Genomic DNA, 57,671 nt, shown 5'->3' with positions numbered 1-57,671 from the left:
AGCTCTCAAGGTCACATAACGCTCAACTCCGACAGATAAGCTTCAGCCTCCCATCTCCACCGAGAAGCCAAGCAGGTTCATAATGACTCTCTCTGCGATCACACTATTCCAAAAATCCATGACCTATCAATTTAGATAGTAGTTAATGGCTGCTTGGCAGAGTTTTAGACAACGCGATCGCATTCATTCAGCAACTGTAGGGCGATTTCTAGAACTTCCTCTGCGAAGTGATATTTCCTAGAGAAGTCTTTGATGATTAAAACACTGGTCATCCTGACTAGATGAACTTACTTGTGGTTCGCTTAACTCTGAGTGTTGTTCAGAATTACTGGAGGCGACGATTTCTGGTTCTACACTCTTAGTAAGAACACAGCTATTTAATTTCCAGATTGGAATGAAAAATAACAGGCAGTAGCGAATCAACATTAACCTCCGGTCAAGTCAAGTTTATCAACCGTAATGTTGAAGCTGCTGCACTGTCAAAGGCGATCGCTGGTATGGCACAGAAGGAGGAGCGATCGCTTCCTAACTGATGAGGGTTTTTACGCTATGCTCAAGGTGATGCCATTATCAACATCATTCTAAGCATCAAGATAGCTATGAAAAATCAGACTGTCCGCACGACAATAACTCTACCTGCAAAACTGTTAGCTGCGGCTGACAAAGCAGTGAGCCAAGGAAAAGCTAAGAGTCGCAATGAGTTTGTAGCGCAGGCACTTCTACATGAGCTGGAAGCACTCAAACGGACAGAAATTGATGCAGCACTAGCTGAAATGGCACAAGACCCAGAGTATCAAGCTCAAGTGCTACAGATGGAGGCTGAGTTTGCCGTAGCCAGTTGGGAAGCCTTGCAATTGGGAGAATCCCCAGCATGAAGCGGGGAGAAGTTTATGATGCTCGACTTGAACCTGTCGAGGGTTCAGAACAAGGGGGAACCCGTCCAGTCATTATCGCTAGTCGAGATGCAATCAATGTCTATAGTCCTGTAGTTTTGGCTATTCCCTGCACTACTTATCAAACTGGTAAACGAGTTTATCCAACTCAGGCGCTAATTCAAGCTCCGGATGGTGGATTAACCAACAACTCTATCGCTATGGCAGATCAGGTACGGGTATTATCCAAAACTCGCTTATTGCGTTTACGAGGAATGCTAAGTGAAGAAGTAATGGATTTATTGAATCAAGCTTTGTTGATTGCTTTGGATTTACCAGGTCAAGTTTGAAAAACCTAACTAAAAATTCAAAACGCAAACTTTCTTAAACATCCGTCAGTACTTCTCCAAAGGCAAAATCAGGAGCGGCAAGTACCAGAAGGGTTGTGGGAAGATTGGCGGCGCGTGCTTGTAAGTTTTCGTAGTAATCGCTGAAGTTGTCTTTTGGTGTAGCGATGCCGAGGAAAATGAGATCGGCTTTCTCGGATGATTCATGAAGAATAGTATCAAAGGAACGTCCATCTGCCACTAAGATTTGGGAAGATGCCCCAATGCGTATCTGCTTGACGAGACCTTCAACATTTGCCCGTGCAGCTTGGGCAGCGGCTTCGTTAGGAACAACTAATTTCAGGCAAATCTCAGCGTTGCGCCAGTCAATATCGGAGCGTAGGAGATAGGCTAAAAGCAACATCAAGCCACCGTTGGCTTGCACACCACCACCCCACCAGACATCAATGCGTCGGCGCGAACCAAAACCCTTGGCGGTATTTTCCCGCAGGATCACTACGTTACGCTTGGCGCGGTGGAGCTGGTTGATCATCTGACAGTAGCGATCGCGCCGCGAGGATTCCTCACTATCTCCCAGCAAAATCGTATTCGGCACAAGGGGGCCAAGACCATAAGTTTCCACCAGTTGCTTTGCTCCCTCAAACGGATCGGGGGCAGTTACCAACCGCACCAACGCTTGCACACCTCGACGGTCGAGATAGTCGCGAATTGTTGCTTCAAGTTTGGCTTGCTGGGCAATATCTCGCGAACCGCTAGGGAGAACGCTAGACACCGTCACTAGTCCCCGATTGTGGGTCAGGGCATCGGCTAATTCAATCAACGACCAACGCTTTGTCGGTGACCCAGAAAGGACGAGGATATGAGGTCGCCAATTTTTCGTATCCGGCTGATGACCAATTTGAAATATGGCAGTCCGTATCAGCGTCAGCCACATACCGCGCCGGGTATCTCCCCAAGTGGCTCGCAGTTCCCGTTGTTGTAGCCAAAAGTAAATCCCTAGGATGATTACCGCCGCTGCTACTGTGGCAACAGCGTTGATCAAAAACATGACAGCGAGGCAGCCAATCGCCCCTAACAGGGATAACGACCAGTGAACGCGAAAGGAAGGACGGAAAGACGGACTTTGTAAAAAACCTTCAATGGCTGCTGAGAGGTTCAATACCAGATAGGTAGTAAGAAAGAACATCGTCAGCACGGGGGCGATCAAGTTTAATTCGCCAACGTAAACAGCCGCTGTCGCCACAACCAAAGTAACAGCCGTACCAATGCGAGGTTCGTCGTCTCGCCCACTCCCTGTACCCAAAAAGCTCAACCACTGGGGCAAAACTCCATCCCGCGCTAGTGCCTGTAAGACGCGAGGTGCCCCTAAAATACTACCAATGGCGCTACTAAGGGTTGCTCCCCAGACTCCTAGGAGAATTGCCGGCCCCCAAAATGCTATCCGCTGCATAATCAGGGGTTCTGCAATCAGCGTTGTTGCATCTGCTCTCATTGCTAGGATGACGGGCAAACCCATGTAGATGATATATCCTGTTCCTACAGCGGCTAGCGTCCCTTTAGGGATAGAGCGAATCGGGTCGCGCAAGTCACCCGACATATTTACCCCTGCCATAATGCCCGTCACGGCGGGGAAAAAGACGGCAAAGACAACCCAGAAAGGTTCGGAGAGGCGATCGGCTGCCCCCCACATCTCAATCTGTGTGTTTTCTATCGGCTGCCCAAGCAGTAGTGAAACTAAAGAGAGAACGATCGCTGCCATGATGATGTACTGGGCGCGAATCGCCAAGCTGGCAGAAGTCAGCGCTAGGATGGCAACAAATACAGTAGTAGCCAATGCTACATAAAGCTGGTTGAGGTTTCCAAAGACTGCAACAACACTTTCGGCAAAGCCAATGGTGTAGAGGGCAACGGAGAGGGCTTGGGCAAAGTAGAGGGGAATCCCCACCGCTCCTCCCGTTTCAATGCCGAGGGAGCGGCTAATCATGTAGTAGGCTCCACCCGTTCGTATAACCCTATCAGTAGCGATCGCGCTAATTGAAAGTGCTGTCAAAAAGGTGATCGAGGTGGCGAGAGTGACAATGATCAGCGTGCCAATCAAGCCAACATTACCAACCACCCACCCAAAGCGCAGATACATAATCACGCCGAGGATGGTCAGAAGCGACGGAGTATAAACTCCACCGAAGGTTCCTAGTCCTGAAGATTTGGCAGGAACGGTTTGCTCTGTAGACGGCGGCTGGCGTTGGAAAGGTGACTTCATGCTTCTAGAATACTGCCACAACAAGTAACCTGTTCTAGAAATAAGCGTAGTTCGCCTTTAACAGGAATCAGGCGATCGCCTCGAAGATACACCCGACGCTCTACATTCGTTCCTTAATTGGAGTGTAGGAGGCATCGCGACGACCACGGTAAATCTGAGTAGGACGGAAGATGCGATTTTCTCCCAACTGCTCTTTCCAGTGAGCCAGCCAACCCGCCACACGAGCGATCGCAAATACCGGAGTAAACAAGTCAGTCGGAATTCCCAGCTTCCGATACACCAGCCCTGAATAAAAGTCTACATTCGCATAAATACCTTTTTCGCCCAGTCGTTCTTCAACAACCCGTTCCATTTCAATGGCGATGTCATAGTACTGGTCACGACCAAACTTCTCAAATAGCTGTTCGGCAAGTTCTTGCAAAATCGTTGCTCGCGGGTCTTTCACCTTATAAACACGGTGACCAAAACCCATAATTTTCGATTTTTCCTCAAAACACCGATCTAGGTAAGGGCGAACGTTCTCCACCGAGCCAATTTCTTCCAGCATCGTGATCACTTCCTCGTTCGCTCCCCCATGCAAGGGCCCCGCAAGGGTTCCCACCGCCGACGCGACGACCGCATAGGGGTCAGTCAATGTCGAAGCCGTAACCATTGCGGAGAAGGTTGAAGCGTTAATCGTGTGTTCGGCGTGCAGCGTCAAACAAATATCGAAAATACGAGCCGCCAGCGGATCGGGTTCCCGCTCATTGAGCATATACAAAAAGTTAGCTGCATAGTCCAACTCATCATTCGGTTTAACCGCGTCGTTCCCCTTCCGCATCAGCTGAAACGCTGCCACCATCGTGGGAATTTTCGCCAGCAACCGTACCGCCGCTTCTCGGATATAAGCCGGGTTATCTAAGGCTCGTTTTGAGTAAAAAAGACCCAATGCCGCTGCTGAAGCTTGCAGAGCGTCCATGGGATGCCCGGTTTCGGGAAAACATTTCATCATGTCCCGAATGCGGTACTTAATCCGCCGATGATAGCGAATTTCGTTTTCAAATGTTTCTAGTTCTTCTTTGTTCGGCAGTTCGCCCCAAATCAAGAGATACGCAGTTTCTAAAAACGTACTTTTGACTGCGAGTTCTTCGATGCGAATGCCGCGATATTCCAGTATGCCTTGCTTACCATCAACGTAGCTGATACTGGATTGGGCAGCGGGAATACCTTCTAAACCTGGCTTGTACTCGCAGACGTTCATGTGGCTAACAACGTGACATTAAACCTTCTCAGGCTAACTTACCAGAAAGTACTGAAGAGTTGCCCCTTTTACCAAAATCATTTTCACAAGACGCCACACTGTCAGGGCATGGTGAAAAATGGTCAAGCTTTATGAAGGATGAAGGCAGAGTGCTGAGTCCTGAGTGCTGAGTAGGGGAGAAAGTGTGAAGTGTGAAGGATGAAGGATGAAGTATGAAGTATGAAGTATGAAGGGTAAGAGGTTCTCCCCTACTCCTCCGCACCCCTGCTCCCCTGCTCCTCCGCACCCCTGCTCCCCTGCTCCCTGCTCTAAATCAGCCATTTCGGTGAAGTGAGTAAGAACAACTCGCTCTTGGCGATAGGCATTCCTGAATCCGGTAGATGTAAGCCAATGACCCCGGCTTTTTTTAACTCTAGTTTTTCTTTGATCTGACCCCAGACTAAGGTTTCTGCCCAGTTTGCTAAGTTAGGTTGATGACCAACTAGAGCCAGACACTGTACTTTACTGGCATCCTGACGTCGTTGGGTTTCTAGCCAGCTAATCCAGTCTTGGATATTACCCTCAGGAGCCAAGGGGGGAAACTCTTGCATGTGGGAGCTGAGGTTAGCGGCTTTCAGGATAGCAGCGGTTTGACGCGATCGCACTAGCGGGGATGCCAAAATCATGTCGAAGCGCAATCCCATATCCCGCAGACGTTTGGCTACCTTGTCAGTTTTCTGACGCCCCTTATCAGTCAGGGGGCGGTCTTCATCACTAATACAGGCGTCTCGCTCCACAGCAATTCCGTGGCGAATTAGGTAAAGTTCCATGATCGAAGTTCTCAGCTTATGAGTTCTCAGTGTTGGGCGAGGAGGTGACATTTGGCAACTAGGCGGTCTCTCCCTTTTGCTCTCTACTTCCTCATGGGTTGTTAGTTACTCGCGATCGCCAAAACCTTTTTTCGCTAACAACTAACAGCCAAAAACTTCTCACAGTCCCTAATCTGTATGAATCACAGTATCTTCTGGGCTAATCAAACGCAGAAGTTTTTGCTTGAGTTGGATGTCAAACACTTCCCATTTCATCTTGGTATACTCAGCACTTTCATTAAAGCCGCCTAAGAAGCCCATGGGGATTTCAAAACCACCCGCCGTCATGCGCCCACCTCCAAAGAAGCGTCCGTGGCTATCTTGACCGAAAGCTTCTTTGATGAACTCGTCTGGATCAAGGGTGAGTTTATTAGTTCTCAAAGAGCCAATCACCACCTCTAAGTCTTCATCCTCGTCGTGTACAATCCCATAAACAACGGCTGTGTGAACATTCTCTTCAGTCACCAGAAAGTCAGCCGCTTGGGGGATAGCATCTCGGTCATCGTAGCGGAGGTAGCCGACACCAGCGATGGAGAAGTTGTTTTGGAGGAGGCGGTTTTTTAGCGATCGCTCAATTACATCCATCACACGTTTAGACCGTGCTGTCTGTAGCACCGCATTCAATAATTGGACATCGTAGAAGCGACTCAGATACGCCGCCGCCATAAAGTCTTCTTCCTGCGCCTGCATGAGTCGATTGGTATCCGAGCGCAGACCATGCATCAGAGCCGTCGCACACTTGATGTGGTCGCTGTCGTTACCGTCTAGCTTCAGTAACCCCCCCTGCAAGTACTGCGCCATCAGGGTGGCTGTGGAACCCGTCTGAGGTCGCAGGTCGATAAATTCCGCGTTTAAATCTTCCTGCATTTTGTGGTGGTCGATGATGACGGTAATCGGCAGACCCGCTTGCTTTATCCAAGGTAAGAGTTGGCTCGTGGTTCCCTGATTATCAATCAGAACACAACCTTGATAAGTAGACCAATCCCGGTCTTTTAAGGTCTGCACACCCCAGCGTTTTGCAGGTAAACCGGTCAACTTGACTAGGGCAACATTTTCCTGATGGCTCAGAGTACCCGCATACACGATATCTGTTTGGATATTGTGTTGTTGGGCAATCAGTTGGTACGCCCAAGCACTGGAGAGCGCATCAGGGTCTGGGAAATCCTGAATAACAATGAGTTGCCGTTCAGAGCGGTGCAGCTCTAAGATATTGCGTAGCTCCGAAACTTTCGGCTCTGAAGAGGCTTCTAACCACCGTTTCTGACGGGAGTTACTGCTGCTGGCTGTAGTAGATTCTTTCTCTTTAGATTCACGGAGCGTCGGCTCTGGAGGCGACGCGGTGAGTTTAGAATCTTGTTTAGGAGACTTGAGAGAATTCGATGACATGTTGGGTAAAAAAGTGCAAGATAATAGTAACTTCGCCAGTGCAGTCAGGGTGGCTGTTTTTTTGAAGCAGCTATGAATAATCTGGATCTATAATCAGTCCACTACTATCTTGACAAAATAACAGTAATCTAGGAAGCATTTAGCCGTTGTGTTTTACGATATCAATCTAAATGCGTAACTCCGAGTAGGGAAATGAGACAAGGCTGGCTCGGAAAACAGAACTGATGTCAAGTCGGCGTTTGGTTCAACCTGCGGACTCCCCTAAAAATGTCCCCCCGTCAGGAGCCGCGTTTTACCCAACAACCTCTTTTAGAGGAACTATAAAAAAACTGTGCTTTTTAGGTTAGACAGGGGTAATTAAAGACCAATTACATACTTTCGCCACTCTTGATGTAAACCACCTTTGACGTGTTTAGCCACTTCAAAATGGAGACTACTGTAGGGTCGGCGAGGTTGATGCCGCAATATCATGTTGGCTTCTTTAGGAGTTCGGTTGCCTTTCTTGACATTGCAACGGACACAAGCTGTGACAATGTTTTCCCAGGAATCACCTCCATGACGGGAACGGGGAATAACGTGGTCTAGGGTTAAGTCGTCCCCCGTGTAACCGCAGTATTGACAGGTATGACTATCTCGATGGAGGATATTACGGCGCGTTAGGGGAATTTCTTTATAGGGAACGCGGACATAGTAACGTAGCCGAATTACCGTTGGGAGTGGAAACTCCGAGTAAACGTATAAGCCGTTATGTTCAACTTGTTCGGCTTTACCTTTGATCAACAAAACAACCGCCCGTCGCCAGTTGGTGATGTTGAGCGGTTCGAAGGAGGCGTTTAACACCAGAACCTTGCTCATTGGATCGCAAGTGATATATAAAGATTTTTTCAGATGGTAGCACAGCTGAGTTTGATGCGGCTGAAATGAGCGATTTGGATGTTGAGGAAGCCAAGTCAATTTGCCAGCTAGTTATGTCTGCGGTTGGGTATTTGGGCAGTTGCGATCGCCACAATTATTCGCTTCCTGTCACTGTTGCTGCGGCTTTGTAATACCCGCCGTCATTAAGCCGTATTTAATTGGCAAGGGTTAGGCTGTGCGAGTTTCCTCTGCTATCACATTAATTTTGGGAAAGGAAATCTGTCTTTAGATATAAACACAAATCTAACTTGCTATAGCTGACAGAGTTTTTCCAAAAAACAATAGTTTAGAAACTCTATGGAAAGTATTTTGCACCAACTCGAAAACTGGCAGCGATCGCTTCCTAATGTTCTGGGTCTTTCAATCTTCTCTGAGCCAATCACTGACCCAGTTTTAGTATTTCTGGTCATCATGGCGATTATGCTGGTCGCCCCGCTAGTATTTCAGCGGTTAAGGCTACCTGGCATTGTCGGTTTGATTTTGGCAGGGGTAGTTGTCGGGCCTTCTGGACTCGGCGTTTTAGAACGAGACAGCACCATTGTTCTACTCGGAACAGTAGGACTGTTGTTTCTCATGTTCATGGCGGGACTAGAAACGAGTCTAGATGACCTGAAATACAACGGCGATAAAGCCGCCGTCTTTGGGTTAGCCACATTTGCCTTGCCCATGGCGATAGGAACTGCTGCCATGATGCTGCTAGGCTACAACCTCCTCGCCGCCGTCTTAGTAGCGTCTTGTTTTGCCTCCCACACCCTACTGGCGTTGCCCATCTTAAGCAAGTTAGGAATTATGCGATCGCAGGCGGTGACAGCCACCTTGGGGGCAACGTTAATTACTAATGTCTTAGCCCTACTCGTCCTGGCTGTTGTAGTGAAAGCGCACGAAGGCAGTCTCACCCTTGGCTTTTGGTTCACCCTGATTCCTTCCTTAATCGTGTATACCTTTGTAACGCTGTGGGGAGTTCCTAAAGTCGGGCGCTGGTTTTTTCGACGCTTCGGTCATGATGAGGGTGCAGAGTTTACCTTTGTTGTTGCCACATTATTTGTGGTGTCTTATGGCGCGGGGGTAATCGAAATTGAGCCGATCATTGGCGCATTTTTGGCAGGAATTGCGATTACACAACTGATTCCTCAACTCAGCCCCTTGATGAATCGGATTCAGTTTATTGGCAATACTTTGTTTGTGCCATTTTTTCTGATTTCGGTAGGGATGTTGATTGACCCGCTGATTTTACTGAGCGAACCGCGATCGCTTCTCGTTGCTGGCGTCATGATTGTTGCAGAAATCATTAGTAAGTACGCCGCAGCTTGGGGTTCAGGAAAACTGTTTAACTTTCAGTTTCCTAGCATCATGGTGATGTTTGGTCTTTCTATGGCGCAAGCCGCTTCTACCCTAGCCGCGATTACAGTGGCGTTTCGCATCGAATTAGTCGATCAAGCCACAGTCAATGGCATTATTGCCATGATTTTATTTACCTGTATTGCTTCACCTTGGATTACTGAACGTTGGGGACGGGATATTAAGTCAGAGGTGGCAAAGCCAGCCACGAGTGGGAAACAACAATCTGGTGAAAGCCTAGATAAAAGCCTACGCATCTTAGTTCCTGTTGCCAACCCCAACACAGAAGATAATCTCCTACAACTAGCACTGATTTTGGCGAAACAGTCAAACGGGACGCTGCTCCCCCTGCATGTTTTATCTGATAGAAATGGGGCGATTCCCCCAGAAGCAAAGACCCAGCAAGCCCAGCTTCTTGCCGCCGCCGAAACCGTTGCTCATGCGGCTGTCACCGCTGTTGAACCGATTGGACGCGTGGATAGCTCCATTGCTAAGGGGATTGTCCGAGTTGCCCAAGAGCGGAACGCTGATTTGATTGTTTGTGGCTGGAAGGGATACTCTACCTATCGAGACAACTTCTTTGGCAGTGTGATTGATAAGGTAACGCGACAAGCGACTGTTCCTGTCTTAATCTCCCGCTTTCCTCAACCGATTGAGAATACGAACCGAGTATTTTTAGCTTTCACAGAGACAGAAACGAAATCTGGTTCCTTTGGGCAAACGGTAACTCTTGCCCAAATCTTGGCGAATGAACTCAAGGCATCGCTGCAATTGTTGCAGGTAATGACCAATGCTAGAAGTACTCCCCTGAATGTTGAATCTGTGGGGTTAAAGTCAGATGTTCCCATTGAGCGGGTACGAGGCAATTTTGTCAATAAGGTGTCTAAGAGCCTGACCACGGATGATTTACTGATTTTAACGACTGGAACCCATCCTGATATACCGGGTTTTCCTGCCTTGGGTAGCGAACCAGAAGCGATCGCTCGCAGCCACACCGAGATTTCTATGATTGTTATCTACTTCCCTAACAAAGCTTTAGAGGCGAAAACCTCCTAAACTGAGGCTTCAGGTAAGGCGGTTTTAAAATCCGCTACAAGGCAAAAAAGATTACATGAGCGAACTTCCGAGAAGAACCATTTTAGAAATGTTAAACAATAGCCGATTAGTTCGCTACTTGCTCTTATTTGCTTTGGGTTGGGCAAGCCTACAAGTTTTAGCCTACTTTGAAACAGTAATTATCGTCTTTACCTCTGCCGCCATCCTAGCTTTTTTACTCAATTACCCTGTAGGCTGGCTGCGGCGTTTTTTACCTCGTAGCGCCGCCGTTATTATTGTTTTTCTTCTTAGTCTTTTAATTCTTGCTAGTCTGACCTTGACAATCGGGGTAGCAATTTTGTCTCAAGCACAACAACTACTTAGTCAAGATCCAGAATTGTTGGATTTTGTAATTGTTCAAATACAAAGGATAGAAAACATTTTAGGTCGCTGGAATTTGCAATTAGATTTAGGAGCGATAGAAGAGCAACTCCGGGAGCAAGCTTTATTAGGAATTGGGTTAGGATTAACTGCCATACAGCAGATACTAACAAACTTAGTAGATTTGATTTTGATTGCCGTTGTTGCTTTCTTTATGCTCCTAGATGGACAACGTCTTTGGAATTTGCTGCTAAGAATTTTTCCCAGACAATTTCGCGGCAAAATCACCGAAACGATCCAGCGTAACTTTTTAGGCTTTTTTTGGGGACGGCTGATTCTTTCAACATTTTTCGGGGTATCTACTTTTATCGTCTTTCTATTTTTGCAAGTTCCCTATCCCGTGATTTTAGCCGCAGTCGGAGGGGTTTTTGATTTAGTTCCGGGAATTGGAGCCACAATTGGAATTACTATTATTGCTTTTACTTTGCTACCTCAAGGAATTTGGTTAAGTATTCAAGTGTTAATTAGCTGTATTTTGTTACAGCAAGTCGAAGAAAACTTGTTGATGCCACGCATTATGCAAGACTCAATAAATCTTAATCCCGTGGTGATGTTTTTTGCTTTATTAGTCGGTGCAAAACTTGCGGGACTGTTTGGTATCTTTCTAGCGATTCCGATTGCTGGAGTTTTAATTAGTTTATTTGAAATTGATGAAATGCAGTCAGGAGAGGACGGTTGAAGAAAGTCCTGAGTCCTGAGTCCTGAGTCCTGAGTAGGGGAGAAAGTATGAAGTGTGAAGTATGAAGGATGAATTCGGTTATTGGTTCTTTTCCTCTCCCCTGCACCCCTGCACCCCTGCACCCCCGCTCCTCCTCTCCCCACATTCCCATTCCTTCATGTGCCATTTTCCCCTGACAGATGGTAAATTAGCGGCATTAGAAATGTAAAGTGCGACTCAATGCTGCCTGTCGCCCTTAAAACTTTGGGAACACTATCTTATTGGAGCCGTAAGCCATCGTGAGCCAGACTGAAACCCCAACCCCAAAAACGGTTCAAGCCGAAGTTTCTCGTCTGCGGGAAGAGTTACAGATGCGAGACCAGTTAGTCCAGCAGCTATCACAAGAACTATTCCGGCTAGTTAAGGGTAATGCTACCTTTATGCCCAAGGCGGAAGCGTCTGAACGTCATCTGACTGAGATGCGTGTCCTGCGCGAGCAACTGCAAGAGGTTGAGCAGCAGGTAACGTTTTATCAAGAGCAGATTGCTAGCCGCGATGGCGAGATTTATCAGTTGCGGCAGTCTGTTCAGGAGTTAAGCGATCGCTCGCGGATGCTAGAGCAAGTAGTTCAAGAGTTGCCCCAAATTTACCGTCAGAAGTTCGCCGAACGGATGGCACCTGTACGGGAAAAAGTAGCAATGCTGCAACGGGAAAACCGTCAACTCCATGCCGAACTGCAAAGCGTCAGCTATCGCCTCGCCGTCAGAAGCCGCAATGTGAGTCGTGTTGATTTGCCGAGTTTCGCTCGCCCCATGACAGGGCCAATCCCCACCTTTGGGCATGTCTAAAGTTGTTGTCGATACCGAAACTAGGGAAACAGACAAATTAATTTCGGCTTCATCGGCAACAAAGCGAAAGATAGGTACCCTCAACGTGTCGCGACGTGGAGATCATCAAGTAAGCAGGTACAACCTCAGCTATGAGTTACTGCCTCAACCTGCGTTGCCAGAAGCCTCAAAATCCTAGCAATGCCAGGTTTTGCTTAACTTGTGGAGCGAGGCTATTGTTGGGCGATCGCTACCGGGCTTTGCAACCTATGAGCCAGGGAGGTATCGGTCGCACCTTCTTAGGGGTAGACGAGCAGAAGGCAGCTAAACCCCGTTGCGTCATTAAGCAATTGCCCCCCAAAAACCAAGGCACCGACAACGTTGAGGAAGCCGCCAAGTTATCTCGTCAAGCTGCCGCCTGCCTGCAATTGGGACAACACCCTCAGATTCCCGAACTCCTGGCATATTTTGAACCTGACAGCCTGTTAGGAAATGGCAGCGCACCGACTTTGGTGCAAAGCTTGATTGAGGGAGAGAGTTTAGCGCAGAAACTACAAGCCGAAGGAGCATTGAGCGAAACTCAAATTCGGCAAATCCTCAACGAACTGGCAGCAGTTCTAGAATTTGTCCACGCTCAAGGCGTGATTCATCGGGATATCAATCCCGAAAATATCATTCGTTCCGACAAAGAGGATCAACTCGTGCTGGTAGATTTTGGTGCAGCAAAATTTACCACCAAAACTGCCCTGGCAAGAACCGGAACCACAATTGGTTCTGCTGCCTACGCCGCACCCGAACAACTCCGAGGCAAAGCTTTTCCCGCCAGTGATTTGTACAGCTTAGGCGTCACCTGCATTCACCTCCTGACTCACATCCATCCCTTCGACTTATTCAACAGCCTGGAAGGAATTTGGGTGTGGCAAGACTACTTAATTAATCCGGTAAGTAATGAATTGACTGCAATCTTGAACAAAATGCTGGCAGATGCGGCTAGCCAGCGTTACCAATCCGCCCAGGCAATCCTCAACGACCTCAACCCCCAAGGTATGCCTGCCTCAACGGTCGTAAACCCGACCCCAGCACCCAAATCTATTATTCCTACCTGGCACTGCCTACGCACGCTTACAGGTCATCTCAGCTCGATTCACGCCGTCACCTTTAGCCCAGATGGACAAAGCCTTGCCAGTGCCAGTGCCGACCGAACGGTCAAACTTCGCTCCCTCAATAGCACCCTTACGCCTTGCACCTTTGCAGGTCATTCCAGCTTAGTTGCTGCTGTTGCTTTCAGCCCAGATGGTCAGTTCCTGGTGAGCGGTAGCTGGGATCACACGATTAAATTCTGGCGGGTAGACACCCTGGCATTACGTCGCACCCTCTACGGGCATTCCGGTTGGATTCACTCCCTAGTCATTAGCCCGGATGGGACATTACTTGCCAGTGGTAGTGCGGATAAAACCATCAAAATTTGGGATTTGTCTACAGGCGAAGTTAAGGCAACCCTTGAGGGACATGACAGTGCCATTCACACCGTTACCATTAACCCAGATGGGACATTACTTGCCAGTGGTAGCGCCGATAAAACCATCAAAATTTGGAACTTGACCACAGGCGAGGTACAAGCAACTCTGTGTGGACATGCCGATACTGTAAACTCGCTGGTATTTAGTCCCGGTGGACAACTGCTCATTAGTGGTAGTGGGGATAAAACGATCAAACTTTGGCACTTGAATAGTAGCCAGTTGTTGACGACACTGACAGGACATACTGAGGCGGTTCGTTCTGTTGCTATTAGCGCTCAAGGTAGCCTCCTGATTAGCGGTAGCGCCGACAATACCCTCAAACTTTGGCATCCCGGTAGTCAGGAACTGCTTTACACCCTCACTGGACATACAGCCGGGTTAACTAGCGTTGCCATTAGTCCGGATGGTTCCCTGCTTGCCAGTGGCTCTCAAGATCAGACAATCAAAATTTGGCAGTTTGAATAATGCAAAACCCTTCAAAATACGGTTTGGCTCTCCACACCACCAGCCCCCAGCTTGGCTTGGCTCTGAGCAATTTTGCGGGTAGCGATCGCTCTGCCACCTGGGACTTAGGGCGGGATTTATCCACGCACTTACACCAATATCTTGCTGAGTTTCTGATTCCTCAGACTTGGGCAGATTTATCCTTTATTGCCGTTGCTAAGGGGCCAGGAAGCTTTACAGGCACTCGCATCGGCGTCGTTACTGCCCGCACTCTGGCACAGCAGCTCGATATCCCTCTATTTCCTATTTCGACACTAGCGGCTGTCGCGTGGTCAGAACAAGGCAAATCTCAATCTGCCCTCAAAACTCCCATTGCTCTACAAATGGATGCCCGTCGCGGTCAGCTCTTTGTGGCGATTTATCAACCTGTCGATTGTGGATTGAGTCCGTTGCTCTCAGAGACAGTGATGACTCCGGATACTTGGCAGCAAGAGCTGGAGGCGATGGAGAGGCATTATCAGTTAGTTGATGTTCCTGGGGATTTGGGGAATGTAACAAGTGTGCTGTCTCTTGCTTATCTAGATTGGCAACAGGGACAGCGCCCCCACTGGTCAGAGGCGTTGCCGTTTTATGGGCAACATCCGGTAGAGGAGAAATCTGTCGGCTAGAGTTGAGGAGGAAATGCGATCGCGTTTTTTAAACAGGTAACGGCTACTGATACTTCTAAAACGAGGTTATCGTCGGTTTCCCAGCTAGGTTTTGCGATCGCTTGAGACAAGAAGACTGTTTTTTCCCAAACAAATACATTGGTTCTTACCATTACTACAGGCTATCAAGGTACGACAACACTTATCCCTTTTAGACCGCAAACAACCCCCGCCACCAGTGTTAGCTTTAACTTAGATAAAATTTCCGCGTATCTACCCGCCGTCTTGCTCTAAAACTACTAAAATGCCAACTTACACCGGAATCAAGTGCGAAGCCTTTAGACATCCCCTCGATCGTCAAGCCGAAGCTTCGCTACGTAGTGTCCCTGGCTTTGACTTAGTTGCCCGTAGATTTGTAGAATTCATCTACGAACGTCCCCAATTTGTCTATCTCATGGGCAACAGCATCCAGGCTGGCCCTCGTCAATATGCGACAATTTATGGTTTGTTTCGAGAATCTGTCAAGGATTTAGATATCTCACCTGAACCCGCTTTATTTGTTAGTCAAAACCCGGAGGTCAATAGCTATGCTTTGGGGCAAGACCATCCCTATGTCGTCGTGAATACAGGGTTATTAGACTTGCTCAGCGAAGCAGAAATTCGCACAGTTTTTGCCCATGAACTGGGACATATTAAATGCGGTCATACTATCTTAATTCAGATGGGTATTTGGGCGATGAACGCCGCATCAATGCTGGGGGAAATGACGTTTGGGTTGGGCAATCTTATCAGTAGTGGTTTAATTTACGCCTTCTATGAATGGCGTCGCAAAGCAGAACTCTCCTCCGATCGCGCCGCCTTACTGGTGACAGATGACCTCAATCTTGTGATGCAGACGATGATGAAAATTTCCGGAGGTAGCGCCAAATATGGTCACGAGTGCAGTCTCAATGAGTTCATCCGTCAATCCGAACGTTATCAAGAACTCGATCAAGATGGTTTGAATCAAGTTTATAAATTCTTACTCTATAACGGGGGCAATGGTGCCCTCCTCAGCCATCCTTTTCCAGTGGAACGCCTGCGCTACTTGCAGGAGTGGGCAGCCTCAGCAGAATATCATCAGATTCGCCAAGGAAACTACCAGAAGGAAACAGCCAAAGGTGCAGTTGAGGTAAACACAGCCTCATCGGATGGTGAAGCTGAGACGCTGCGGCAGCAAATCGAGACGCTACAACAAGAAATTGACCAAATCAAGTCGCGATCGCAAAAGTCATAGTTGATGCATAACAGAGCCTCTCGAAGAGTTATATTGCTTTCGGTTGCTAAGCTATCGTTAAAACTGATGGAAAATAGAGAGATAGGAAGAGCAAACCAATTCTGCCACCAGCAGAATTGACGTTAAACTATCCACAATTGATTGGGAGACAGTTGTCTAATTCTAGATTCAGAAATTTTAGCTCTTTGGTTTGTAGTTAAACTTGATGTGTCTGACAGAGCCTAGCCCTGGGGTTGACAGCGCCAACTGGTTGCTCGCTGTTACTCACTAATGTACTTCCCCGCCACTAGATAAAAGGAGACCCGCTACTTACATACCCAAGAGACTTTTTTGAAAATTCTGATGATTAGTCTATGCTGTTTTAAACTTCATTTTGAGCTATCAAGTTTACGATGTAAGCGGTTATCAGCATTGACACAGGGTGCACTCAGCTTTCTTCCATACTTTAAGCAGGGACAAAATCCTCCTAAGGATGCTCATGAGCAGGGACATTTTATCAGAAGGTCATCAGACAACGCCGCGCGTCAATCTAAATCAGCCGGGGCGCTCTACGCAGCAGGGTCAGGAGATGATCTACCAATTCCTCTTAAATCTAGTTCGTAAAGAGCCACCAGAAACCGTTTTATTGGAGTTTAAGTATCTATTTATTACCTATGAATCTCATGCTGGCAATTTAGAAGTAATCCAGTATTTGGCAGAGATACTTTTTGTTAATGATGAAGAGGAGTTTAGAAATGTCCTCAAGCGGTCTTGCTATATTTTAATTAATAACTGGGAGACATCTAGAAGTCACGATAAAATTAAAGACCTAGTTAAGCTTTTTCCAGAAGAAAAAATTAAGAAAAAATCACTTTCTCTAACAATCAATCGCCTGAGGCATTGGTTATACAACTTTGTTGAAAGCCAAGACTTTCAGGAACTCAAACTATTTGTCGCTAAACACGATCAAACTCATTGGAGTAGCCGCTACACGTCTTACTTATTAGTCCCTCAGTATACCGACCACAATAACTCGGCAGAACAGCGAGAAGCAGCAAGAGCGCTCTCCAAAAAGCTAAAAGACCAGTTTAAGTTTGAACTGGCGATGTATACTGCTCGTTCGCAGTCGGCGGTTCATCAAAGCCAAGTGCCAAAAAACCCAACGGCTCTTGGGGATAGTGTTTTGCAGTTTATCAAAAGGATTGTAGCTAAACGGGGTTCGTTTAGTTATGCTAATTTAGCCAATATTTTTTTGAAACAAGTCTATCAAGTTAGTTATAAGCATTTTAAATTTTGCTTACAGAGATATTTGATTTTTTCAGTGGCTCATAAAGAGAATGTTGAAGTTTTAAATCAACAACTTTCCGAAAAGCTGCAAAATCTTTATGAGATTTACCACGAAGAGACTCTTAATGACGCTCTTTTGTTAAGAACTTGTAATCGCGTTATCGAATCTCTAACTATAGAAAATCGGCAAGATCCTTCGTCTTTATTTATCTTGCTAATGTACCAAGGAAATCCCCTAACCTTGGTGATTGTACTGTTGAAGGTGATCTTGATCTGCCCTAATGCTCGTACTCATTTAGAAATTTGTATTGCAGACTTGATTCAGTACTATATGAAATATCCAGAGGAAGAGTGTAAATGGGTAGTGAATTTTTTTGAAATATTTAATATCACTTTTGCGATTTACGCAGACAATGTGCAGTACAACTTGATCAAGATGGATCTACAGACGCCTGATCTGCAAGTGCTTGAAGATGACTCAGATACCGCTTGGGATGCTTATCGGGTTTTTTCCCAACTTAGATACACGGTGAGTTTGGAAGATATGGAAGATACCTTAGATTACCAATTAGACTCTGAAGATACGGAAAAGTAAGGTAAGCTGACATACACTTTAGCGAAGATGGCGATCGCCACTAGACCCATGATTACGGGGAACAGATATTTGGGGCTAGCAAGCTTAGAAGAGGAGAGCCTCAGGAGTGCGATCGCGCCTATTTTCCCATGGCGTCAGATTAAGATTGATTTATAGTTAAGTAAAGATATTTGCTCAACCGAGTACTAACTAATAGACCAGCTTTCCTTCGAGGTTGTTACCGCTACAAAATGACCTGCAAACCCTAGGAAAAGTGTCACTCTCTCTACAGTTAGAGAATCATGATTTGTGCATCGTCTTTAGAATGTCACCTTTGCTAGAGGTGACATTGGTTTCAGCCTCGGTATGCTTGACAAGCGTTATCGGAAGGGACACAACTACAAAACCCATACAACGCGAACTACCGTCAGACTAAGATTTAGTTCTGGCTGTAGAGACGCTGCTTTGATAAACGCCAGCAGCATCAGGTGTTCGCATCTATTAACGTTGTGACGTAGCAGTTAGCCTTCCATGTTCACCATTCCCTGCAATTGAAGTGGGAAGGAGTATTGATGGAAACAATAAAGAATTTCTTGAAACAACTACAACTCAGTCGGGTAGTGACTGTGTTTTTAGCCGTATTTGTACTTTTCGTTAGCACGGCTTGTAATAGCGGTAATGTCCAAGGCGCACGTCCTGGCAATCCTCCCGTCCAAGCTGGAGGTCAAAACAATCCTCATAAAGTTGGTGGAGACGGTTATACCAATTATAAACAGTCCCCCGACCCCAAGGTCAGCCGTAAAAACCAAGCGGCTTTGCCAAATACATCTCAGTCATTGCTTGCCGATAATCGTGCTGATAGCGAGTTGATTTATCCAGCATCGAAAGCGCCAGCGCCCAATCGTCAGTTTCCAGTCGTCGGGAAAGACAAGGCAACTTCAATTCTAGAAAAGCCGGCAATACCAGCGGTGCGTGAACCTGTCGTTGACCGCAGTGACCCTAACGCCAACATTTTAGAACGGTCAACCGAAGCGGTACAAGAGGCTTCTGCTTTCTTGAAAGAAAAAGCAGACGAAGCTTCACAACGACCGGAAGCTCAGATTAATCCGGCTGTGCGTTAATGGATTGAAAACGCTTTCTAATGCTGAATTTTAGTTAAAGCGATTTGCAATTTACTGTCCCAAAGAAACTCAAAGGAGAGAAACTTATGAACAAAGTATTTACCTGGTTAAAAAAAATTCGCCTTGCTCAAGTGCTGACCGTATTTTTAGCGGGAGTCTTACTAATTGTCAGTACAGCTTGTAATGGTGCGGCTAATGCTCGTGGAGCAGGAGATACTGGCTTACTCAGAGGCGATAGCAGCTCTGTCAAAGGAGATGCTAGCACCCTCAGAGAAGAAGTTCCAGAAAATGCTGTCACCAACAAGCGTGAAGGTGGGATGAATAACTACAGCGATATTGATCCCAGAATGGACGCTTCTAAGGTAGGAGCCAAGTCAAGAGCCTTAGTGGACAAGGCGGAAAGAAACGTCATTGACCAAACTGACGATCTAGGAACAAATACCAAGCGCATTTTGGATAAGAAAGGCGAGAACCTCAAACACCTTGGTCAGAATGCCAAAGAAGACGCAGCAGGATTTGGTGATAAAGCTCAAAACGCAACTGAAGCTGCAACCGGAAGAGCGAAAGAAGCCAGCCGGAAAACCCAGCAAGCAGCGGAACAGGCGGCTAGCCACACCAAAGGAGCCTTGAATAAGGCGGGTGACGCGATTGATTAAACTCACACAGATTACTCCTATCAACTGCCTACCAAGCAATGGGTAGTAATCCTGATTAACTTACACCACTCTTAACGATGGTTTAAGTAGCCTGGTTGAGTTCCGGGCTGATAGCAAGAGTTAGTTAAAATATCTTGCACCTGATGAACGTAGATAGTTATTATCTGCGTTTATCTGTGTTTAAGGGAGTGGGCGACGTTTGGAGAAACCAAGCCTGTAGTGCGGCTTGATGCACTTCTCGCCAAGAGCAGTTGCTGGTTCTTGCCAACTGAGCGCAATCTTCGTACTCTGGTTGGACGTTGGTAATTGTTTTTGGCTCACAGCGATCGCTCCAAGCCAGTTTGACTCGTACCTCCCCATAGGGTGTCTGCACTCGCTGAATTTCCCGTTGCAAAATTGAGCGTTGCTGAGTCAGGCGACGTATCCCTAGGGTGGTTGTCTCGCAAAATAACACCGCTTCACACGCCGATAACTGCTCCGGATGACAAATGACAGTCAGCAAAATCCCCGGACGAGACTTCTTCATCCCAATTCCCTGAGTGAAGACATCCACCGCACCCGCCGCAAATAGGGCTTCAAACACATACCCGATCGCCTGAGGATTTAAGTCATCAATCTGCGTTTCTAGGACTGAAATGGTCTCTAAATGAGCTGATGGGGAAGAATTGATCTGAAAATCTTCACTCGTTATGGGAGCACGCGTCTCTCCCAGCCACAGGCGGAGGATATTGGGAAGGGGGAATTCGGCTGAACCTGCTCCTAAACCTACTGTTTGAATGGTCATGGCGGGGGGAGAACCAAACTCTGTAGCCAGAGCAACAGCGATCGCTGCTCCGGTTGGCGTCACCAATTCCCGATTGATACCATTACTGTAAACAGGCACCTGACGGCTTTCCCACAACTTCAACACAGCAGGTACAGGAACGGGTAATTGACCGTGGGCGGCTCGCACCGTACCGCCTCCCGTTGGCAAGGGTGAGCAGTAGAGTTGGTCAACCCCCAACCAATCCAAGCCCAGGCAAGTTCCTACAATATCCACAATGGCGTCTGTGGCTCCCACTTCATGGAAATGTACTTTTTCCGGTGCAATCCCATGCACTGCCCCTTCTGCCTCTGCTAGCCGCCGGAAAATGGCGAGACTCTGAGCAGTTACTTGGGGCGGAAGTTGAGCCGCAACGATCAAGCGCTCGATTTCCGGTAAATGCCGTGTTGCGTCATGATGGTCGTGGTGGTGCGAGGCGCGATCGCCTGGCGATTGACTCAGCACAACATGCACTTTTGTCGCCAACTGACCGTTGCGGTGAACGGCTTCTGAACGTAATTGAAATTCCTGTTCAATCCCCAACTGATGGAGTTTTTCAATTAAGTACTCTAAGGGAACGCCTGCATGGACTAATGCCCCTAGGCACATATCCCCGGCAATTCCTGTCTGACAATCCAGATATGCTGTTTTCACACCTCACAACCCCTGTAAGTCACCGCTACTGACTGAGTTTGACAACATTCTCTATTGAATATTCTTTGCATCAAAAACTTTTATGGCTACTATTTACACCGTTCACCCGGATAACCCCCAACCGCGTCTGATCAAGCAAATCGTAGACGCTCTGAAAGATGGGGCTGTGATGCTTTATCCCACTGATACCGTTTATGCCATCGGTTGTGATTTAAATGCCAAGTCGGCAGTAGAACGAGTCAGGCGTCTCAAGCAACTCGCTAATGATAAACCCTTAACGTTTTTGTGTCCGTCGTTGTCCAACATTGCTCAGTATGCGGTGGTTAGTGACAAAGCCTACCGGATCATGAAGCATCTGATTCCCGGTTCCTATACCTTTGTGCTTCCAGCAACAAAGTTAGTCCCCCGAATCGTGATGAATCCCAAGCGCAAAACCAGCGGCATCCGCGTTCCCGATCATTCGGTTTGTCAGGCACTTTTGCAGGAATTGGGTAATCCGATTATTTCCACCTCTGCCTATCTAATTGATGAAGAGGGGGAAATGCCCACCATGGGCTTAGAGCGAGTAAAACTCTTTGACCATCTCGATAATATGGTAGACATCATTGTCGATGAGGAGTCGGAATCCGGTTTTCAGGTTTCTACGATTATTGATATGACGACTGAGGAACCTGTAATAGTTAGAAAAGGTCAGGGGTGGGAAGAAGCATCGGCTTGGGCAACACCCGTTACTAACTAGGGGTTGGAATCTGAGGGCGAGGGATGAGGAGAGGCTAAAGATCGGCAGCCAGAGGTGATGGGGATGAACAACACCGCTAGCCCCAATCTCTAAACTACAGACGACTCGTGAGGCATTACGGACTGGGGATAAACTATCAACCCAGTTTTGAGATTGTCCACTAAAACCAACAGTTGGCTAGGGTAACTCAGGAGGAGGGAACAAGTATCCCAACCCGGCTCTAGCAATGACTGACAGGACTTGACCGTCAGTCATGGTCAACTGCCGATGCGGAGATCGTAACTCAGTTATTTGAACGTAGTGACACAACACTGTCCCGACGGATGAGGATAGCCCTCTACAGTCGAACTATAGACAACTTAGCGAAGGTTCAAGCGGCTTCGGACGCTGTAGGCAAGCAAATTCTTCGCTGGTGTCACTGCATCTCGCGACTGTAATTGATAGGGGCAATACCATGAACGTCAAAATCGCTAATCTCAACCACACTTCTGATAATCATCTGCACTCTCCGGAAGATCTATCCGGCGACCCGGATACCTGGACAATCAAACAGCTATTGCTGGAGGAATTGCAGAGCGCAGTGGGTTCAACCTCCCGCAGCGTTGAGGCAGTAGCCAATCGGATGGCACAGGAGGTAGAACGAATTTGCTGCAAAAGTATGCGGATTCAAAACTCCGGTCAAGTCCGCTCTTGGCAGGTAACACTGGGGCGTCATCGCCTGCAAAAGTGCCTGTTGTACTATCAGTTGGGTTCCAAGCAAGGTCGAGTTGAGCTGCATAGCAACTTGAGCGTCATGGTGTATCGGCATATTGCCCTGGCACAGTCGCAGTTAAAATTTGCGGCTCGCTGTAATTTAATTGAAGACTTTTTGCAAAATTTTTACGCAGAGTCTTTAAAGGCGTTTCGGCGGGAAAACGACGTAGCAAGCGACTATACTCCCCGCACTCAGTTGGAACTGGCAGAATATATGGCGTTTACCGAGCAATACGCCAAGCGTCGCATTTCGCTACGCAATCACGTAACACAGCAGTTGATTGTACTGCGGGCGCAAAGCTTTGCTCGTCGTCAGCCAGAAGACATGGTGCTGGATATTGAGCAAGCGGTGGAGTTTGACAGAAGTGAGGATCTGGCTAAGAGTCGCAGTGCAGCATTGCAACAAGTGCGATCGCAAATGGTTGCCGATACGACTGATCCCTCGGAAGCCGTTTTACGCGATCGCGTTGTCTCAGAACTAATGCACTACCTCGAAGAACAGGGACATTCTGACTGTGCAGATTACCTCGCCTTGAAACTCAAAGACCTCTGTGCCACTGACATCGAAGAAATTCTTGGTCTTACTCCCCGTCAGCGCGACTATCTGCAACAGCGCTTCAAGTACCATGTCGAAAAATTTGCCCGTTCTTCCAACTGGAGGCTGGTGCATCAATGGTTAGGTGCTGACCTTGACCAAAAGCTAGGCATGTCTTCTGATCAGTGGGAGGCATTTATTGCCCAACTCTCACCCCAGCAGCAGCAGCTACTACAACTCAAACAATCCCTTGGCAACGATGAGGAAATAGCACAAACCCTCCGCTGCACCTTAAAGCAAGTGAAAAAGCGCTGGACTCAGCTTCTAGAGCTGGCGTGGAAGACGCGTAACACAGCAATGGAGGAGAACAACTAGTTAGTACTCCTAAACAACTGACTACTGACTTTTGCTAAGGTAGTGTTAACAATTTGCAATTTATTAGTGCGATTAATCGTCTAAAATAACAACTCCTAAATAGTTGGGAGTCGCATCTTGGCAGTCAACCCACACAATATACAGCAGGCAGTTATGGCGGTCAATATTGCTCAAGCCTCTGCTTCGACCCCTGTGGCAGCACAGAATTCGCCAGCACTCAGGCAGGTCTGGGAGACGATACAGGCAGATAGCTGTCCCCACTCCTACAACTTCCACATGCACACGACTTGTTCCGATGGTCAGCTCAAGCCAGAAGCATTGATCGAGCAAGCTGTTGGCATTGGACTTAAGGGACTTGCCATTACCGATCACCATAGCGTCAGGGGTTACCAGGCGGCTCATTGCTGGTTAGAACAGCAAGACCAACAATCCTCCTCCCGTCCCCTACCTCACCTGTGGACAGGCGTAGAAATTACATCTAATCTGCTAGAAACGGAAGTTCATATCCTGGGGTACGCCTTCAACCCAGAACACCCAAGTTTAAAAATGTATTTGCAAGGGCACGCCGTTAAAGGTAAAGATGCCAAGGCAGCCAGAGTAATTGCTGTCCTTCATGAAGCCGGGGGTTTAGTTGTGCTGGCTCACCCGGCTCGCTATCGCCGCTCGGCAGAGGTACTCATTCCGGCGGCAGCTCAATTAGGCGTTGACGGTGTCGAAACTTACTACGCCTATAAAAATACTGACCCCTGGGAACCTAGTGCCACTCAAACCAAACTCATAAAAAAATTAAGCGCTACTTACGGTTTACTCAATACCTGTGGTACGGATACTCACGGTTTAAATTTGCGGCGGCGGATGTGAGTATCTGTGAGTTTCTTATGAAAAAGCCGCTCAGGGTTTGAGCGGCTTCTGTATATAAATTGATGAAAAAGGCTTTAGAAACTACTGTTTACAATCATTACTGCGAAAACACCAATGCTCATGATTACTAAAACAGATCCAAAAGCAAGGGATTCGCCGAGGTGTTTTTTAGTCGAAACTTTCATAAATTTATCTCGAATGTTATGTAATGAAGATATCAGATTTCTAGAGAGCAACCTGATAAAAAGACATACTTCTTTAAGAAAAGCAACTCAGGTTAACAAAGTTGGGCGATCGCCTGCTCACTAAAACCGTATTTTCACCCATAAAAAAGTGATGAAAATTCTAGCTCCCTCCCCGTTTTCAGGAGGTTTGGGGAGGGGCTTCAAGTATTTTTGTAAACGAGAAATTAAATCTCTTTCGCCCAAGAGATCCAGGTATCAACAGGTTGAAATCCCACTGCGTGATAAAGTTGCTTGGCTCCCGTGAGGCTTTCCCCTCTACTGATTCACTAGACTCGCAGATGAGTAATTGTCCAAAGCCGATTAACTTACCGCTACTATCTCGTCAACCAAATCAATTAGCTTCAGCCATGCTAGCGTCAAGCATTTGCCACATCATCTCCTGACCTGCCCGTAAGGGCACAAGTCCGGATTCAGTAAATGGCACTTCATCGGGAACGCGCCAGGTCGTTCTGGTCAAGGTAATCTGTTCGGTATTGCGCGGAAGTTGATAAAAATCTGGCCCATAGAAACTGGCGAAAGCTTCAAGTTTATCGAGTGCATCAACGCTTTCAAAAGCTTCTGCATATAACTCCATAGCGTGTAGAGCCGAATAGCAACCCGCGCAGCCACAGGAACTTTCTTTGCCATTGCGGGGATGGGGAGCGCTATCAGTGCCAAGAAAAAACTTAGGATTGCCAGAGGTTGCTGCTTGCAAAAGAGTCAGGCGATGCTCCTCACGTTTCAAAATTGGCAGGCAATAAAAATGGGGACGAATGCCACCTTGAAATAGGATATTGCGATTAAACAGTAAATGTTGTGGCGTAATCGTTGCAGCAACGTTGTTCGCAGACAGGACATACTGCACAGCATCTGAGGTGGTAACGTGTTCAAGCACCACGCGCAGATTGGGAAATCGCTGCTTGAGGGGGATCAAATGTCGCTCGATAAACGCTTTCTCGCGGTCGAACATATCAACATCTTGATCGGTCACTTCCCCGTGCAGTAGTAAAGGCATATCTACCTGCTGCATCGCTTCAAAGACGCGATCGCACTGACGAATGTCCGTCACGCCGGAGTCTGAATTGGTCGTTGCACCCGCTGGGTAGTACTTCACCGCTTTGACAAACTGGGATTCTTTAGCCCGGATAATTTCTTCGGGGCTGGTGTTGTCGGTGAGGTAGAGCGTCATCAGGGGTTCAAACCGTTTGCCATCTGGAATCGCTGCAAGGATGCGATCGCGATAGGCCGCAGCATCAGCGACCGTGCGTACTGGGGGCTTCAAGTTCGGCATGACGATAGCGCGGGCAAACTGCCGCACCGTATGGGGCAGAACCGCTTTCAGTGCCGCACCGTCGCGTAGATGTAGATGCCAGTCGTCAGGTTGGGCGATCGTAAGCTTTTGCATCTTTCCATCATAAAACACATAGAACTGATGAACTTCATGGGCAGGGCGTGGTGATCGAGCAGGAGCCGATGTCCTAAAGCGTGCAGCCGCCGAAGGGCTTCTGCGATCGCTCTATGAAGGGCGGGCGCGATCGCCCCCAAGGGTCGGTCTTTAGAAGTCAGTACAGTAGGTAGCTTCCGGGTTTCTTCTGTGCGATACGAATAGTGTTTCACGCGAATAGCATCGCGAACTTGATCCAGCAATTTCTTAGGAGGTGGCTGACTAGACTCCATAGGTAGACGCATACTGATTGGATAGTAAATAAAACCTAAACAATCCAGCCCAGCAGAAAGAGGGGTAGTTATACTGAATTTTTCTACCTAATCTCCACTATAGGTGTATTAGGCTGACGTATTTCTAACTAATCTTCCCTATAGGTGTATTAGGTGGAAAATTTCCCTTTAAATAATTGTTATCCTGCCTCAGCTTCTACCAGACAGCAAAATTTTTCAACAAAACCCAATAGAAACCATAGTTTTATTGCTGAAGCTTAACTATTGGTAGCTATTAGTGATGTTTTCCAATAGCTTGTCAGCATCTTTTCAAAAGCCAACTTTTAGACAACATTCAGTAAAATAGAGGATAAATCTCTTTGTGGAAATTTTACTCTTCACTTGAAAAACTGTTGTTCTTTGATGCGCTACACAAAAACTAAAGTCGCGGTAGCTACTTTACTTGCTTCTTGCCTAGCTGGAATCTTTTTTACCGCATTTTCTATGCACAGTACATTGTCAAATAAATTAACGATTTTTGATATCACTCCAAAAGGTGTTATCAGTTTTCAAGAAATTGAGATTTCACATGCAGAAGCACCACCTGAACAGTTGTCTTCTGCAATAAAAATCGCCCTTAGAAATTCTTCACTGCAAGATATTGATGTTGACGTAGAATCTTACAGCGCTAATGTCTCTAGAATTAGTGAGCACCAAGCCAAGCAGCTCACTCAAAGAATGCAAAAAGCTTTTACTATTAGCCATGAACAAGCTTGGGAATTAGAATTAAACGGAACTTCTTATGCAGTAAAAGTTTACTACTTCCAAGACACTCAGTGGGACATAGCCATTGTATCAATTGGATTTCAGCATTATATAGATGCCTTATGTTATTCTTTAAAGCTTCCCGGATATGAATCTTTGAATTCCAATAATGCTTTGAAGCTTTTGGCACAACTATCAGATTTAGAAAAGATTAACAGCATGCATTCTCTCAATATGAGTTCGGGTGCGCCATGAGATCGAGTAAAGTGAAGTACAGTGCTCAACTCTTGCTGAAGCAATATGGGACAGGACGCAGAGATTTCAGAGAAATTGATTTAATAAATGTGAACCTAAGTAATGCAGATCTTTCAGGCGTGAACTTGAGTAGTTCTGATATTAGAGGTACAAATTTATCAAGAGCCATTTTAAAAGAGGCAAAATTATGTAAAGTTGAAGCTGGAATACCTCTAAGAGTCGGTTTTTTTTTAGCAGCCTTATCCTGCCTAATTGCTTTTGTGGCCTGTGCAGCAGCTTCAATTTCTGGCTTTTTATTACTTAGTCTTTTAGAGCCTGAGCTTATCTTTATTCACTCTATATCTAAACCAGCTAAATTTGTTTCTATATGGCTGATTATCACTTTATCACTGATGACAATCACAGGGATTAGCCAAAGATTCTCTGAAAGTGAAATTTTTGAGTTCAAAGCAACATGGGCAAATTTTTTCGCCATTCTGACAGCAACCCTAGGGCTTGCTCTTGGCGTTTTTGGTTTCATGATATTCTTGGTTTCAGAAAATCTTAAATACCATATGCCATATGTTAGCAATATTTTTTATCAATCTTTTAATTTTGATCAAAATTTTAAATATGTTTTGAGCATTTTTGTCTTGATTGCTATAGGACAAGCTATAGCGACGGGTCTTTCTATTATTGGAGTTTTTTCCTATCTTGCATCTAAAACCATACCTTATCAGATGTCGATCATATTTGGATTTATAGGTGCAGGAACTGGGCTTTTAATTATTTCAGGAAAGCACATTCTGATACCAGGGTTAATACTCGTAGCTCCATCTGTCTTGATTGGTTTGCTTTCCTGTAAAGGAGCTGTAGGATATAAATCAACTTGGGCATCTACAAGGGGTGCTGGTACTCTTATTGCCTGTTTATTTGGGACAGATTTTCGGGGGGCAGACTTAACCAAAGTGGATTTTTATGAATCTATTCTTGAAAGTACGAACTTTGATAAAAGCGGAAATAAAAATACTAGGCTTACAGGAATTTACTGCAAAAACGTTAGAGGTTTAGGATTCACCAAGACTAGAAACTCCATTTTTGCAGATCCTAAGGTTCAGAATTTGGTTGTGAGTTGTGATGGGCAGGGAAAGAATTTTGATGGCTTGGATTTGGCTGGAGTCAATTTACAGGATGCACGTTTGCAAGGTGCTAGTTTTGTCGGAGCAAGTTTGAACCAGTCAAATTTACGAGGAGCAGATTTATCGAGAGCGATTCTGAAACAGACGCAATTGGACGAAGCCGATTTGACTGGGGCTGTTCTCACGGGGGCCTACATCGAAGATTGGGGCATTACTAGTGCGACTATACTGGAAAACGTTCAGTGTGATTACGTCTATATGCGAGTGCCAACGGAGGAAAATCCGCATCCATTGCGAAAGCCGGATTATTTGGAAGAAACGTTTGCAGAAGGGGGGTTTGCGGATTTTATTCAACCTTACTTTGATACGTTGGATTTGTATCACAGTCAGAAGGTTGACCCTCGTGCTATTTCGATAGCCTTCAAAGAACTGTCTCAGAATCATCCAGAAGCCAATCTAGAGATTGTAGCAATGGAGAAACGAGGACAAAACAGCCTTAATCTAAAAGTGCGGACAGCAGCAGCCGCCGATAAATCAGAACTCAGTTCAGAATACTTTGCGGATTATAATCAACTCAAGGCGTTATCTGAGGCACAAGTTTTGCGGCTGGCGGAAAAGGACGATCACATTCACAGATTGGAGCAGATGATTCAAACTGCCCTTCATCAGCCAACTTTCAATGTTGAAACTGTTCAAGGAGATTTTATGCCGGAAAATAGAGGAATTAATGTCAGTGCAGGTGATAACGCCAATATCAGTGGAGTGAGTAGTGGCGACGGTATTCTTAACTTGGGCATAATCAGCGGTCATGTGACTAATGCCATCAACCAATTGCCTGATTCCTCTGAAACAGGGCAAGCAAGTCTTAAAGTTCTGCTAACCCAACTACAAGCGGCAATTGAAACCGATACTAATCTATCCGATCCAGATAAATCCGACCTGCTTGAACAGGTACAATCCCTTGCTGAAGCTAAACAGACTGAGGAACCGACAAAGCGGGAAGGGATTGTGCGGAAAGCAATGAAAATGTTTGATGCAACGCTGAAAAGCCTGCCCGATACCGCCAAGATTGTAGAAGCCTGTAGTAAGCTCTTGCCGCTGATTCTTAAAGCATTAGGTATTCCTACCTGAGATACAACTGCGACGGCAGGATAACAAATCGTTGCAGCGGCGGAATGGAGATAATCTGCATAAATCCAAGATTATTCGCCGCCGCTCTCATTGTTGCCTCTGGTTCTACATACGTTCAAGATTGCCGCAGGTTAGCGTAACCTCGCTCGCTGATGATCAGTTGAAGTTACGCTTAGAAACTCCTTGCAGAGCTTGTCGCTAAGACTGAGCGAAGGTCATAGCGATCAAGGTTCATCACCTTGTCCCACGCCGCCACAAAATCATTCACAAACTTCTGTTGCGAGTCCACACATCCGTAGACTTCCGCGAGGGCTTGGAGCTGAGAGTTTGAGCCGAAGATGAGGTCAACACGGGTAGCAGTCCACTTGGGTTCACCCGTTTTGCGATCGCACCATAAAGAGCGGGCGCGATGACCTCAAGGATCAGTCTTTGACCATCGCACCCGTCATCACCCCTAACTTTCAGCCCTTCCGACCTTGCGGCTCATGACGCTGATGTACTCGCCGTTTCGGTCTGTTGCAATGGGTTCTATCTACAGGGCGCGATCGCACCCTAACAAGTCGATGAAGCGGGCTGACGAGAGGTTTTTGTGGGGTTGCCGAAGTTGTTTTCTGCCGCTTATCTTGGTCGTTCGAGTGCTTCAGTTAGTTGGTTGTAAGCATTAGGAGAGTGCCAATTCTGCTGCACTAGCTAAACTTTTCGTCAGTACTTTCCAATCGCTGAGCCGCTCAATGAAAGGATCAGGTTTGAGTGTGGCAAGATCGAAAGCAACGTAGGCATCAGGACGCACCAAAAGAATACGACCTGTTGCTGCGCCAAGTTTGGTTTCAAATTCACCCCGGTAGTCCACTAAAGTATTTACACCGAAACGATGCCGTTCTGGTAGACCACTGTTGAGAACAATACATGGTTGCAACATTTCATCGCTTTGGCACAGAATTCGATCGATCTGTTGGTGTACAGATATTGCTTCGTCAGGATTAATAAACAGCAACAGGGTGTATCCCGGAAACCGCAACAGATCGTATAGCCGAACAGGATTGTGATCTGCATCCCGCAGTTCAAGATCGGGTAAACGCATTCCCCGAGTTTGACCGTCTCCGGTGTTGTAGCGAATACCAATTCCTGAAAGATTACCCGCTAGCTGTTTCTGCACAGGCGCGATCGGGATCAGGAATCGAAACAGCGCTTCGCGGATCTGACGCAATTGACGTTGCCGAAGCAATAGGCTGCGAAGCAACAAATCACTCACCCGCAGGACACGCTGACCGACCGTATGACGCTCGGCGTGGTAAGTCTCTAGCAGTGGCTCCGGTGCAATTCCCTTGATTACAAACGCTAGCTTCCAGCCCAGATTAAAGGCATCTTGAATGCCTGTGTTCATTCCCTGTCCTCCCGCTGGACTATGGGTATGGGCAGCATCTCCAGCGAGAAAGGCACGACCTACACAATACTGAGACACGAGCCGCAGGTCTGCTCCCCAGCGCGTCAGCCATCTTGGATTGCTAAGCTGGATCGGTTTTTCCAGGATGGCACTAATCGACTCCTGAAGCTGCTCTAGTGTCAAATCTTGCCGTTTCGGTTCCCTCTGATAGTGGCGATCGATCGTAACAATCCGGTGCGAGCCGTCGGCAAACGGCACAATAAAAGCAAGTCCACGATCGTTAGAATGCTGCTCAGTGCCACCTTCGGCATGGTGTCCTTGCATGAACACATCGCCGAGAAATGCAGTCCACTCATAGGGCGATCCTGCAAACGGCAAACCCAAAGTTTTCCGCACGGTGCTATGCGCCCCATCAGCGCCCACAATGTACCGTGCTTCAATTTCAATCGTCTTGCCATCCTCTGCTTCAATCGTGCCACGTATTCCAGTTTCAGTTTCGACGAAGTGAGAGAGCGATCGCTGCCGTTCTACCGTCACTCCAAATTGATTCAGACGAGCTTCTAGCGCTGCCTCTGTTTCGGCTTGCGGCAGAATCAAAATAAATGGAAATCGCGTATCGAGGCGGTGCATATTGGCTCGCAGGGGCGATCGAGCCTTGGCACTAAAATCAATGCCAGGAGAGGTGTAGCCGCGCCTGACGAGCTCATCCGCAACACCCAATAAATCTAAGAGTTCAAGCGTACGAGCATGGACGACGAGCGCTTTACTTTGGGTTGAAGGCGTGCTGCGGCGATCAATAATCCGGACGTTAATATTGCGGCGTGCAAGTTCGATCGCGGTGGTTAAACCCGTTGGACCTGCTCCGACAATCAGTACATCAGTTTGGCTCATGACAGACCTCCTAAAATCTAAAACGATGAGGTGTTAATCTAAAAAAAATCTGACTGAACGGTTCGGTCAGATGCCTTTATCCTAGAAGTCGGCTAGAATTTTGTCAATAATGACCAAACCGTTTAGTGCAAAATTCGTCTAAAGATGGAAAGTCTACAGCCATTCGCAACTCAAACCCCCAAGGTGCATCAGATTCTCAACGGCGCGAAGCAGGTATTTCTAGAGCTTGGGTATGAAGGAACCAGCGTAGAAGCGATTGCCCGTCGAGCCAAAGTCTCGAAAGGGACACTCTACAACTACTTCCCTGATAAGCGGGCGTTATTTACGGCAGTGGTTGAGGGGGAATGTCACGAGCAGGCACAACGCATTTTTCAGATCGAGCGCAATGGAGAAGCGATTGCAACTGTGTTGTATCAGATTGCACTGAACTATGTGACTTTTCTGGTGTCGCCCTTTGCTCAGAGTATGTTTCGGATTGCGATCGCAGAAGCCCAACGGTTTCCTGCTCTCGGTCACACCTTCTATCGGTCGGGTCCAGAATTGGGGACGCATCGATTGATACAATTTTTCAATGAAGCCGTGGCGCGGGGCGAACTGGTGATAGACAACCCAGAACTGGCTGCCCATCAGTTTATCGAACTATGCAAAGCGGATCTCTTCTATAAATGCTTACTTAGTGTCAAAAGTCAGGTCAGCCCCTCTGAAATTGAACGGATCGCGAGCGGTGCAGTCGAGACTTTCCTGAAAGCTTTTGGTCGATGAGGTGAGATGGAAAGCTTTGGACGTGGAGCGATTGCCAATTTCTCGGTCGTTTGAGCGATGTCAACAACGCGTTTTAATGTCCTGTATAGCGAGTTGATGGGTGTTTGGAATTAGTAGTGCGATCGGATCGTAAAATAGTAACTCAAAGGTTAAGTCTAAATTTGCGCTTGGCGGTGAGCAAATCGCTAAATCAAGCGATCCAGAAGCTACGCGCTGACTAATCAATTGAGTAACACCAACTTCTAACGTCAGCCTCACTTTAGGATGATCATGACAAAACTGCACCAATATGGCAGGCAAATGGCTTAATCAAAAGCTTATAATAGTACAAATAGACTATGAGGTAGGGGGATCTCCCATAGCTTTTACTGCAAGAACTGTATAAGCTGTGTATGTATGTATACAGATCTTCCTAAGACGTTGTAAGTAAGGGGGTGAGCTTAGTGCTGTCCTGCTTTGACATAGCAAACTATTTTATTTGGATAGCGAATGAAACTGGCTCCTTCATTAGTAACTTGAAGCTTCAAAAGCTTGTTTACTACGCTCAGGCTTGGCATATTGCACTCCACAACAATCCTCTCTTTGAAGAAGATTTTGAGGCATGGGTGCATGGACCAGTAATTCCATCTCTGTATCAGAAATATAAATCTTTTGGATGGCAGCCAATCTCTGAAGATGTTGCTCCTGAGCTTCCTAACGACGTTTTTCAATTTCTTGATGAAGTTGCGGAAGAATATTTTGCTTGCGATGCCTATGAGCTAGAGCAGATGACTCATGCTGAAGATCCTTGGAACTGCGCTAGAGGAGATCTAGCCCCGGACGAACCCTCTAATGAAGTTATCAAGAAAAAGTGGATGAAGGAGTTTTACGGAGCACGTGTCGAAGAAGATTAAAAAGACTAAAGTCCCAAAGACTAGTACATCTGGGATTAAATCAACAAAGCTGAAGCCACAAGGCATCAGCTTTTCGTTTAAGTACTATCAGGATGGTCATAATAAGTTCTCTTGTAATGAGAAGGCAGCTACATATTGGTTAACCCTAATTGACCGTCTAAAGGCTCTGTCAGGTTTATCTAATCAAGAACTACTAGTGAACCGCAGTAGCACTCTTAGATGTCATCCAATTAGATGGGAGGACACAAGTGAAAATGGCTTTGGATTGCCGAATGAGGAGCAGTTAGTAGACACCCCCTACCAGTTTTCTCTCTCTTCAAATGAGCATGGCAGAGTTCATGGATTTCTTATTGATGAAGTCTTCTACATTGTTTGGTTAGATCCCAACCATTTGCTTTATTCCGCAAAAGGTTAGTAGAGAGCGCCGCATAACAACCCCAATGCACACCGACCGTCGAGAGGTTATTGGTTGGAGTTTGAGGTTACTGGCGGCGGGTGATTGGGAACGTTGTGCCGTCGCGCCGCAGCTTGGCAGAAGGTGTTAGTAAACTATAGGTATGAAACCAGTTGTGTATCTGATGTGTGGCCTGCCGGGGTCTGGCAAAACGACACTCTCAGGAAAACTCGAATATGAAAATAATGCTGTGCGATTTTCTATAGATGAATGGATGCTGAATTTTTACGGTGAAACGATGTCACGCGAAGAGTTTGACGAGCGTTTTGAGCGGTGCGAACATATGATATGGAAAACTGCTAACCGTCTGACTCAGTTAGGGGGTTCTGTCATCTTAGATTTCGGCTTTTGGAAGAGGGAAAGAAGAAGGAATTATAAAACTCGCATCACAGAAACAGGAGCACATCCGGTCTTGTATTACATTCAAGTTTCTGACGAGGTTCTACAGCGTCGGCTTGAGGCGAGGAATGAACTTTTGCCTGATGATGATGATGTATTTCATATCACCGAAGAGATGCTCTATTCTTTCATAGCTCAGTTCGAGCCTCCAACCGAAGAAGAGGGGTTCGAGATTGTAGAAGTGAAGTCCTGATGCACTAACAACGGCACAACAAGGCGCTGCACCCGACCACCTACAGCCCTGCGCTCGTGCCTCGCTTTGGGCTTCCAGCAGCGGGTGAATCGGAACGTTAGGATCTGGAGCGAATAGCGGCGTACCTCAAAAGGTTAGACCTACTCTACATTGCAACTCCACGCAACGCTGTGGGCAGTTGTTGTATGTTTGATTTTCTGGGTGCTCTGGTGGGTGTTTTAGGTTATGCCAAAGCTCGCACAATTGGGCACTAACAAGAACCCAATTGCAGCTTATAGCGCTACGCGCTATACCCGCGTTCAAGATTGCCGCAGGTTAGCGTAGCTGACGTTACGCCTAGAAACCCCTCACAGAGCTGGTCGCTTGGACTGAGCGAAGGTCATAGCGATCGCAGTTCATCACCTTGTCCTACGCCGCCACAAAGTCATTGACAAACTTCTGCTCGGAGTCCACACATCCGTAAACTTCTGCGAGGGCACGGAGCTGAGAGTTTGAGCCGAAAATGAGGTCAACACGGGTAGTAGTCCACTTGGGTTCACCCGTTTTGCGATCGCTCCCCTCAAACTCATATTCATCTTCAGAGGTCGCCTTCCACGTTGTCCCCAAGTCGAGCAGGTTCACGAAGAAGTTATTGGTCAACGTCTCTGGGCAATGGGTGAAGACACCGTGCTTAGACCCGCCAAAGTTTGCACCCAGGACGCGCAAGCCGCCCACAAGAGCCGTCATCTGAGGGGCTGACAGGGACAGCAACTGCGACCGATCGACCAGCAGCTCTTTATCATCAACAGCACGCATCGCACTGGGTAAGCCGTGCCCACCCTACATCTACTCAGAACTTTCAAAGTAGTCGGCGGCTTACTTTGCCAAACCGTGTTCTAGGGCATAGCGAACTAACTCGGTGCGGCTATTGGTTCCGGTTTTACTAAATAAACGGCTGACGTACTTCTCAACATTGCGGACGCTGGTTTCTAAGCGGCGGGCAATTTCTTTATTCATCAGCCCTTGGGCAACCAAATCTAAGACACTTTGTTCGCGGGGAGTCAGATCAATGCGAATGGGTGGCGGCGTCTGCGCGATCGCTCCCCGTTGGTCTAACATGCCTCTGATTTCTGCAATCTGCTGGGCAATTTTTTCGAGTTCAACATTGCCATTCGACGTTTCAGGAGTAGTGGCGCGACGTTGTAGCAAGTTTTCGATCATTGCTACCAACTCATCGGGGTCAAAGGGCTTTGGCAAGTAGGCATCGACTCCTGCTTGATAACCCCGGATGCGATCGGAGGTCATTCCCCTAGCGGTGAGAAACACAACAGGTAGGGCTTTAAAGCGGGGGTCGTTGCGTAGCTGCTCAAGGAACTGATAGCCACTTACCTGTGGCATCATGATGTCGGAAATAATTAAGTCAGGGTGGTTTTGCTGCAACAAACTCCAGGCATCCACAGCATTACTAGCAACCTGGACGCTAAAACCACTTTCTTCTAAATAGTCCTTAACGGCTTCACGTACTCCTGGTTCGTCGTCTACTAGTAATAGTTGTGCTGACATCGATCTTCCTTTGCGGCTGTTTCATTTAACGATAGGGACAAAAAACGCCCCTATTTTTCAGGATACCCGTCTGAGCTGATGCTGGAGGAATTTTCTAGCCATTCAATTGCCTTCGCCTTCTCCGGTAGTCTCGCTTCCCGTTGCCCATTTGTCCGCGCCCAGGCACCAAATAAGCCAATCGGTGTACTGACAATCTCGATGGGAGAAGTTCGCCGCGCGATCGCTCTTACACTATGAATCGGTACTTCCTTCACCAACCACCGCGTCAAGCGACGCATATATTCTGGTGGTTTCATCTCCCGCATCAACTCAACACCGTGCAGTTCGTGCAAGTAGCGATTTGAACGACCGTAACGCTGCCACTGACTTTTATAATCTTCCAGGGTTGAGCGGTGGCGATGACGGACGATCGCATCTGGGGAAAACTGTAACTGGCAGTTACTCTGCTGCTGAATGCGCCAACACATATCCGCATCGCCTCCCGTTGTCAGATAGGGGCGAAATAGCCCCACCGTTGCGAAGATTTGCCGCCGAATTGCCAGGTTTGCCGTCTGACCGTAAGGATAAAAGGGATGGCTCAGGGTATGTCGCTGAGACAAGACATCATTTTTGTCGGCGTGTCGTTCTAGTAAGGTTTTACCGGGAAAGGCAGCAATTTCACCAACAACTATGCCAATGGTGGCGTTAGCAAACGGCTGCATGAGCTTTTCTAACCATTGAGGCTGAGGACGACAATCGGCATCTGTAAAGGCGATAAACTCGCTTTTTGCTGCCCGAATGCCTGTATTACGGGCAGCATAGGAGCTTTGGATTTCCGTTTCTGCCAGGTAACGGATTGTAATTCCCTCAAAAGACGCTTCCTTAGCAGCGGTTTGGATAATTGATGCGGTGCGATCGCGACTGGCATTATCCACCAATAAATACTCCACCTTCTCTACCGGATAGGTTTGCGTCCGCAAGCAGCTAATCAAATCCGGTAAATCAGCCTCGCCGTTATAAATCGGAATGACTACAGAAACGTTAGGCAAAAAAGCTTGGGAAGCGCTGCTATCAGTAGGAGGAATGACCATAGCGTTCTTTTTTTCACAATTAGGATTGACGCGCTGAAGGCGTCGCCTACGAGTTGGCATTGCCAATCCCCTACAGAAAACGAGGGCATTCGAGCGTCAACTGCGTAACTCATGACAATCTTAATCGGTGAACCTAACCGATGACAGGATGAAAACTCTTAATTAGGCTACTTCTTTGCTGCTACGCAATTTTCTCTTGAGTATCTCTTCCCTGTTTAACTTGTGAGGGGTTCGGGGAGCTATAAGTCCCGCGCTGTATCTGAAAGGTCAGCGTTGGGATAAATGGAAGCGTCGGGAGGATGTCACAAGGTTTAGACGTGACAAAACTCTCACGTCTAAACCAAAATCAGTAACGCTACTGAATTATATTCGCGAACCTACCGTTGACTTTTTCATCCCACTACAGAAGATGTCTTCCGCAATCTTCAAACCGAGCGGAACGCCTCCGATGTGTTGAGAAAAGTCGGGTTCGTCATTGTTTTTGACTTTAAAGGCATCAAAAACCCAATGGACACCAAGGTAAACTCGGCTTAGTCCATTCTCTATAATCATCTGCCATAAACCCCCAGCAAACTTACGGCGATGAGTTGGTCGCACGGTACCTTCATTATCCTGAGTGCCGCATTCAAGCTCTGCGTTGCCGCTGTTGAGTTCATCGGAAATCAGATCGAGTCCGTCAAATAAGTTGTCAGGTTTTCTGTTTCCAACCTTTACGCCATAGAAAAGCCGCGTGATATGCAGAGCCGCAGCCCCAAAAGTAGCGTGTCCTGATGGATATGCCGGGAAATTGGGCGTGAAATTCTTGTTCAAGGTTAGACATTCTGCACATCTTCGCCTTGGATCTTTATCCATTGCCAATATTGATTCCTCATCAGTCTGAGACAACGACCGATTCGTCGGTGGATTTATCGGGGCGTTTGAGAAAAACTTTCTATTGAGAATGTTTGATTTTGGCGCGCCTAACGGCAACCAAAACGGATCGCCATCATCTGAAATATCGTTGTTAGCTTTGGTTGCTGCTGGGCCAAAGGATTCATCGTGTTCGCGAATCCCAACTACGGGACGCCACAGATCGTGGATGTATTTCTGATCCCAAGCCAAAATTCCGGCATCCCCCATCGCTACGTTCACCAAGGCAAATAGACGGGCGTTTTGGTCTTCCGTATTGCCTTTAGCGATCGCCACACGCCGAACAATCTGGTTGTACAAGCGTGGCGGTGTTCCTAACCGGATGGCTCCGTCATAACCCCAGAAAATACCAATCAACGTTTCTTCTGGGAGTCGTTGTTCCTTCTCGAACTTTTTGGGCAGTGAGCCGATCAATTCGGGCATAATTCCTTTCGCGCGTACCTGCCTCAATGCCTTCAAATATTCACCATCACCGCGCGGGGGGGCATCAAGTTCATGGCGCGCTGTAATCGCAAATCCCTTTGACTTTGCTCCGTAGAACGGTGCGTCAAAACATTGATCGGGGTTATTGGGGTCGGGACGATGGCGGAAACGCTCAGGCGAAGGCTTGTAGCCATCGGAGTTTGCTTTGGGATCGCTGGCTCGATCGGCAAGAATTGCTTGAGCTACTTGCACTCCAAAGCCATGTCCTGAGTTAGAGGGGTCGCCAAGTTCTGCCAGCTTGGAATCAAAAAAAGCCTTTTGGCAGGAAAATAAACTTTTCAACGTTTCGTAGGCTGCCGCCGCAACTGCCGCTTGTGGCGACGCACCCTTTGGGGCAGTCGGTAGTCCGGGCAAGTAAGGTGGCAATTCTGGTGGATTACCTCGCACACCAGCGTAAGCGTCATACATTGCCAAATGAACAATGGCTAGCGCTCGCGAACTTAACGTCGGCCCGTTTTGTTCCCTCTTATCTACTTTAGTGTGGCTTTCGCGGTTAGCTTCGAGTGCTACTTCGTTCCAAGCGAGAATTGAATCTGCCATAGGGGTAAGTATTCTCCCAAAATTTAATGAGGCAAACCAAAATCAGGTCGCGAGCAATATACTGACGCGTCCAACAGGGTAGAAGTCTCTTTGGCGTGAATGCCCGACGACCAAGGTTAGCGGCAGCAGATGACAATGACTTTACTCTGGCTGTTACGTTCATTTTGGAAAAACTCATTCAGTCCCCGCAGTACCCCTAAGGGTACTTTCGGAGTTTTTGCGATCGCCGGAAAGGATTAAAGATTACGTGTTGCGATCGCCTTGTTGGTCGTTCAGTCCAGAAGCGCTGCATCAGGTGACAATTCTGTTTAGTGATCGCGGCAACTGAGTTAGACCGCTATGGAGTGCGATCGCACTTAAAAAAAAGCCCAAGCATAAGTTTGTTCATGGCAATGGTGTACCTTGCCATTGATGTGCTCTCTTTTTGGCAGCTTCAACGCCCTTCTGAGGCAACGGTTGACCCGGTTGAGGTATTAGACCTTGTTTTTCAACTACTTCCCAACCCTTCCCATCTGCTTTCTTGATAACTCTTTGAGCTTCAAGCTCTGCAAGCTGTGCGTCTAGATAATTTTGTCCCATCTCCGTTAATGCCAACCCCCGGCTAATTCCTTTTCTGCCTATGGGAGACCATATTGAGAAACAACGTTTTACCATTAATCCTACTGTATAGCTGTTTAAAAATTTTTCCTCATAGTCTTTTTCAGGTAAAACCTGGATGCCTAGCTCGAATTTTTTAACAGAATCTTGCCAGCGATAGCAGTAATGTGAAATAAGCTGATTGAGGTCATTATTTTCAAATTCGCTCTGCTCAATTAGGTGATATGAATGTTGCAATTTATTGTTGTAATTATATGAGCAACGAAAGGCATATCTAGATTCAATTCTTGCATTAGGTTCTTGCCTACGTTGCTTCCATTCTTTATCGTTTTTCACTTCTGTGAGTAGAAGTCTCATTTCATTCTTATACTTATAGTCAACTCGCTCGCCTTCTTTAAAGTGACAATCTTTTCCACAAAACCTGATGTTATCCTGTTGATGCCAGCGCCAATCAATATCGTCTATGAGCCGAAATGCTATCCAATCTATCTGCTCGACCTCACTAGGTTTTAAAAAGGGTTGATAAGTGTTTGAGACTGAGTTCGGATTAGAGGCGATCAGTTTTAAAGTAGGTTGATAATGCTTTGAAATCAATGGTATTGCACTCACCGAAGGTACTGAGACACCACTGACGGTTGGTATCTGTATCAGCGTTTTTGCCAAGCCACCAGACCACATCAATTCCTGCATTTAGGTAATCCTCCGTTCGTTTCTGAAGTTCTTCAACTGTGATTGAAGAGAGTTGACACTCATGCACTACTACCCAACCATTAGGGAACAGTATGGCAACATCGGCAACTCGTTTGGTTTCTTCGCAACGCCACTCATACTCAATTCCGGCTGTGCTATATCCTGCTAATTCTTTTATAAGAGTTTTAGCAATAAGTTCTTTACCAGCTCTGTGTTCATCACTCTCAGGATGATATCCATAATTAGTTGTGCATGGGATGCTGGGTTGATGGGCAAAGTGAGGACGCCTAACCACACCTGACTTAATAATCATGGGAACACCACAGAGCTGGCAGATAAGGTCTCCTTTTACTAATTCTTCTCGTGGACTTTTTAATTTTGTAATGTCTACCCTTTCGCCTGTACTCTTTTTAAGTGCGATGAATGGCATTTTGGCTCTATAGTTGCTACTGCCTAGTCTTCTGAATTGCTTTACTTAATTCTATAGACAAAAATAGCAACAACTTCCAGACGTTAACTGTTCTAACAATTAGAAAATTTACCGTTTTGCGATCGCGTTTGTTGGTGTGCGGAGTGCGATCGCACTCACTCTTCCTCACCTTTGTTGCGGTGTCGTCTAAGGTAAGGGTGACGTGAAAAGCAAACTGATGACTGTGGTACGGGATTTTATTTATGAACCGAGATCCGGAGAGAGACGATGAAGCAACCAAGCTTCGTCCCCAAGAAGAACTGGATTTGAGCGATCGCGAAAAAAGGGAGATCAAGCGACTAGGTCGCCCTAAAGCTGTCATCATTCACGAAGCAATTCGGATAGAAGGTGAGAGTCAATTACGCAGTTCGCTTTCCGAGCTAGCTTGGTCTGGGTTAGCTGCTGGACTCTCGATGGGCTTTTCACTCGTTGCAGAGGGCTTAATTCATGCAAGCCTACCGGATCAACCCTGGCGTCCATTGATCTCAAATCTTGGATATAGTATCGGTTTTTTGATTGTGGTGATGGGTCGCCAGCAGTTGTTCACAGAAAAGACACTTACAGCAGTTTTGCCTTTACTGAATCGCTTTAATCTGAGGAACCTAAAACGAGTCTTGCGGCTATGGATTGTAGTACTCTTGAGCAATCTGGTTGGGACGTACCTGTTCGTCTGGCTTTTAGGACATACCGAAACCTTTACACCTGGAGTCCGGCACGCGTTCACCCAGATAGGTCATGCAGCGATGGCTGGTGGCTTCTGGACAATCCTAGAGCGAGGGATTTTTGCTGGGTGGTTGATTGCCTTGATGGTATGGCTGCTCCCCGCAGCGGAATCTTCCCGGCTATGGATTATCATCATCCTCACCTATCTAGTGGGGCTGGGTGGGTTAGCGCATAGCATTGCTGGCTCGGTTGAAGTCCTCTATCTCGTCACAACCGGAACGACCTCTTGGGGAGCGTATTTCGGCGGGTTCATGGTGCCTGCACTACTGGGCAATATCTTTGGTGGAGTCACACTGGTTGCTGTGCTTAACTATGGACAAGTTGCCCCACAGACAAAATGAAACGCTGGATTGTTCAGCAGCGCCGTCGCCAGATGGATAATACCCAGAGAGCTTTTTTTGAATTTGAGCATTAGCAATATCGTTACCCTACTACAAAGCTTGGAAAGCTGAGAGCTAGAGAATGTTGTTAGAACTGAGGCAATTGAGTGTTCCACCAGGGCAACGGGTATTGTTGCACAATGTTACCTGGCAAGAATTGGAAGTCATTCTAGAGGAATTGGGGGAACATCGTGCTGCAAGAATTGCCTACGATAATGGAACGCTAGAGATTATGACGCCACTGCCAGAACATGAGGGCAACAAGGAAATTGTTGGGGACTTGGTGAAGGCGTTGCTGGAAGAACTCGACATAGAATTTAGAAGCCTTGGCTCGACAACATTCCAAAATCAAGCGATGGCAAAGGGGATTGAGCCTGATCAGTGCTTTTACATCCAGAATGAGGTGGCAATTCGGGGGAAGAAGCGAATTGACTTGAGAGTCGATCCTCCCCCCGACTTAGTGCTGGAAATTGATATCACCTCTCGCACCCACCCCAGCATTTACGAGGCATTAAACGTTCCCGAACTTTGGCGATTCGAGCGGGGCAAACTACAAATTAACGTCCTGCGAGAGGGAAAATATGTTGAATCTGAACAAAGTCCAACCTTTCCGGGAATGCCGCTAGCTGAGGTCATTCCTCAATATTTGGAGCGAAGTCAAACCGCAGGGAGAAACGCAACCTTGAAAGCATTTCGGCAATGGATGAGGACGCTCTCATAGCGATCGCGGTAAGCGAACCGTACCAAAATGCGATCTGCGCTAACGCTCGAAGACTCGCTAACGCCCATAAAGCCTTCCTCGCCTTTTTAGCCCTATCGTGTAAATTTGGGCAAGTTGAACAGCTAGTGCGATCGCCCTTCAAAAAAAGACGATATAAAGCAGCAATAAAAAAGGTGGACAATACCTTGCCCACCCTACTGAATTGATTTAGTAATTAGCCCCAAATTACGCACAACACAGCCAGAATTCCATTCACCAAATAAAACACGCCGACAATTTGGGTTTCCGACCATCCGCTGAGTTCTAAGTGATTGTGGAATGGGGACATCTTAAAGAGACGCTTACCCACACCATTTTCATCTTTGGTTGCTTTGTAATAGGCAACCTGCGCGATTACTGACAGGGACTCAACAAAAAACAGGAGGCTGAGAATAAACAGTACCCACAAGTTTTGAGTGAGAAGCCCGACGGCGGCTAGTGCGCCTCCTAATGCTAAAGAACCTGTATCCCCCATGAATACCTTGGCGGGGTTGCGGTTATGAACGACAAAGCCCAAACAGCTACCGCTCATACAGGCACAAAAGATTGTTAAACCTAAGGATACAGGTGCAGCGATCGCGCCCAATCCTAATAAAGCGATCGCACAAGTCCCCGCCGCCAGTCCATCCACTCCATCGGTGAGATTGGTGGCATTACTCTCCGCCGCTAGCACAAAGACGGCGATCGGCCAAAACAGTAACCCCAAAGGCAAAACGATACCCAAAGGCAGGTTAATCGTCGTCATACTAGCAGGCTGAGTCCATACTAGCCACAGGCAAAACAGCACCCCCACAGCAAGTTGCAGTCCCAACTTCACTCGTGGGGAGATGCCTTTATTCGAGCGATAGCGGATGATTTGCCAGTCATCTAACAAGCCGATTCCCCCATAGGCAAGGGTCACAGTTGCTACCGCCACAACATCAGCCGCAAAGCCTGATGCCACCAATGCAACTATTACTGCCACAGGGATGAAAAATACCCCGCCCATCGTCGGAGTACCCGCTTTGCGTAAATGGGTTTGAGGCCCATCTTCGCGGACAATTTGCCCCATTTTCAAAGCTTGCAAAGCAGGGACTGCCCAAAAACCTAACGCGGCTGTCACTAAGGCACTAACTACCAAAGGCAAGGTAAGTGAGGCAATCTGTACCGGAAAGCGATCGCCTCTCCAGTCAAGAATTACAGCAAACAGGCTCAACCCAACGGCTAAAAGAGCCAGGAGAGTTATTCCTGAAACGTTCAACGACCGTTCAGAAAATGATGATTTTGTGTCCACAACAAACGCTCCTCAACCACAAAGTCCCGCATTGGTCACGGTACTTGAGGGAATCGTAACATTCCTGATCAAGCATTACCTCTAATTCCTAAAAAAGCATCAGCACCGATTTGGCTGATGCTCGTTTGGGGGTAATGGGGGATGAGGATTTTTAATAAACCACACTCCTGCACACCAAGACGCGGAGGTTAGAAAGAAGAGGAGATGAGGTGATGGAGAAAACCGATAACCCCTTACCTCTAACCCCTCATACTTCATACTTCATACTTCATACTTCACACTCTCTCCCCTACTCACCGACTCAGCACTCAGGACTCACCGACTCCCTTCATTAGTAGCGGAAAATAGCGGCAACAGGAGCATTACCGGGCACTTGGTCAGGTTCGGTGGCAAACACGGTACCGCCATTCAAGAGGGTATGAACCGCCGCGAAATCTAACAAATCTTCGTCGCTATTTTGTTCTTCTTCGTGCAACTGCACTGTATCACTCTCAGGGTCATACTTACCCCACTGCTGATAACCCGTTGCCACAAACAAGGAATCAACGCGATGATAGTAAGCTGCTTTGACTACTTCTTTCAAATCCTGAGAAGCTTGCTCTTGGTTGTTGCCAGAAAACTCTCGGTAACGTTCCGCCGCTTCTGCTTGGGCTTTATGGAAGTAAGGCTCCAGAATTCCCCAAGCCTTTTCCTGTAACTCTTCTGGCTTCATATGCTCCGGATTGCCAGAAATACCTTCTTCCATCAGATGGGGGTAAGAATTGGCTCTTTGGTAAATGGGGTGCAAGTACTTTACGCCTGCCAGCACCATCGGCACGTTCTCATCGTGCAGCAAGTCTTGTAAGCCCCGATTAACCTGGCTGAAGAATCGCAGAATCTGGTTTTCTTCGTCTTCATCGACACCTCGCCCATGGATAGTACCAGGGTCTGAGCCAGGAGCGCCTGCTGATGCTCCGCTATGAGTTGTAGTGAACTGAGTTTGGTTTTCTGTGTCGTCGTACCGGAGGGCTTCTTTCAGGCTCTCAGGAATGTCTTCAAGCTTGTGGAGATCGATTTCATCAATTTGGTGCTGTGTACCTTGAAGCAGTCTGAGCTGATTTTGGCTAAGGGCGAGAATGTAGAATCTGCCGTTGTTATTTAATAACGGCATCAGTGGTTTGAGATGGAAGCGATCGCCAACAACTACTAATTCCTCAAAATCAAGCGGTAGGCGATAGTAGTGAAAGAAATTATCAGCAATAAAGATGGCTAGCCCGTGATCCTGGTGACGCCAGAAGTTGTCCCGATCAAGCTCTTGAGCGGGTTTGAGCAATTCTACTGCATCGGCTTGGCGCAAACCACTTTCGACTAGGTGTTCCTCAGCTTGCCGCATCAAATTCTTAAAGCGGATGGGATCTTGTTGAATCTCTGGCCCGGCTGTGTGGGTGGGCATATAAATAGAAACGCAATGCTTTTGTGATTTCTCAACTAAGGTTTTGAGTTCTTCTCTAGACAGTAATGGCATGAGTTAAAAATCCTATATCAACAAAAATTTCGAGAACGAAATAGCCAGGCTGCACTAATAATGCTGAGGCTGACCTGACTAAGTATTTGTTCTGAAATGAAGGCAGTCGTTATTTAAAAAATACGGTCTACCTTTGTCCATTGCAGCGAAGATAGGTGCCAGATTCCTCCTTCTAACGATAGGAACTGGCATAACTCGACAAAATATTGAGAGATGGATGTAGCGGTGTTGTTATATCAGGTGGCGTAATTGTTGGTCAGGTGCCATTACTGTCTTCTTTTGGTGAACCAGGCTTGGCATCAATAGGTTTAAAGCCGTGCTGAGGTATCTTCGCTTCTTTGGTCGTAGAGGGGACGGTCACTAAACTTCTGGCGCATTCTCAGCAAAAATCCTAAGCTTAGTTGTTTCATTAACCAATACAAGGCGGCAACAATCACAAAGGTAATAGCAATGATTAATACGGGGCCTTTACTCGCTAAGTCGTCAATGATGCTATCTGCCAAAGCATCGGGCTGAGTGATCAAGTCCCAGCTATTGAATCGTTGGAAGCGTCCTAGGTAGATCCCAATGGCACTAAGGGCATGGGTAATTAGCTCAACGGCAAGGATGTAGTGGCTTTTGCCTTGTTTGTGCAGGTAGTAACCTAGGTTGATGAGGGACATCACGTAGGCTTGAAATCCCCCTAGGATGAAGAACAGATATAGGGGAACAAGAACGAGGGTAATAATCCAGATGGAGTAACCTTCACGAATGTCATACACCAGATGCAAGATATCAGTTAGGACGTAGGGTGCATTGGGTAAAAAGGCGAAGAAAACGAGAAGTCCTAACCACCAAAGGATGGAGCGTTGGCGGGACAGTCGGAATAGCCAAATGCTTAAGGCTACGGGAATGAAAGCTAGGAAAAGATTCCAGGTCATCCAACGGCGATTTATGGCCAAGGCAGATAAAGCAACGGAAATCCATGTCAGCAGTTGGGCTTTCATCGGCGCGTTGTTAAGGTGGACATTTTTGGCTTAGACACTAGTATAACTACGGTGACTTGGTTGGTTGAAGAGGGGAACTATGGCTAGGTTTTAGTGGGGCGGTGCTGGCAGTTTTTTTGATTGAAGAAGAAAGTTAAGAGGAAAACCTGAGCTTGGGGGGCTTCCCCCAAGCCCCCCACTGGGGGCGCAGCACCGCCCCTAGTCCCCCCGTGCAAGGGGTTATGGGTTTATGGACATAAAGGTAAATGAAGGTAAAGGTATTTAGGGGAATTAGAAATTAGGGCGAGGTATGTATCTCTTTTTTTAGAGGGTTTTGGGGGAGTTAAGGGGGTGGAACAATAGACTGGAAGGGAGGATATTACAGCCGGGTAAGGGGGGAAGTGTGGAAGGTTCTTTGCAGGAGCAGTTACAGGGGGCGATCGCTGTTTATGGCGATCGCGTGGATTATTTGGAGGTTCGCTTTGAGCAAACTGAGTCTACTGCTATTTCGTTTCGAGGCTCTCGGTTAGATGCGGTAGACCGCAGTTTTGGGGCTTCTGGAGGCATTCGTGCCTGTCACAAGGGGGGCTGGAGTTTTGTGACGTTTAATGGCTTGACGGAGTTACATGACCGCCTGGAGGAGGCAATTTCTCAAGCCAAGTTGGTGGGGAAGGATAAAACAGTTTTAGCGTCTGTCGAACCTGTTCAAGATTATGTGGCGGTGCAGTTGGGGCGCGATCCGCGTGGGGTTTCAATGGCGGATAAGCGTCAGTTGATGCAGGAGTACAACCAACTGTTGTTGGATTATGACTCCCGGATTCAGACGACGATGGTGGGCTGGCGCGATCGCTTCGGGATTACCTATTTTGTCAACTCTACTGGCACTTGCCTTGCCCAAGAACGGCTGGATGTGTCAGCCCGGTTTGGTGCAATTGCTCGTGGGGAGGAGGGTGTCGTCCGTCAAGGTTTTGAGTCAGTTCACTCCCGTGCGGATTTTGACGCGTTTGTTGGTATTGAAGACCGGGTTTTGGGAGCAGCAAAACGCGCGGTTGGGCAATTAGAGGCAAAACCGGTTAAAGGGGGTCAACATACTGTAGTTTTAGATCCCTATCTGGCGGGTGTGTTTATTCACGAAGCTTTTGGGCATCTTTCAGAAGCGGACTTTGTTTATGAAAATCCGAGAATGCAAGAGTTGCTTACCCTAGGGAAACCTTTGGCAATTGAGCAATTAAATGTTGTTGATGATGCTACTCTCAGCGGTTTGCCTGGTTCTCTCACCTATGACGATGAAGGTGTTCCTGCTCAACGCAAGTATTTAATTAAAGACGGGATTTTGAATCAACGTCTACATTCTCGCGAAACGGCGGGGAAAATGCAGGAAGCGCCCACGGGGAATGCTAGGGCAATTGGTGCTACATATCCGCCAATTGTGCGGATGACAAATACGGGAATTGAGCCGGGAGATTGCCCGTTTGAGACGATGATTGCAGATATTGATCAGGGGGTCTATGCCGTACGAATGCTGGGGGGGCAAACTAACGGCGAGATGTTTACTTTCGCGGCGGCGGAAGGTTATATGATTCGCAATGGCAAGGTTGCAGAACCTGTTAGTGATATCACGCTGACTGGCAATGTCTTTCAAACTCTCAAAGATATTGAGGCAATTGGTGATGATGCCGTTTATGTCAATGGTGGCTGCGGTAAGGGGGGACAAATGCCGTTAGCGGTGAGTGTTGGTGGCCCTCATGTGCGGATTAAGGATGTCGTCGTCGGGGGGCGATAAGTCACTGTGGGTACTCAATAGCGTTTTGCCACTTCGGCGGAGGAAAAGCAGAAATCGATATGCTCTTGAGCGGCGGGACTAGCTCTAGGGAATTGATTCATCCCTAGTTGTTTGAGGCGTAAGCTTAGATAAGGTTATGCAGCCAGAAGCTTGTCCTATCAATTTGGGGAGAAGGGCGATCGCTCTACTCCCAAACCCTCCCGTCTGGCATCGTTGCTCCTGCCAAATTCACATCACTCAAATCAACCTTCTCAAGATTTGCCTGGGTTAAATCAGCACCACTCAAGTCAGCCGCACTGAGATTCGCTCCTACCAATTTCGCCCCAACTAATTGAGCATTCCTCAAATCGGCATTACTCAGCTTGGCGCGACTCAAATCGGCACCATTTAGTCGCGCCTCTTGCAAATTTGCTCCTACTAGTTGGGCTTTACGTAAACTGGCGTTTGTTAAATTGGCATGGCTTAAATCGGCAATTACCAGCTTTGCGCCATCTAATTGGGCATGGCTTAAATCAGCACCTTTGAGAATCGCACCGATGAGATTAGCATGGCGTAAGTCAGCCCCGGATAGTTGGGCATTGGCTAAATCTGCGCCTTGAAAGTTTCTGCCGCCTGCGGCGTAGCGCGATCGCATTTCACTGGCATCCGTAACGCTAATCTCTCGTTGCGGAGGATGGCGGAAGGTAAAGGTGAAAGTGTCGCCACTCTGCATCACCCGCCACATCTCCTCATAAAGGGAATAAGAACCGACACCACTCAACTTCACCCAACCTCGTGCCCTAGTTAAAGCGACAAAGAGCTGGTTCCGCAGGTAAAGATTGCTCTCATCCTTGGCAACATTGTCCAATCCCACCACATACACCATATCCGCCTCATTCCCTTTAGCGCGGTGGATGCGCGATACAGTGACGCCACCCTCACACCAAAACTTATTGGGATCGCGTTTAGTTTTGTCGGTGTAAAGGATGTTGCAGTCAGCCGCACTGGGAATGTAGATATCAATGCCTTGGGACATCAAGAACTCCGCCGCATCCGCTTCCAGTCGCATCGCCTCGAAGTTTTTACCTAGAACGATGACGAGAATCTCGCGGCTGGGCTTAAGTCCGTCGTAAAGGAGATTGTAGAGGATGTTTTCAACTAACGCTGTCAATTCCTCTTGGCGAGAACGATAAGCAACGAACTCCAAAACGGGTTTTTCCCACAGTTGCGGGACGAGGTTAGGAGAATTTTCCGGAGGGCGTCGGAGAGTAATTTGCTGTCCGGGGGTGAAATGTCCCTTGACTTCATAACCAATTGCCTGCCAATCTGCCGCACGGGTAATGCCAGTCAGCATTCCACCCTGACGCAGCAACCCCATCCCGATACCGTGGGCGGCAGTGAGAATGGGATGGGGAGTGCGGTAGCAGCGATGCATGATTTCGCTTTTTTTGATGCCCCCCGCGTACTGTCCTGTAACGAGATGCCCCAACTCTTCCCCAAACAGTTCGCTGGCATTAGGAATACTTAAGCTTTCCAGGCTTTGGGCTTCGTCGTAACCCCAGATTAAACGCCGCAGTTCTGGCTGGGTGGGAGCGATAGGGCGCAGGGCTTGATATGCCAGCCAGTAGAAGGGCTGTTTGCCTTCAAACTTAAACGAGTCATCCACAATTAAGTCTTGCCCTTCATCAATCAAGATGGCATCATATAGCGTAGGGATGACCGTATTGTGCAATAACTGTGTGCATACTTGGGCCAGCGCTTCATTCGGTCGCTTACTTTGAGTGTCGTTGACGGTAAGGCGCTGCACTCTAGCTGCTTTGCAAATGGTGCTGTAGAGTCCGAGTTGATTTTTGGCTCCCCAGGCATGAAGCGCTTGGAGTTTAAGATTTTTTGAGTCATAACGCACTTCGCCGCTACTGAAGCGACGCAGCCACTTGTCCAACTGCTCAAGGATGTGGTGGTACAGGCTGCGGCTGAAAAAGACGAAGGCAATATCCCAATCGGGATGCTTCAGGTGCATGTGAGCCGCTTTCTGGCACAGCAGGACGGTTTTGCCCGATCCGGCGATGCCGCGAATCCGCTGCGGGCCAGGGGGGATGGCTTTGCCGATATGTTCTTGCTGTAGGTCAAATTCAAAGAGGCGATCGCGGACTTCTGCCAGGACGCTGGCGCGGGTTTTTTGTTCGTTGTGTGGGGGCACGACATGCCGTACCCCTACCCGTTTGCGGAAGACGGGGGTACCGCTAATGACAGCTTGCAGCAACCGCCACTGCTCATCGGTGAGGGGGAAACCTTTGATGATCGGGGTGGTTTGTTGAATAAGTTGCAGGAGGTTGTTGTTTGACTCTCCCAACCCTGCCTTTCTAAGAGGCGTTGAAGCTGGATTAGGGATAGGATTGCTCTTCAAGCTCCCCTGCTCCCCCGCTCCCTGGAGCTGATCTTGAAAAATAATTGGAGGACAGCTAGGTAATTGATAAAAGCCGCTGTTGTACCAGTCTTCTTCGGTAATCGAAGGCAGGCAAACTAAGGCACGACCGCTGACTTTTCGGCGCAAGAGAGGTTCGCGATCGCCATACCCCAACAAAGCAAATAACTGATTTTCCGCTTGCTCGTAAGGGTTGCTGCTGGTGGTGTAGAAGTTCTGAAATTCCCAACGATGCCCGCGAATTGTTAGTATTTGCTCAATTTTGACGGATTTAATCTCAATAACGACTAAACCGAGTTGGGCATCGGCAATGAGGATATCTGGCTCTTTGCGAGACTTTCCCACTTTGGAAAAAATGGGGTAGCGCCAGTAGCCTAGACAATCCCGCTTGGCAAAGGCATCCCGCACTGCATCCCAGGCTTTTTGTTCTCCTGCTTCTCCCCCTTTAGCTAAGGGTTCGGTGGTAATGAAATTATGGCTTTGATTGTCTCGACGCGCCATTTCATCTGTGGTGAGATTTTTCAGAGCGTCCCTAAAGCGATCGCAACCATTCTTTGAGAAAGTCGAGCAAGCTAGCACCGCCCCAAAACACGGCAATCAGAATTGATGTCGATAGAATTGCTGCCATCAAGCAAACAACTAATCCTGCCAAACTAATTGCGCCATCATCTTCGATTAAGCCGAAGCCTGTAATGAAAATTCCCATGGCTGGGAGGGTATTAGTGCCGGGAATCGGAATCATCATGGAGATTGCCATCAGCGCGATCGCGCAACCCATAATTACCCTACCCGGTAGTGATGTACAGATATAGGTCATACGGGGATGGGCGATCGCTTCAATCCGTCGTAACCAGGGAAGCCCTGCTTTCAGGATGCCCTGCACTTTTTTTAGTTCAATGGGATACCTCATGGTACGCTCTGGTAGCCAAGGGCGTTTGGCACCCGCAATCAACTGAACGGCTAAGAGAAAAATGACAATTCCAAAGGGAATTGAGTAACCCGGTGCTGGTACTGGTAAGGCAGATGGCAAAGACAACAACACTAATAAAAATCCGAAAATTCGTTCTTCTGCCAAGAGCAAAATTTCTGCCAACTTAACCTGAGACGGTCGTTCTTCCTCAAAAAAATAGCGTTGTAGTTCCACAGAAAGTCTAGCCATCACACCTCAAGCTAATTTTTAAACTAATAACCTAACATTTGAACGCCGAACATTTAAAATTATCCTTTTTTGTTTTTTTTGCGCCGTTTCCGCAGCACTATCCACAGAATAAATCCGACTAACAACGCCGCTATCACAATTTTTGCTATGGGCCCGATGTACTTTTCAACCAGATAGTATTGCTTGCCCAGAGTATATCCAGCAAATGTCAGTATCCCCACCCATAGAGTAGTGCCGAGGGTTGAATAGAGGATGAAGGGGACTAGAGGCATTCCATTGATGCCTGCGGGTAGGGAAATCAGGGTACGTACTCCCGGAATCAGGCGACCTAAAAACACCGCCTTCCCGCCTTGCTTATCGAACCAGTTATCGGCGCGATCGATATCCCGAACCGAAAGGGAAACCCATTTACCGTACTTGTTAGCAAAAGCCTTTAAGCCCTCCTCGCCCCAGAACTTCCCCAAGTAGTACCAGGGTAGTGCCCCCAAGATTGTACCCACCACTCCTGCTGCGATCGCTGGAATTAAAGCCAGCTTCCCTTGCGAGGCGGTAAATCCTGCTAGCGGCATAATCAACTCCGAAGGAATCGGGGGAAATAAGTTTTCCAAAAACATCAATAGCCCGATTCCCAGATAGCCTAGAGAATCAACGATGTTAGTAATCCATTCGCCCATCAGGTTAATTCCTTTTGCAGGTAGTAAAAAGGTTAATGATTATGCGCCATTGTGCAACTGAACTTGTGTATATTATGCAGAGATTATAGGCAAATGGAGATTTCTTCCCCTCAGCAAGTTAACTTCAAAAAAGGGATAAGCTTTGTGGACTTATCCCTTCAAAAGAGGCGTATTTTCAGGAAAAGAACGACTGTTGTAATACTTTTGAAAATTGAGCCATTAACTTTAGAAAACCTTATCTCTACAAGGTTTAGGTTCCAGAAGTCCAAGAGTTGATGTACTCGACTTGCTCAGGAGTTAGAGTGTCAAGCTCAATCCCCATGGCGTGCAACTTCAATCGGGCAATTTCCTTATCCACTTCCTCCGGGATAGAATGTAAACCGGGTTCAAGCTTTCCTTTATTTTTCACCAGATACTCGCAAGCCAAAGCTTGGTTGGCAAAGCTCATATCCATCACAGCGCTGGGATGTCCTTCAGCGGCGGCTAGGTTTACCAAACGTCCTTCACCCAAGACGATGACCGATTTGCCGCTAGGGAGTTTGTACTGCTGAGTAAATTGTCGCGCTTCTTTGACTTCTGTGGCTTGGGCACCCAAGGACTGGAGGTCAATTTCAATGTCAAAGTGACCAGAGTTGGCAACCATTGCGCCATCTTTCATCACCTCGAAATGCTCTGTACGGATAACGTGCTTGTTACCAGTAACGGTGATAAACAAGTCGCCTTGGGGAGCGGCTTTGGCCATTGGCATGACTCGGAAGCCATCCATTACGGCTTCAATCGCTTTGGTGGGGTCAATTTCGGTGACGATGACGTTGGCACCCATACCTCGGGCGCGGAGGGCAACGCCTTTGCCGCACCAACCATAACCTGCAATGACGATGGTTTTTCCAGCCAGCAAGACGTTGGTGGCGCGAATAATGCCATCCAGGGTTGATTGACCTGTACCGTAACGGTTATCGAAGAAGTGTTTGGTGTCGGCGTCGTTGACGTTCATGGCTGGGAAGCTCAGAACGCCATCGTTGAACATGGCGCGAAGACGGGTGATTCCGGTGGTGGTTTCTTCTGTGGTGCCGATCACCTCGCTGAGTTGGTGCTGGCGTTCTTGTACCAGGGTAGCGGTGACATCGCTGCCGTCATCGATGATGATGTTGGGTTTGTGGTCGAGGGCAATGCGGACGTGGCGGCTGTAGGTAGCGTTGTCTTCGCCTTTGATGGCAAAAACGGGAATCCCATAATCAGCAACTAGACTGGCGGCAACATCATCTTGTGTAGAGAGGGGATTGCTGGCAATCAGCAGGGCGTCAGCACCTGCGGCTTTGAGGGCGATCGCTAAATGTGCCGTTTCTGTAGTGACGTGGCAGCAAGCGATTAAGCGAATCCCAGCTAGAGGCTTTTCTTGGGCAAAGCGCTCCTGAATTAGCCGTAACACTGGCATTTCTCTCCCAGCCCATTCGATCCGTTGTTTACCAAGGGGGGCGAGGGAAAGGTCTTTGACTTCGTGCTTGAGCTGAGTAGGAGTTGCAGTCATGAATTTATCTATTGAACCAAGATTTCACTAAATTAACCTTTATAACTTTAACTTTATCCCTGCGCCAGAAACCTGAGCAGAAACTATCTTTCTATCAAGGGCGATCGCGCTGCCATCCCTTGAAGAATAAAGGACGTAGCGGCGGCAAGTTCTGTTAGTAAGCCCTGAGGAAGAAAATTTTCTCTAACTAAAGGCATAAGTATTCCTACGATGAAGCCGATACTTTGGCATTGAGCAAGGTTTATCCCGTTGCTCAGTGGTCACAGATCGCTATTTTGAGTTATGGCAGTGCCACAGTGTCATTCAGCCAATATTGGCTAATTTCCATCAACAAGGGGTGTTGAGCGTACTCTTAGCTGATCTTTCTTACTGTTTAGCAGGAAACTGCTGTTTTGGAGGTGTTGAATAAAACATGCGCTTGAAATTTTGGGTAACTCGCTTGAGTGCGATCGCTTCTCTACAAACTGTGGCGATCGGTGCTGGGGTTGTATCCCCCGCCTTAGCGCAGTTCCCGATCCCAAATTTATTCCCATCAGCCCCCAACTTACCGACGGCTAGCAGCATAGCAGAGAGGACAACTTCGACCTGTATCCGGTTGGATGGGTATTGTCTGTTTCGCATTGCTGCTCCCCAATCCGAGTTGTCTGCCCGTCAGAAAGACATTCAGCAGAGATTAGACCAGATAAGCCGTCAGTATCTGCAAGCTGACAACCCCAAACCTGACGTTAATGTTAGCGAAGAAAATGACTTGCCAATCATCGAAATCAATGGCGAGTACTTCTCAACCGTTACGGATCTGGATGCAAGATTGCAAGGGGTAGATCCACAAATCCAAGCCAAAAGAATTCAGCAAGAGCTACAACAAGGACTGGAGCGGGCAAAACTGGAACGCACGCCGCGATTTCTTACCCGTCAAGGTGCCATTGCCGGGGGGACTGGCATCATAATTATCTTTATTGGCTGGGGGATTTACCAGCGACAGCGCCAGTCCATATTTCTCAAGCAACAACTGCAGCCCAAAGATACTCCCGCAGGACAACCGATCAGTACCCAACTATCTCGCCGCCAGCAGTGGAATATGAAAGAAGCCCAGCATCGGCTTCTACAGTTGGTACAAGGGCTTGTGTTGGGAGGCGGTGGACTCTTCATCTTGGGCTTGTTTCCCTATACGCGCATCCTGCAAGCTGGGATTATCTACGGACTGCGGATTCCTTTACAGCTAACGCTGGTCGGATTGGGAACTTATGTTGTAATTCGTCTCAGCTATGCCTTGATTGACCGCTCTGCCTCTGCTTTAGCTAGCAATTATCTACAGACACCAGAATCTGACCGACGGCTGCAACTGCGGGTATCTACGGTTTCAGGGGTCACTAAGAGTATTGTCACAGCTACCTGGGTAGGAGTTGGTATCTTAGTCGCCGTCTCCACAATTGGCATTAATATTGCTCCGTTGCTAGCGGGTGCTGGTTTAGTGGGTGTTGCATTATCACTGGCGTCTCAAAACCTGATCAAAGATGGGATCAATGGCTTTTTAATCATCCTAGAAGACCAATATGCGGTCGGAGATGTGATCAGTGTGGGAGATGTTGGGGGTTTGGTAGAAAAGATCAATCTGCGGATTACCCAAGTGCGAGACGCAGAAGGGCGATTAATCACGATTCCCAATAGTGAAATTAGGATAGTTGCAAATCTTTCTAGTAACTGGTCGCGGGCAGATTTAACTATCCCGGTTGCCTATCACACCGATGTCGATCAGGTGCTGCAGTTGATTAAGTCGATCGCCGAAGCAATGAATCAAGATTTGATTTGGCGCGAACAAATTCTTGAGCCGCCGCAGGTTTTGGGGGTGGATAATTTTGGCGATCGCGGCATCGTTGTGCGGGTGTGGATTAAGACGCAACCTTTGAAGCAATGGCAGGTGGCGCGGGAGTTTCGCCGCCGCTTGAAGGTAGCCTTTGATAACGCTGGATTGCCTTTATCTTTACCCCATCAGGAAGTATGGTTAAACCGCTCTCTGGCAATGAGTTCAGACTCAGATGGCAAGCACTTTTCCTCCTCAAAACAGTACAAGTGAACTATAATAGAAGAGAAGGTTCGGCAAGCTAACTAACGTCTGAACACCTGAACTATCAAGGTTTGACCCCATGACGAAGCACTACATTCTCAGCCTCAATCCGCACGCACAGTACGCCTGGGATCAGTGTTCCTTACGTGACCCGATCGCGGCTGAACATCCAGATTTTGCCAAGCTGATTGCCGAAGCTGTGGAAGAAGAAGCAGGTTCTTTTTTAGTTGCCGTCACGATTGAAGTCAAAGTTTTGGAAAAAGCCGCAACCTCTCAGCCGGAAAGGATGGCTGTGAAAAAGCAACGACAGGAATTAGTCGCTTAAGTTCAGATCTTACCGCCAGTATTTGTACCTCCCTGAACTTGCTAGAGAGGGAGCTAACTTCGTCAGAGGATAATAAAGCATGGAAATGAGTCAGTATCCTGCCGCGATCGCTGCGTCGGCACAAGTTGTCAATCAATTAGACTTGCAAATCACCGCTGTTGAGCAGCACATTGCCCGTTTAGAAGGCAACGCCGACCGTGTCGCCGCCTTTGAGCAAGGATTGAAAAATGAAAACCAGCGTCGAGGGCGTCGTTTTGAGTTACTCTGCGTTGACCAAGAATACCAAACCGCACAGAATACTCTGATTCGTCTGAATGCTGAAAAAGCCAACACCCTTACACAGTTGGAATATCTGCGAAACCAGTTTAGCGTCGCCAAGTTAGAAGCAAGAATGGCGATCGCCCAACAACTTACAGGAAATGAATCTCGCGAACTAGTTGGCGTGTAGCGATTGTTGAGAAATTACTTTAATTGTCGGGTGGGCACATTGCTCACCTTTTTTTATTTGTCCGCAGTCAGTTATTCTTGCTAATGGCTAGTTGCTAATTCCTAGGGCACTAATCGCTAGAATATTTCCATGACTCAAGTTACACCACAAGAAATTGCTCAGTTTCGCACTCAACTAACAGACAACGCCACAGCGATGAAGGCACTCGATGCCATCGAAGACTGTGACGGGGACTTAGAAGATGCAGCAATTTCCCTGGCAATTCGCGCCGGACAGCAACCCCAGCGAGAAAATTCTGAATGGTTAGATTCACTAGCCCGTAAATGTCGTGCAGTCATCTGTCAAGCAGAATTTCGGGAAGACTTGCAAGCCGATTCCATTGCTAGAGCAGTGGAGTATTTGGCACAGACACCGTTACTACCCGAAATTTTAGCAACGCCAGTCTTGATGTATGTCCTGAGACAAGGCATTGACAGCTTTTGTGAACCCCTTGATTCACAATTGTTATAGCTTTATGAGCGCTTCAATTATTGATAGCTAAAATAAATAACCCCGCTAAATAGCGAGGTTATTCTGTGAAAGTGGGGACTGTTAAATAACTACGGCATTAAAGCAAAAATTGCCAAGATTTAATTGAATTCAACAGTCCAGACGAAAAAAGTTTAAAGTCTTTCAGGGTTTTCACAAACCGGATTGGGATTATTTAAACAGATGTAAGTTCCAGGTTCGCGCTCGACATCATCCATATACTGAGTCGTTTCTATCAGGGGGTCTACCGTATCTTCTAGTACGGGGTCAGGTGTAGTCTCGAAGGTATCTTCTGGTGCGGGGTCGGGTGTAGTCTCAAAGGTATCTTCTGGTGCGG

General features: G+C 47.4%; 53 protein-coding genes and 2 pseudogenes. 29 read left to right on the top strand and 26 right to left on the bottom strand.

From position 1 onward, the window contains the following. Window positions 1-599 precede the first annotated feature (599 nt). The gene (locus AC5JR3_RS12785) at window positions 600-875 is read left to right on the top strand and encodes a DUF8778 family protein (RefSeq protein WP_495846502.1); all 276 of its coding nucleotides are present in this window, start codon (window positions 600-602) and stop codon (window positions 873-875) included. Then, window positions 872-1,222: a type II toxin-antitoxin system PemK/MazF family toxin gene (locus tag AC5JR3_RS12780; RefSeq protein ID WP_495846500.1), complete on the top strand. Its 351-nt coding sequence runs from the start codon at window positions 872-874 to the stop codon at window positions 1,220-1,222. Before AC5JR3_RS12785 ends, AC5JR3_RS12780 begins: the two co-directional genes overlap by 4 nt. 34 nt (window positions 1,223-1,256) lie before the next feature. On the opposite strand, the gene AC5JR3_RS12775 is transcribed toward AC5JR3_RS12780, so the two are convergent. From AC5JR3_RS12775 to AC5JR3_RS12755, 5 genes are all read right to left on the bottom strand, one after another. Beyond that, window positions 1,257-3,479, bottom strand: coding sequence for an amino acid permease (locus tag AC5JR3_RS12775; RefSeq protein WP_495846498.1), 2,223 nt, complete (start codon window positions 3,477-3,479; stop codon window positions 1,257-1,259). A gap of 100 nt (window positions 3,480-3,579) precedes the next feature. After that, entirely contained in the window at window positions 3,580-4,719 is a 1,140-nt protein-coding gene (locus AC5JR3_RS12770; RefSeq protein ID WP_495846496.1) for a citrate synthase, read from the bottom strand. A 308-nt stretch (window positions 4,720-5,027) separates the two neighbouring features. Continuing rightward, complete coding sequence (gene sixA, locus AC5JR3_RS12765) at window positions 5,028-5,528, bottom strand: phosphohistidine phosphatase SixA (protein ID WP_495846494.1); 501 nt, start codon at window positions 5,526-5,528, stop codon at window positions 5,028-5,030. A gap of 168 nt (window positions 5,529-5,696) precedes the next feature. Next, window positions 5,697-6,953: a DHH family phosphoesterase gene (locus tag AC5JR3_RS12760; RefSeq protein WP_495846492.1), complete on the bottom strand. Its 1,257-nt coding sequence runs from the start codon at window positions 6,951-6,953 to the stop codon at window positions 5,697-5,699. A gap of 357 nt (window positions 6,954-7,310) precedes the next feature. After that, the gene (locus AC5JR3_RS12755) at window positions 7,311-7,808 is read right to left on the bottom strand and encodes an HNH endonuclease (protein WP_495846490.1); all 498 of its coding nucleotides are present in this window, start codon (window positions 7,806-7,808) and stop codon (window positions 7,311-7,313) included. 65 nt (window positions 7,809-7,873) lie between these two features. On the opposite strand from AC5JR3_RS12755, the gene AC5JR3_RS12750 reads away from it, so the two are divergent. The 6 genes from AC5JR3_RS12750 (at window position 7,874) to tsaB (ending at window position 14,799) form a co-directional block, all read left to right on the top strand. Then, window positions 7,874-7,999 (top strand): hypothetical protein, encoded by a 126-nt coding sequence (locus AC5JR3_RS12750; protein WP_495846488.1) that lies wholly within the window; start codon window positions 7,874-7,876, stop codon window positions 7,997-7,999. Window positions 8,000-8,165: 166 nt separating this feature from the next. Then, the gene (locus AC5JR3_RS12745) at window positions 8,166-10,262 is read left to right on the top strand and encodes a cation:proton antiporter domain-containing protein (protein WP_495846486.1); all 2,097 of its coding nucleotides are present in this window, start codon (window positions 8,166-8,168) and stop codon (window positions 10,260-10,262) included. A 55-nt stretch (window positions 10,263-10,317) separates the two neighbouring features. Next, complete coding sequence (locus tag AC5JR3_RS12740; protein ID WP_495846484.1) at window positions 10,318-11,361, top strand: AI-2E family transporter; 1,044 nt, start codon at window positions 10,318-10,320, stop codon at window positions 11,359-11,361. 278 nt (window positions 11,362-11,639) lie between these two features. Further along, entirely contained in the window at window positions 11,640-12,188 is a 549-nt protein-coding gene (locus AC5JR3_RS12735) for an Npun_F5560 family protein (protein ID WP_495846482.1), read from the top strand. A gap of 131 nt (window positions 12,189-12,319) precedes the next feature. Then, window positions 12,320-14,152 carry a protein kinase domain-containing protein gene (locus AC5JR3_RS12730; protein WP_495846480.1) on the top strand — a complete coding sequence of 611 codons (1,833 nt, stop codon included), beginning with the start codon at window positions 12,320-12,322 and terminating at the stop codon, window positions 14,150-14,152. After that, window positions 14,152-14,799 carry a tRNA (adenosine(37)-N6)-threonylcarbamoyltransferase complex dimerization subunit type 1 TsaB gene (tsaB, locus tag AC5JR3_RS12725; protein WP_495846478.1) on the top strand — a complete coding sequence of 216 codons (648 nt, stop codon included), beginning with the start codon at window positions 14,152-14,154 and terminating at the stop codon, window positions 14,797-14,799. The genes AC5JR3_RS12730 and tsaB overlap by 1 nt, the downstream gene beginning before the upstream one ends. Here tsaB and AC5JR3_RS12720 read toward each other — a convergent pair. Continuing rightward, entirely contained in the window at window positions 14,796-14,951 is a 156-nt protein-coding gene (locus AC5JR3_RS12720; protein ID WP_495846476.1) for a hypothetical protein, read from the bottom strand. The genes tsaB and AC5JR3_RS12720 overlap by 4 nt on opposite strands. A 131-nt stretch (window positions 14,952-15,082) precedes the next feature. On the opposite strand from AC5JR3_RS12720, the gene AC5JR3_RS12715 reads away from it, so the two are divergent. From AC5JR3_RS12715 to AC5JR3_RS12695, 5 genes are all read left to right on the top strand, one after another. After that, entirely contained in the window at window positions 15,083-16,054 is a 972-nt protein-coding gene (locus AC5JR3_RS12715; protein ID WP_495846474.1) for a M48 family metallopeptidase, read from the top strand. Between the two features lie 478 nt (window positions 16,055-16,532). Continuing rightward, complete coding sequence (locus tag AC5JR3_RS12710) at window positions 16,533-17,915, top strand: Sll1247 family protein (protein WP_495846472.1); 1,383 nt, start codon at window positions 16,533-16,535, stop codon at window positions 17,913-17,915. 27 nt (window positions 17,916-17,942) lie between these two features. Next, a complete protein-coding gene (locus tag AC5JR3_RS12705) occupies window positions 17,943-18,071 on the top strand; it encodes a hypothetical protein (protein WP_495846470.1) in 129 nt (42 codons plus the stop codon). Window positions 18,072-18,466: 395 nt separating this feature from the next. Continuing rightward, window positions 18,467-19,015, top strand: a complete 549-nt coding sequence (locus AC5JR3_RS12700) for a DUF6658 family protein (protein WP_495846469.1) — start codon at window positions 18,467-18,469, stop codon at window positions 19,013-19,015. An 86-nt stretch (window positions 19,016-19,101) separates the two neighbouring features. Beyond that, a complete protein-coding gene (locus AC5JR3_RS12695) occupies window positions 19,102-19,671 on the top strand; it encodes a DUF6658 family protein (RefSeq protein WP_495846467.1) in 570 nt (189 codons plus the stop codon). A gap of 160 nt (window positions 19,672-19,831) precedes the next feature. On the opposite strand, the gene larC is transcribed toward AC5JR3_RS12695, so the two are convergent. Continuing rightward, the gene (gene larC / locus AC5JR3_RS12690) at window positions 19,832-21,082 is read right to left on the bottom strand and encodes a nickel pincer cofactor biosynthesis protein LarC (RefSeq protein ID WP_495846560.1); all 1,251 of its coding nucleotides are present in this window, start codon (window positions 21,080-21,082) and stop codon (window positions 19,832-19,834) included. 127 nt (window positions 21,083-21,209) lie between these two features. Here larC and AC5JR3_RS12685 point away from each other — a divergent pair, with 127 nt between their 5' ends. The 3 genes from AC5JR3_RS12685 to AC5JR3_RS12675 all read left to right on the top strand — a co-directional run bounded on the left by AC5JR3_RS12685 (window position 21,210) and on the right by AC5JR3_RS12675 (window position 24,390). Then, on the top strand, window positions 21,210-21,866 hold the full coding sequence (locus tag AC5JR3_RS12685; RefSeq protein ID WP_495846465.1) for an L-threonylcarbamoyladenylate synthase: 657 nt from the start codon (window positions 21,210-21,212) through the stop codon (window positions 21,864-21,866). 454 nt (window positions 21,867-22,320) lie between these two features. Continuing rightward, complete coding sequence (locus AC5JR3_RS12680; protein ID WP_495846463.1) at window positions 22,321-23,529, top strand: HetZ-related protein; 1,209 nt, start codon at window positions 22,321-22,323, stop codon at window positions 23,527-23,529. A gap of 153 nt (window positions 23,530-23,682) precedes the next feature. Then, window positions 23,683-24,390 carry a PHP domain-containing protein gene (locus AC5JR3_RS12675; RefSeq protein ID WP_495846558.1) on the top strand — a complete coding sequence of 236 codons (708 nt, stop codon included), beginning with the start codon at window positions 23,683-23,685 and terminating at the stop codon, window positions 24,388-24,390. Window positions 24,391-24,966: 576 nt separating this feature from the next. Here AC5JR3_RS12675 and pyrC read toward each other — a convergent pair. Both pyrC and AC5JR3_RS12665 read right to left on the bottom strand, forming a co-directional pair. Further along, window positions 24,967-26,019: a dihydroorotase gene (gene pyrC, locus AC5JR3_RS12670; protein WP_495846462.1), complete on the bottom strand. Its 1,053-nt coding sequence runs from the start codon at window positions 26,017-26,019 to the stop codon at window positions 24,967-24,969. After that, window positions 25,953-26,303: a hypothetical protein gene (locus AC5JR3_RS12665; RefSeq protein ID WP_495846460.1), complete on the bottom strand. Its 351-nt coding sequence runs from the start codon at window positions 26,301-26,303 to the stop codon at window positions 25,953-25,955. The genes pyrC and AC5JR3_RS12665 overlap by 67 nt, the downstream gene beginning before the upstream one ends. A 390-nt stretch (window positions 26,304-26,693) precedes the next feature. Between AC5JR3_RS12665 and AC5JR3_RS12660 the strand changes: the two genes are divergently transcribed. Both AC5JR3_RS12660 and AC5JR3_RS12655 read left to right on the top strand, forming a co-directional pair. Then, entirely contained in the window at window positions 26,694-27,290 is a 597-nt protein-coding gene (locus tag AC5JR3_RS12660) for a hypothetical protein (RefSeq protein ID WP_495846458.1), read from the top strand. Between the two features lie 11 nt (window positions 27,291-27,301). Then, window positions 27,302-29,539 (top strand): pentapeptide repeat-containing protein, encoded by a 2,238-nt coding sequence (locus tag AC5JR3_RS12655; RefSeq protein ID WP_495846456.1) that lies wholly within the window; start codon window positions 27,302-27,304, stop codon window positions 29,537-29,539. A 172-nt stretch (window positions 29,540-29,711) separates the two neighbouring features. On the opposite strand, the pseudogene AC5JR3_RS12650 reads toward AC5JR3_RS12655, so the two are convergent. Beyond that, window positions 29,712-29,927 (bottom strand): annotated as a pseudogene (locus AC5JR3_RS12650) (hypothetical protein); the annotation flags it as partial. A gap of 273 nt (window positions 29,928-30,200) precedes the next feature. Beyond that, entirely contained in the window at window positions 30,201-31,814 is a 1,614-nt protein-coding gene (locus AC5JR3_RS12645; RefSeq protein ID WP_495846454.1) for an FAD-dependent oxidoreductase, read from the bottom strand. A 144-nt stretch (window positions 31,815-31,958) separates the two neighbouring features. Here AC5JR3_RS12645 and AC5JR3_RS12640 point away from each other — a divergent pair, with 144 nt between their 5' ends. After that, complete coding sequence (locus AC5JR3_RS12640) at window positions 31,959-32,576, top strand: TetR/AcrR family transcriptional regulator (RefSeq protein ID WP_495846452.1); 618 nt, start codon at window positions 31,959-31,961, stop codon at window positions 32,574-32,576. Between the two features lie 60 nt (window positions 32,577-32,636). On the opposite strand, the gene AC5JR3_RS12635 is transcribed toward AC5JR3_RS12640, so the two are convergent. Further along, window positions 32,637-32,876: a LysR family transcriptional regulator substrate-binding protein gene (locus AC5JR3_RS12635; protein ID WP_495846450.1), complete on the bottom strand. Its 240-nt coding sequence runs from the start codon at window positions 32,874-32,876 to the stop codon at window positions 32,637-32,639. 134 nt (window positions 32,877-33,010) lie between these two features. On the opposite strand from AC5JR3_RS12635, the gene AC5JR3_RS12630 reads away from it, so the two are divergent. Then, window positions 33,011-33,469, top strand: a complete 459-nt coding sequence (locus AC5JR3_RS12630) for a Panacea domain-containing protein (RefSeq protein ID WP_495846448.1) — start codon at window positions 33,011-33,013, stop codon at window positions 33,467-33,469. Window positions 33,470-34,026: 557 nt separating this feature from the next. Next, the gene (locus AC5JR3_RS12625) at window positions 34,027-34,515 is read left to right on the top strand and encodes a P-loop nucleotide/nucleoside kinase family protein (RefSeq protein ID WP_495846446.1); all 489 of its coding nucleotides are present in this window, start codon (window positions 34,027-34,029) and stop codon (window positions 34,513-34,515) included. A 336-nt stretch (window positions 34,516-34,851) separates the two neighbouring features. Here the strand turns inward: AC5JR3_RS12625 and AC5JR3_RS12620 are convergent. The 6 genes and pseudogenes from AC5JR3_RS12620 to AC5JR3_RS12595 form a co-directional block, all read right to left on the bottom strand. Beyond that, window positions 34,852-35,292: pseudogene (locus AC5JR3_RS12620) on the bottom strand (catalase/peroxidase HPI); the annotation flags it as partial. A gap of 78 nt (window positions 35,293-35,370) precedes the next feature. Then, a complete protein-coding gene (locus AC5JR3_RS12615; protein ID WP_495846444.1) occupies window positions 35,371-36,057 on the bottom strand; it encodes a response regulator transcription factor in 687 nt (228 codons plus the stop codon). Window positions 36,058-36,107: 50 nt separating this feature from the next. Then, window positions 36,108-37,127, bottom strand: coding sequence for a glycosyltransferase family 2 protein (locus AC5JR3_RS12610; protein WP_495846556.1), 1,020 nt, complete (start codon window positions 37,125-37,127; stop codon window positions 36,108-36,110). Window positions 37,128-37,490: 363 nt separating this feature from the next. Then, the gene (locus AC5JR3_RS12605) at window positions 37,491-39,059 is read right to left on the bottom strand and encodes a vanadium-dependent haloperoxidase (RefSeq protein ID WP_495846442.1); all 1,569 of its coding nucleotides are present in this window, start codon (window positions 39,057-39,059) and stop codon (window positions 37,491-37,493) included. 384 nt (window positions 39,060-39,443) lie between these two features. Beyond that, window positions 39,444-40,250, bottom strand: coding sequence for a hypothetical protein (locus AC5JR3_RS12600; protein WP_495846440.1), 807 nt, complete (start codon window positions 40,248-40,250; stop codon window positions 39,444-39,446). Beyond that, the gene (locus AC5JR3_RS12595; RefSeq protein ID WP_495846439.1) at window positions 40,204-40,776 is read right to left on the bottom strand and encodes a competence protein CoiA; all 573 of its coding nucleotides are present in this window, start codon (window positions 40,774-40,776) and stop codon (window positions 40,204-40,206) included. Before AC5JR3_RS12595 ends, AC5JR3_RS12600 begins: the two co-directional genes overlap by 47 nt. Window positions 40,777-41,018: 242 nt before the next feature. Between AC5JR3_RS12595 and AC5JR3_RS12590 the strand changes: the two genes are divergently transcribed. The 3 genes from AC5JR3_RS12590 (at window position 41,019) to AC5JR3_RS12580 (ending at window position 42,845) form a co-directional block, all read left to right on the top strand. Next, on the top strand, window positions 41,019-41,879 hold the full coding sequence (locus tag AC5JR3_RS12590) for a formate/nitrite transporter family protein (protein ID WP_495846437.1): 861 nt from the start codon (window positions 41,019-41,021) through the stop codon (window positions 41,877-41,879). A gap of 121 nt (window positions 41,880-42,000) precedes the next feature. Then, the gene (locus tag AC5JR3_RS12585; protein ID WP_495846435.1) at window positions 42,001-42,639 is read left to right on the top strand and encodes a Uma2 family endonuclease; all 639 of its coding nucleotides are present in this window, start codon (window positions 42,001-42,003) and stop codon (window positions 42,637-42,639) included. Further along, a complete protein-coding gene (locus AC5JR3_RS12580) occupies window positions 42,618-42,845 on the top strand; it encodes a hypothetical protein (RefSeq protein ID WP_495846433.1) in 228 nt (75 codons plus the stop codon). The genes AC5JR3_RS12585 and AC5JR3_RS12580 overlap by 22 nt, the downstream gene beginning before the upstream one ends. Window positions 42,846-42,853: 8 nt before the next feature. Here the strand turns inward: AC5JR3_RS12580 and mraY are convergent, their stop codons facing one another. The 3 genes from mraY to AC5JR3_RS12565 all read right to left on the bottom strand — a co-directional run bounded on the left by mraY (window position 42,854) and on the right by AC5JR3_RS12565 (window position 46,441). Further along, the gene (mraY, locus tag AC5JR3_RS12575) at window positions 42,854-43,951 is read right to left on the bottom strand and encodes a phospho-N-acetylmuramoyl-pentapeptide-transferase (RefSeq protein WP_495846431.1); all 1,098 of its coding nucleotides are present in this window, start codon (window positions 43,949-43,951) and stop codon (window positions 42,854-42,856) included. Between the two features lie 331 nt (window positions 43,952-44,282). Further along, complete coding sequence (locus tag AC5JR3_RS12570; RefSeq protein ID WP_495846429.1) at window positions 44,283-45,455, bottom strand: baeRF3 domain-containing protein; 1,173 nt, start codon at window positions 45,453-45,455, stop codon at window positions 44,283-44,285. Window positions 45,456-45,763: 308 nt separating this feature from the next. Beyond that, a complete protein-coding gene (locus AC5JR3_RS12565) occupies window positions 45,764-46,441 on the bottom strand; it encodes a DUF1361 domain-containing protein (protein WP_495846428.1) in 678 nt (225 codons plus the stop codon). A 394-nt stretch (window positions 46,442-46,835) separates the two neighbouring features. On the opposite strand from AC5JR3_RS12565, the gene AC5JR3_RS12560 reads away from it, so the two are divergent. Further along, window positions 46,836-48,203 carry a TldD/PmbA family protein gene (locus tag AC5JR3_RS12560; RefSeq protein WP_495846554.1) on the top strand — a complete coding sequence of 456 codons (1,368 nt, stop codon included), beginning with the start codon at window positions 46,836-46,838 and terminating at the stop codon, window positions 48,201-48,203. A gap of 184 nt (window positions 48,204-48,387) precedes the next feature. Here AC5JR3_RS12560 and AC5JR3_RS12555 read toward each other — a convergent pair whose 3' ends face one another. The 4 genes from AC5JR3_RS12555 to ahcY form a co-directional block, all read right to left on the bottom strand. After that, the gene (locus AC5JR3_RS12555; protein WP_495846427.1) at window positions 48,388-51,108 is read right to left on the bottom strand and encodes a pentapeptide repeat-containing protein; all 2,721 of its coding nucleotides are present in this window, start codon (window positions 51,106-51,108) and stop codon (window positions 48,388-48,390) included. 31 nt (window positions 51,109-51,139) lie between these two features. Continuing rightward, window positions 51,140-51,766, bottom strand: coding sequence for an exopolysaccharide biosynthesis protein (locus AC5JR3_RS12550; protein WP_495846425.1), 627 nt, complete (start codon window positions 51,764-51,766; stop codon window positions 51,140-51,142). Between the two features lie 59 nt (window positions 51,767-51,825). Continuing rightward, window positions 51,826-52,440, bottom strand: a complete 615-nt coding sequence (locus tag AC5JR3_RS12545) for a DedA family protein (protein ID WP_495846423.1) — start codon at window positions 52,438-52,440, stop codon at window positions 51,826-51,828. Between the two features lie 250 nt (window positions 52,441-52,690). Next, window positions 52,691-53,968, bottom strand: a complete 1,278-nt coding sequence (gene ahcY, locus AC5JR3_RS12540; protein WP_495846421.1) for an adenosylhomocysteinase — start codon at window positions 53,966-53,968, stop codon at window positions 52,691-52,693. A 412-nt stretch (window positions 53,969-54,380) separates the two neighbouring features. Here ahcY and AC5JR3_RS12535 point away from each other — a divergent pair, with 412 nt between their 5' ends. From AC5JR3_RS12535 to AC5JR3_RS12520, 4 genes are all read left to right on the top strand, one after another. After that, the gene (locus tag AC5JR3_RS12535) at window positions 54,381-56,042 is read left to right on the top strand and encodes a mechanosensitive ion channel family protein (RefSeq protein ID WP_495846419.1); all 1,662 of its coding nucleotides are present in this window, start codon (window positions 54,381-54,383) and stop codon (window positions 56,040-56,042) included. A gap of 70 nt (window positions 56,043-56,112) precedes the next feature. Then, window positions 56,113-56,358 (top strand): hypothetical protein, encoded by a 246-nt coding sequence (locus AC5JR3_RS12530; protein ID WP_495846417.1) that lies wholly within the window; start codon window positions 56,113-56,115, stop codon window positions 56,356-56,358. A gap of 79 nt (window positions 56,359-56,437) precedes the next feature. Next, a complete protein-coding gene (locus tag AC5JR3_RS12525; RefSeq protein ID WP_495846416.1) occupies window positions 56,438-56,806 on the top strand; it encodes a hypothetical protein in 369 nt (122 codons plus the stop codon). A gap of 129 nt (window positions 56,807-56,935) precedes the next feature. Then, complete coding sequence (locus tag AC5JR3_RS12520) at window positions 56,936-57,316, top strand: hypothetical protein (RefSeq protein ID WP_495846414.1); 381 nt, start codon at window positions 56,936-56,938, stop codon at window positions 57,314-57,316. Window positions 57,317-57,468: 152 nt separating this feature from the next. Here the strand turns inward: AC5JR3_RS12520 and AC5JR3_RS12515 are convergent. Further along, window positions 57,469-57,671: hypothetical protein (locus AC5JR3_RS12515; RefSeq protein ID WP_495846412.1), on the bottom strand; the 203-nt coding region annotated here is incomplete at its 5' end.

Source organism: Kastovskya adunca (genome assembly GCF_059505785.1).
This window is presented reverse-complemented; position numbering and strand designations above follow the sequence as displayed.

Coding starts and splice junctions, on each gene's coding strand:
- AC5JR3_RS12785 (WP_495846502.1), top strand. CDS start 600: ATGAAAAATCAGACTGTCCGCACGACAATAACTCTACCTGCAAAACTG.
- AC5JR3_RS12780 (WP_495846500.1), top strand. CDS start 872: ATGAAGCGGGGAGAAGTTTATGATGCTCGACTTGAACCTGTCGAGGGT.
- AC5JR3_RS12775 (WP_495846498.1), bottom strand. CDS start 3,479: ATGAAGTCACCTTTCCAACGCCAGCCGCCGTCTACAGAGCAAACCGTT.
- AC5JR3_RS12770 (WP_495846496.1), bottom strand. CDS start 4,719: ATGAACGTCTGCGAGTACAAGCCAGGTTTAGAAGGTATTCCCGCTGCC.
- sixA (WP_495846494.1), bottom strand. CDS start 5,528: ATGGAACTTTACCTAATTCGCCACGGAATTGCTGTGGAGCGAGACGCC.
- AC5JR3_RS12760 (WP_495846492.1), bottom strand. CDS start 6,953: ATGTCATCGAATTCTCTCAAGTCTCCTAAACAAGATTCTAAACTCACC.
- AC5JR3_RS12755 (WP_495846490.1), bottom strand. CDS start 7,808: ATGAGCAAGGTTCTGGTGTTAAACGCCTCCTTCGAACCGCTCAACATC.
- AC5JR3_RS12750 (WP_495846488.1), top strand. CDS start 7,874: ATGAGCGATTTGGATGTTGAGGAAGCCAAGTCAATTTGCCAGCTAGTT.
- AC5JR3_RS12745 (WP_495846486.1), top strand. CDS start 8,166: ATGGAAAGTATTTTGCACCAACTCGAAAACTGGCAGCGATCGCTTCCT.
- AC5JR3_RS12740 (WP_495846484.1), top strand. CDS start 10,318: ATGAGCGAACTTCCGAGAAGAACCATTTTAGAAATGTTAAACAATAGC.
- AC5JR3_RS12730 (WP_495846480.1), top strand. CDS start 12,320: ATGAGTTACTGCCTCAACCTGCGTTGCCAGAAGCCTCAAAATCCTAGC.
- tsaB (WP_495846478.1), top strand. CDS start 14,152: ATGCAAAACCCTTCAAAATACGGTTTGGCTCTCCACACCACCAGCCCC.
- AC5JR3_RS12720 (WP_495846476.1), bottom strand. CDS start 14,951: ATGGTAAGAACCAATGTATTTGTTTGGGAAAAAACAGTCTTCTTGTCT.
- AC5JR3_RS12715 (WP_495846474.1), top strand. CDS start 15,083: ATGCCAACTTACACCGGAATCAAGTGCGAAGCCTTTAGACATCCCCTC.
- AC5JR3_RS12710 (WP_495846472.1), top strand. CDS start 16,533: ATGAGCAGGGACATTTTATCAGAAGGTCATCAGACAACGCCGCGCGTC.
- AC5JR3_RS12705 (WP_495846470.1), top strand. CDS start 17,943: ATGGCGATCGCCACTAGACCCATGATTACGGGGAACAGATATTTGGGG.
- AC5JR3_RS12700 (WP_495846469.1), top strand. CDS start 18,467: ATGGAAACAATAAAGAATTTCTTGAAACAACTACAACTCAGTCGGGTA.
- AC5JR3_RS12695 (WP_495846467.1), top strand. CDS start 19,102: ATGAACAAAGTATTTACCTGGTTAAAAAAAATTCGCCTTGCTCAAGTG.
- larC (WP_495846560.1), bottom strand. CDS start 21,082: ATGTGCCTAGGGGCATTAGTCCATGCAGGCGTTCCCTTAGAGTACTTA.
- AC5JR3_RS12685 (WP_495846465.1), top strand. CDS start 21,210: ATGGCTACTATTTACACCGTTCACCCGGATAACCCCCAACCGCGTCTG.
- AC5JR3_RS12680 (WP_495846463.1), top strand. CDS start 22,321: ATGAACGTCAAAATCGCTAATCTCAACCACACTTCTGATAATCATCTG.
- AC5JR3_RS12675 (WP_495846558.1), top strand. CDS start 23,683: ATGGCGGTCAATATTGCTCAAGCCTCTGCTTCGACCCCTGTGGCAGCA.
- pyrC (WP_495846462.1), bottom strand. CDS start 26,019: ATGCAAAAGCTTACGATCGCCCAACCTGACGACTGGCATCTACATCTA.
- AC5JR3_RS12665 (WP_495846460.1), bottom strand. CDS start 26,303: ATGCGTCTACCTATGGAGTCTAGTCAGCCACCTCCTAAGAAATTGCTG.
- AC5JR3_RS12660 (WP_495846458.1), top strand. CDS start 26,694: ATGCGCTACACAAAAACTAAAGTCGCGGTAGCTACTTTACTTGCTTCT.
- AC5JR3_RS12645 (WP_495846454.1), bottom strand. CDS start 31,814: ATGAGCCAAACTGATGTACTGATTGTCGGAGCAGGTCCAACGGGTTTA.
- AC5JR3_RS12640 (WP_495846452.1), top strand. CDS start 31,959: ATGGAAAGTCTACAGCCATTCGCAACTCAAACCCCCAAGGTGCATCAG.
- AC5JR3_RS12625 (WP_495846446.1), top strand. CDS start 34,027: ATGAAACCAGTTGTGTATCTGATGTGTGGCCTGCCGGGGTCTGGCAAA.
- AC5JR3_RS12615 (WP_495846444.1), bottom strand. CDS start 36,057: ATGTCAGCACAACTATTACTAGTAGACGACGAACCAGGAGTACGTGAA.
- AC5JR3_RS12610 (WP_495846556.1), bottom strand. CDS start 37,127: ATGGTCATTCCTCCTACTGATAGCAGCGCTTCCCAAGCTTTTTTGCCT.
- AC5JR3_RS12605 (WP_495846442.1), bottom strand. CDS start 39,059: ATGGCAGATTCAATTCTCGCTTGGAACGAAGTAGCACTCGAAGCTAAC.
- AC5JR3_RS12595 (WP_495846439.1), bottom strand. CDS start 40,776: ATGCCATTCATCGCACTTAAAAAGAGTACAGGCGAAAGGGTAGACATT.
- AC5JR3_RS12590 (WP_495846437.1), top strand. CDS start 41,019: ATGAACCGAGATCCGGAGAGAGACGATGAAGCAACCAAGCTTCGTCCC.
- AC5JR3_RS12585 (WP_495846435.1), top strand. CDS start 42,001: ATGTTGTTAGAACTGAGGCAATTGAGTGTTCCACCAGGGCAACGGGTA.
- AC5JR3_RS12580 (WP_495846433.1), top strand. CDS start 42,618: ATGGATGAGGACGCTCTCATAGCGATCGCGGTAAGCGAACCGTACCAA.
- AC5JR3_RS12570 (WP_495846429.1), bottom strand. CDS start 45,455: ATGCCATTACTGTCTAGAGAAGAACTCAAAACCTTAGTTGAGAAATCA.
- AC5JR3_RS12565 (WP_495846428.1), bottom strand. CDS start 46,441: ATGAAAGCCCAACTGCTGACATGGATTTCCGTTGCTTTATCTGCCTTG.
- AC5JR3_RS12555 (WP_495846427.1), bottom strand. CDS start 51,108: ATGGCGCGTCGAGACAATCAAAGCCATAATTTCATTACCACCGAACCC.
- AC5JR3_RS12550 (WP_495846425.1), bottom strand. CDS start 51,766: ATGGCTAGACTTTCTGTGGAACTACAACGCTATTTTTTTGAGGAAGAA.
- AC5JR3_RS12545 (WP_495846423.1), bottom strand. CDS start 52,440: ATGGGCGAATGGATTACTAACATCGTTGATTCTCTAGGCTATCTGGGA.
- ahcY (WP_495846421.1), bottom strand. CDS start 53,968: ATGACTGCAACTCCTACTCAGCTCAAGCACGAAGTCAAAGACCTTTCC.
- AC5JR3_RS12535 (WP_495846419.1), top strand. CDS start 54,381: ATGCGCTTGAAATTTTGGGTAACTCGCTTGAGTGCGATCGCTTCTCTA.
- AC5JR3_RS12530 (WP_495846417.1), top strand. CDS start 56,113: ATGACGAAGCACTACATTCTCAGCCTCAATCCGCACGCACAGTACGCC.
- AC5JR3_RS12525 (WP_495846416.1), top strand. CDS start 56,438: ATGGAAATGAGTCAGTATCCTGCCGCGATCGCTGCGTCGGCACAAGTT.
- AC5JR3_RS12520 (WP_495846414.1), top strand. CDS start 56,936: ATGACTCAAGTTACACCACAAGAAATTGCTCAGTTTCGCACTCAACTA.